Raw genomic sequence first — 49,813 nt, 5'->3', positions numbered from 1 at the left:
GCTCGCCGGTCAGCGCCCGGCGAGCGCACCGCTCAGCGGGTCAGTCGTCCTCGGCGGCGGCCATGAGCACGTCCCAGGGCACGTCCCGGCGCGCGCGCGGCGGGGGAGTGGCGCGCACCATCCAGTTGCCCCGATCGCGGTAGCGCGTGCTGAGGTTGCGCTTGCCGTGCTCCTGCTGCTGCGCGCCCACCGGCTCCGGGCGCACCTGCACGCGCACACCCGGGCGCACCACCAGGGCGCGGGTCTTGAGCTTGTGCTGCACGACCTGCCCCAGCGTGACCACCAGGCGACCGTCCTGGCCGATGCGCGCGGCCACGACGGTCGCGGTGAACTGCCCACCGGCGCAGGACCCTGACGCGCCGTAGGTGCCGGTGACGACCTGCCCGGCGCGGAAGCGGCTGACGAGCCGGTCGGCCAGCACCTCGAACTCCGGTTCCCTGGCCGCCACCCAGCACACCTGACCGGTCAGCACGGTGCCGTCGAAGCGGGCGCGGTCGGCCACCAGCGGATCGTGCAGGCGCATGGACTCCCACAGCTCCGCCGCCTGGCAGCGGGTGGTCAGGCCCATCGACGCCTCCACGAGGTTGTCGCCCTTGCGGAAGTTGACCCCGGCCGCGATCCGGTCGAGCAGGTACGTCCACGAGCGGTCCTCGCGCCCGACCACGGCGTGCGCCCCGGGCAGCGGCGAGCCGGTGTCCAGCTTCGCCGCCAGGCGCAGCAGGGACTCGCCGGTGCCGTCGATGCCTGCGGGCCGCGCGGCCGGTGAGGCACCGCTGCCCGGCCCGAGCGCACCGGAGGCAGGGCCGACGCAGTCCGTGCCCAGCCAGCGCGCCCACGTCTGCCAGGTGCGCTCCGCCTCCGGCGCCTCCCCGAGGATCCACCGCTGCGCGCAGGCGCTGGGCACGACGAGCACCGAAGGGCTGCCGGGGTGGTCCGCGCGCGCCAGCCACCAGTCCACGATCGCGGCCTGCGCCTCCCAGGGGCCGCCCGGTGCCACGTCGGCCACCAGGTGTCCCAGCATCGCCAGCGTGGCGTGGTCGGCCACCACCAGCGTGCGCCACGACGGCACCAGCTCATCGTCGCCGTCCTCGCCGTCGGCCCCGGCGTGCTCCGGTGCCTGCTGCGCCGGAGCGCCGCCGGCACCCCTCAGGCGCACCCGGCTCTTGGGCAGCGCGTGCTCCACCCCGACGCCGACGGCGGCCAGCGCGCGCAGCGCGTCCGCGCCGTGCGCCCGCTCGGTGCGGAAACCGGGGCCGCAGGCTCCCGTCCCGGCGCTCGCGGAGCTCTGCGGCGCGGCCTCCGGCGTCGGCGTGGTCGCGCTGAGCGCGAAACCGCCACCGCTCAGCGCCTGCAAGGTGATCGCGACCGGCGCGCGCAGCTGCGTGATCGAGGAGGCCGCCGCGCGAGGAACCGGGCGGGCGGTGCTGGCCGCGCGCAGCCGCGCGGCCAGGTCGTAGTGGGCGGTGCTCATCGCTGGTCCTCCGGGAGATCGGGGCGGGGGGCGGGCGCGTCGCCGCGCTCGGTGTCGTGCTGCGCGCGCTGGCCGCCGTCGCGCTGGCCGTGCACGCGCTCGGTGGCCGACCAACCGGCGCGCAGCGCATCGGCGACCGCGGCCAGGGGACTGTCCTGTGCGGCTTCTCGCGCCCCGCAGGCGATCGCGGTCACCTCGTCCAGCGTGCAGTCGGTCCCGGCCAGCACGGCGGCCGCGTACGCGCGCAGGGCTGCGGTCACGGCTGTGGGCTCGTGCAGCGCGGTCGCTTCCTGCGCGGCCGTGCCGGTGCTCTCAGAGGGTGACTGCATGGCTAAACACTAGCGCACTATGAATAGAGCGGCAAGGGGTGGTCGCGGGCCGGCGCCGAGCGCGGCCGGCCACCCCGGCGCCGGCCACTGCCGGGGGCGCGCCGTAGTCGCACCCCCGGCAGCGCCGCGGCCCGCCTGGCTCGCCGGTCAGTCGGCGGTGGCGATGCCCACCGTGTGCGCCCACGACGGCACCGCGTACGGGTTGCCGCCGTCGGGTGCCACCGGAACCTCGCCGGTGGAGTTGATGATCCCCGCTATCAGGCTCGCCCGCGTCGGCGTGGCTGGCCACGGGGTGTACCCGTCGGTCAGGACCACGATCACGTCCGGTCGCGGGCGCAGCGCCTCGGCAGCGGCGATCCCCACGCGCATGTCCGTCCCGCCGCCCCCGGCCAGGTCGATGCTGCTGCCCAGACCGGCCAGGCGGCGCACGTGCGTGGTCGCGGCCACGTCCGCGTCGCAAGCCAGCACGGGCACACCGCGCCCACGGATGCCCGCTGCGCGGACCACCCCGCCCACCTCGGCCACCGCCGCGTTCAGGTGCGCCGCGCTCATGGACGCCGAGGTGTCCGCCACGATCGCGACCGTGATCTGCCGGTCCTGCGCCCCGGGCAGGATGAAGCCGGGGATGCGCACACGGGGCAGCCGTGCGAACGTCTGCTCCCGCCACCCCGCCTGGTAGTGGATCGCCCGGCGCACCAGGGCGGGCAGCAGGCGCTTCCAGTCCAGCGCCGGTGCCCGCAGCTGGTCCTCCGCCCAGCGCGCCAGGGAGGCCGGGACCGTTCCGCGCCCGCTGGCGGCGTGCTCGCGCACCGCCTGTGCGGTGGCGCGTCGGATCAGGTCCCCGCGCGCCGGTCCCACCGGCGCGGCCACCCCCTCGGGGCCGGAATCGCTCTGCCCCAGCTCCCAGCCCGCCGCTGGTCCTCCTGCGCCGGAGCCGCACCCGGCCTCGCCGTCGTCGCTCTCGTCGGGGGGCAGGCTCGCGCACAACTGCTGGAAGTAGGACTCCTCGAACCCCCCGGGAGCCAGGTCCAACGCCTCGGGGGTGATGACCCCCTCAGGAAGCGGCACCGACTGCGCGAGCAGGCCGGGGTTGATCGCCGCGTCGGTGGCGTAGTTCCACGCCAGCGGGTGGCGGTGCGAGCCGATCGCCTCCCCCCGCCCGGCGTGGTCACGCACCATGTGCTCGACCTCGTGGCCGAGCACCCCGCTGGCCTCGGCGGTGCCCCACTCGCGCAGGCTCTGCGGGTCGATGTAGAGGCGCCAGTACCGATCGACGGCGAAGGTGCCCAGGCCCTCGGCGGCGAGCGGACGCAGCGCCAGGATCGCGTGCTGGAAGTACGGCAGGTGCTCGAAGGTGCGCAGCCGCGCCAGAGCGAACGCCTGGTGCTCGTCGTCGGTGAGCGGACGCAGCTTGGGCACCTGCGCCCCGCTGGCCTGCGCGCCGGGAGCCTCGGCGCTGACCGCCGCGCTCACGCCGCCACCGCCGCGTCGGTGAAGTTCGACGGCAGCACCCCGGCCTCGGTCAGCGCGCCCATCAGCTTGCGGGCGCTGGCGGGCGGCACCGTGTTGTTGGGCCGAGCGGCCATGAGGTTGCGCACGTTCGCGGCGGCCAGGTCGGGACGGCCCGCCTGCGCAGCCACGCTCAGCGGCCCCCACGCGGCCTTCCAGGCCACCACGGTGCCCCGCTGCACCGCCAGGGTGACCACGGCGTTGAGGATCGCCCACGCGACGTCGTCGCGCAGGCCCGCCCACGCGATGCTCTCCGGCTCGCGCGTGACCTCGTCGGGGTCGGGCAGGTCTGCCTCGCGCCGCCAGGCCACGAACTGCTGCGCCGCACCCTGGCCCACGAGCCCGGCCACGGCCACCGTCTCCGCCTCGGTGCCCTCGGGGTCGGAGGGGCACGGTCCCAGCGCCGCGAGCACGTCGGCCACGCGCTCCCACTGCCGGTGTGAGGGCCAGGCGCGCCCCTCCTTGTCGGGCTGGCCGTGGGGGCGGTCGTGCAGCAGGGCCGGGAACTGGCGGATGAACCCGGTGACCACGGCGCGGGTGACGGCGCGGCGCTCGGGCGTCGGGTCCGGCAGGCCGTCGAAGGCCCCTGCCGGCAACTGCCAGCCGGTCGTCATACCGGCGATCCACGCCTCAGCACCGGTGGGGAAGTCCATGTGCAGGAAGCGGTTGGCCAGCGGGCCGGGCAGGTCGTCACCGTCGACCGACAGCTCCGGAGGGTTCGCGGCGGCGATGATCTTGACCTCGCGCGGCAGGGTCAGGTCCCCCACGCGCCGGTCCAGGGCCACCGACAGCAGCGCCTTCTGCGCGTCCCCGGCGATGGTGACCTCGTCGATCAGCAGGTGCGTGGTCTCCCCGGCCGCAGCGCGCACGGCCCAGGCGGGCGGGATCAGGGTCACGTGCTCGTCGGCGCTGACGTGCGGCAGGCCCTGCAGGTCGATCGCGGTGTGCTTGTACGGCTCCACGACCTCGCACCGGCCGCCGTCCAGGCGGGCCAGGGTGCGCGCCATGCTCGTCTTGCCGATACCAGCGTCGCCCCACCACAGCGGCACGATGCCGACGCGCATGGCGGCGGCCGAGACGCGCAGGAACGTCGTCAGGCTCAGTGCTGATGACGCAATCTGAGAGTTCACGCTGGACGGCTGGGGGGACGGCTGAGTGCTGCGCATCGGTGGCTCTCCAGCGTCGCTGGGCTGGTTCGTCCGCGGCTCCGGGTCGCTGTCCCGGTGCCGCAGTAGTGCAACCATAGCAGCCTAACGAAATGCGCGCAACCCCGGGTGCGATGAACGGAGAAAAACCATCCCTGCCCCTCGCCGCGTTAGTGTGCTAATGTTAGCGATGTCGGGACACGAGCGTCGACCCCTCGGGGGATTGCGCTGATCGCGACACCCGCCGGCGGATCTGCTGGCCACGACGGAAGTACCGCCCGCGCTGCTGGCCCACCTCGAAACCGGAGCACCCCGTGATCGGTAGATACCTCGACCTCACCACCGCGCACCTCGGCGCCCGCGAGACGCGCGGCGCCGCACACCAGCTTCAGGGCAGCGGCCCTCGAGTCATCACTCACGAGCACGGCCTGTGGGTCCACGTCAGCCAGGAGCCTGCGGAAGCCTTCGAGGCTGAGGCGGCGCACCTGCGCGAGAGCTTCCCCCACCTGCTCGCCGCCCTCCGTCTGGCCCGCGCCCTGGGCCCGGACGTGTTCTGGCTCAACTTCGACGCCGATGGCGAACGGCGCGAGGAGTTGCCCGTGCACGACTGGTGAACGCGTGGCCGGGGCGGGCCGGCGCGCGCCGGCGGCTCCACCGACGTCGGTGGCGCTGTGCGGGCTCGCGGTCAGCTCCGGGCGCACTGAGCTCATGAGCTGGCTGCTTGCCCACCGCCCCGGCTGATCGACGTCATGGCCGATGACGCTGTGCGGGTGGTGATCGAAGCCGCCACCAGCGCCGAGGCCATCGCCGAGCTGCGCGCTCAGATCCCCGCCGACCACAAGATCCTCTACGTCATGGCGGCCGACGCGAGCGCGCCTGTCGCACTCGCCTGACGCGCCAGAGCAGCACCAACTCGAGCGCGGCGCCCGGCGCCCCACCCGGGCATGGCTGCCGGTGCGTGGCCTCCAGGTGCCTGAAGCGCTCTGTGGGTCGCCTCGCACGGCCCGCAGAGCGCGCCGTCGGCTCAGCCTGGCGTGTCTCGGCTTGACGCCGAGCGCACCAAGGTCGCTAAGCTCCCAAGCCAGTCGAACACACGTTCGATACGCGGGGGGAGGTCTGGTGTCCAGCGAGGCGCGCATCGTCGAGGACGCCGGAGTTCCGGTCGCAGTGCTGCTGCACGGCCGGCACCTCGTGGTGCACCACGCCTACCGCTGGCACGAGCGGCCCGCCATCCCCTGGTGGCGCAGCCTGCGCCGTCTACCCACCACCGGCAGCGGTCACGGCCACAAGGGCGCTCAGACGTCTGTCACTGCCTCGCAGGCCGGGGTCACGGTCGCCGGCGCGAGCACCGTGCGGGAGGCTCCGTCGGACCTGGTGGACCTGGTGGACCTGGTGGACGTGGAGCGCTGGCAGCTGCAGGCCCGCGCCTGCGCCGACGCGGCCTGCCGCTGCTGCCGCACCGCCGCGCGCGAGCAGGCCGTACCCACCAGAGCCGACGACAGCGCCGACGAGATCGACGCGTTCGACGGGATCGACGAGACCGACGCGTTCGATGCGTTCGATGCGCCCGCCTACGAGCACAGCAGCGCCGCCGCGGTCCTGCTCGACGCGGTGCGTCGCTCCACCGGCTGGCAGGTCCTGCGCGTGGACCTGGTGAGCGCGGAGGGGGCTGCCGGTGCCCACGCCGGTGAGCACCTCGACGAGGTGCTCACCGACCTCCTCGAGGACTCCGTCGCCGAGCCCGCTGAACTCCTCACGCACGTTCCCGGTGAGCGAGCCGCACAACACTGCCCCGACCGTGCAAGCGGCGGCGGCAGCCTCTCCTCCACTGACACCTCGAGGGTCCTCGAGCACGTCAGCGGAGTCTTCCCCGGGCAGGTTGTCTCCAGCGCGCACGGACGGGGCGGGTCGAGCACGGGCTGAGGGCGGCGCATGTCGTTCGCCCACCTGCACGTGGCCAGCAGCTACAGCTACCACTACGGCACCGCCTCCCCGGCGGACCTGGTGGCCGCAGCGCTGGCCGACGGAGCCGACGCGGCCGCGCTGACCGATCGCGACGGCATGCACGGGCTCATCCAGCACGTCGGCGCCTGCCGCGCCGCGGGCATCGACGCCATCGCCGGCGTGGACTTCGCCCTCGTGGAGGAGCCCGACAGCGCCGCAGCACCCGCCCACGAGCCAGCCTCCGGCGTCTCCGACGCCCTCGCCGTGCACCGTGCCGGGGCGCTCGCCGGCGCGCGCCGGCACGCCTCGCCCAGCCGCCTGGTGGTGCTCGCGCACGGGCGCACCGGAGGAGCGGGCTGGGCGGCCCTGTGCCACCTGACCACCGCAGCGCACGGCACCGGCGCGCGCACCGCGCGGAGCGCCGACGCACAGGAGCTCACGGTGCCGGTGACACGCCCGATGCCGGCGATCACACGTGCTCAGCTGGCGCGGGCCTTGAGCACCCCGCGTCCCGTCCCGCGCGCCGGCTCCGCCTCCAGCGCCGCAACCGCGGAGGAGGACCACGACCGGGCAGGTGGAAGCCGAGCCGAGGAGGGGTGCGCGCCCACAGTTGCTGAGGAGGCGGTGCTCAGCGTGCTGCTGGGCGCGGACACCGACGTCGGCCGTGCCCTGGCCAACGGGCGCACCCGGCTGGCGCGCGCCGCCTGGGCTCGCTGGTGCTCGCTGCTGCCGGCGGGGGTGGCCCCCGCCAGCGTCCTGGCCGCGGAGATCGTGTGCCACCTGACCGTGCAGGGGCACCCGCGCTCGATCTCGGTGGCCGCCCGGGCGCTGCGCACCGCCGCCGAGGCCGGCATCCCGGTGGTGCTGACCAACGCGGTGCGCCTGCTGCACCCCGGGGAGACGATCAGCGCCGACCTCGGCGACGCGGTCGCGGCGCTGCGCGCCCTGGAGGACCTGCACGCCCCCCGGCGCACCGGTACCCGGGCACGCACCTCGCCGCCGGTGGCAGCAGGCGCGCACCTGCCGGGAACGAGCACGTCGGCCCCGTCCTCGTCGGCCCCGTCCTCGTCGGCCCCGTCCTCGTCGGCCCTGACCGCGTCGGCGGGGGATCCGTTCGGCGGGCACCTGCGCGGTTCCCTGCTCTCCCCGAACGCGCAGGCCTGGCTGAAGCCGACCGCCGCGATGCAGCGCATCGCCGGCGAGGTCGCCGCAGCCGCCGACCTGGGAGCGCACGGGGTGAGGATGCTGCTGTCCGGCACCGCCGCCGTGGTCGATCGCTGCAGGCTGGACCCGGAAGCGGACCTGGGCTGGGGCACCCCGCGCACCCCGGAGGTGGCGGTCCTCAAAGTGGCGAACTCCGCGATGGGTGAGCTCGCCCAGCGCTGCACCGCGGGCCTGGAGCACCGCCACGCCGGCGCCTCCACCGCCCGCCGGCAGCGCGTGGTCGACCAGGTCGCCGCGGAGCTGGCCGTCATCGACGCCCTGGGCTACGCCACCTTCTTCCTGGCCGTGCACGAGACCGTTCGCCTGGTGCGCGGCATGGGGGTTCGCGCCGCCGCTCGCGGCTCCGCGGCCGGCAGCGTGGTGGCCTGGCTGCTGGGCATCTCAGGCGTCGACCCCTTGGAGCACGGCCTGCTCTTCGAGCGGTTCATCTCCGAGCGGCGCGAGTCGCTGCCCGACATCGACCTGGACGTGGAGTCCGCCCGCCGCCACGACGTCTACCGCGCCATCGCGCGGCGCTTCGGTGCGCAGCGGGTGGCGCTGATGGCGATGACGCAGGCCTACCGCTCTCGCGGAGCGGTGCGCGATGCCGGCATGGCCCTGGGGGTGGACGAGGAGCTCATCGACGACGTGGCCAAGAGCCTGCGCGGGGTCAGCGCCCGGGGCCTGCGCGCCGCGCTCGCCGAGCGCCCCGAACTGCGCGAGCTGGCGCAGCTGGTGCGCGCGGACCGGCAGCTGGACCTGCTGGTGGATGCCTCGGCGTTCCTGGACCGCCTGCCGCGGCACACCTCGCTGCACCCGTGCGGCATCATCCTCTCCGACGCCAGCCTCGCCGCCCGCACCCCGGTGCAGCCGTGCGGCATCGAGGGCCTGGCCATGTCCCTGTTCGACAAGGACGACATGGACCCCATGGGCTGGCTCAAGCTGGACGTGCTGGGGGTGCGGATGCAGTCCGCCATCGCCCACACCCTGCGCGAAATCGAGCGAACCACCCCGCCGCCCAGCGAGCCGACCACCGAGGCCGGCGGCGACTCCGGCAGCGAGCCACACGGTTGCTCCGCTGCCGCCCCGCGCGAGGCAGTACCGCACCCGCGCCGGAGCACGCCGCCAAAGGCCCACCGGCCGGCAGTCACGACCGAACCTGCAACACCCACCCGGGCAGCGCCGCAGCCGGCAGCGCCCGAGTCGGCGCTCCTTCACGCCGGCGGCGCACCTGACCTGGACCGCGTGCCGCTGGACGATCCGGCCACCTTCGAGCTGATCCGCTCCACCCACACCCTGGGCGTCTTCCAGGTCGAGTCCCCCGGCCAGCGCGAGCTGCTGGGCAAGTTCCAGCCGGCCACCTTCACCCACCTGGTCATCGACGTGGCCCTCTTCCGGCCCGGCCCGATGGCCAACGACATGATCACCCCGTTCCTCGAGGGGCACCACGGCTGGCGCCAGGTGCGCCTGCCGCACGCGGACCTGGCCTCCATCCTCGGGGAGACGCACGGGGTGGCGATCTTCCACGAGCAGGTCATGCGGATCCTGGACGTCTTCACCGGCTGCGGCCTGGCGCGCGCGGACGTGCTGCGCCGGCACCTGTCCGACGCTGCTGAGCGCGCTGAGGTGGAGCGCTTCTTCCGCACCGCGGCCGCCGCGCGCGGCTACGCACCCGAAGCGGTGCAGGCGGTGTGGGCGATCGTGGCCGGGCACGGCGGTTTCGGTTTCGCCCGCGCGCACGCCGCGGCCTTCGCCGCGACCACCTACCACTCCGCCTGGCTGAAGGCCCACCACCCGGCGCAGTTCCTGGCCGGGCTGCTCGAGCACGACCCGGGCATGTACCCGCGCCGCCTGCTGCTGGCCGAGGCCCGCCGCCTTCGGGTTCCGCTGCTGCCGCTGGACGTGCAGCGCTCCACCGGCTCCTGGCGCTGCGAGGTGCTGCCCGACGGACGCACCGGCATCCGGGCGGCGCTGAGCCAGGTGCACGGCATCCACGAGAAGGAGGTCCAGCGCCTGGCCGGCGCCCAGCCCTTCACCGACCTGCACGACCTGATCGAGCGGGCCCGCCCGCACGCGCCCACGCTGCGCCGGCTGGCCGCGGTCGGCGCCCTGGACACCCTGGTGGGCGTGGGCACCCACCGCTCCGGCACCGGGCGGGTGCTCAGCCGCGGGGACCTGCTGGCGCACTTGAACGCCACCCGCCCCCGCCGGCACAGCACCCCTGCCGATCCCGGCAACAACTCCGCCCGCCGCAGCGCTCACGGCCGGCCGCCAGGCACCAGCGGCCCAGGCGCCGGTGGTGCCCCGGCGGCCACCGGCCAGGCGGCCGTGCCGGTCCAGCTGATCCTGCCCATCGACGACGCCGGCCACCTCCTGCCCGCTCCTTCAGCACCGGCCACGGCCTCGACCACTGGGTGGTCGACCGACGACGAACCTGGGAGCCCCGACGGCCGCGCTGCCTCGGGGCACCGGCGGATGCAGCAGGTGCGCACCGAGCTGGAAGTGATGGGCCTGGACCTCAGCGAGCACGTGCTCGGTGCCCACCTGCCCCGCCTGGCCGGCTGGGGCGTCGTGCCCGCCGAGCAGCTGCTCACCCAGCGCACCGACACCGACGTCCTGGTCGCAGGGGTGCGGGTGGCCACCCAAAGCCCACCCACCCGCAGCGGCCGCGCGGCGCTGTTCCTCACCCTGGACGACGGCACCGGCTGCGCCGACGTCACCGTCTTCGCCGACGTCCAAGCCACCACCAGCCACCGGGTGCTGCTGCGCAGCTCGCTGCTGCTGGTGCGCGGCCGGCTGCGCCGCACCGGCCCGCGCGGGGTCAGCATCACCGCGCTACAGCTGTGGGACCTGCAGGCCCTGCTCACCTCGGGGCGGGCGCCGTCGTGGTGAGCAGCGCACGGTTCAGTGCGGGAGGAGCGCAGCGGATGCTCACCGGAGTGCCCCACGTCGAGCGAAGCTCACAGCGTCTTCAAGCCAGCGCGGCGCAGGCGAGCGCGTGCGTTGCGAGCGGCCCTCCAGTCGCTGCTGGTGCCACCGACGGCGATGGCCGGCAGGCCCGGGTCGTCGGGATAGACGAGGCACCCGTGCTTGGTGTCCACCACGCGCCACCCCGCACGCCGGGCGGCACTCAGCAGCGGCCGGTGCTCACGGCGGTGCTTCACCGCCGCTGCCCCGGAATGGGCATGCCCAGCGCCTGCAGCAGCTGCTCGCGCAGGAGGCGCCGCTCGTGCCGGGTGCCGCCGGTCAAGGATGCGGTGAAGACCTTGCCGCTCTGACGACCGCTCTGACGGCCGCTCTGACGACCGGCCTCGCCGCCACCCTGACCCATACCCGGCAGGGGGCTGGCGCTGGGCGCGCACGTGCTGGCATCCCTGGCACTGCTCAGCTGGGCGATGGCGTACTCGCGCGGGTGGTGCACCACCCGCAGGGTGTGCCAGCGCACGGCGAAGACACCTCCACGCGGGCAGTAGCGCAGGAACTCGCGCGCGCACTCGTCGAGCACCTCGTGGGTACCGGACAGGTCCGGGCCGGGAGCCGAGCGCACACGGCCCGGACCCAGCCAGGCACGCACCTGCTGCTCGGCGGTGGTGGTGAACAGGCACCCGTGTTCGCGGTGCAGCCGGTTCAGCTGGCCGGGCGTGGCGTTCACGCGCGGCAGGGGACGGTGCTGGAGGTGCGGCTGGTACATCGAAGATCCTCCTCAGGGGGTGGGTGGTCGCCGGGTGTGGTGCCGGCTCGGGTAGTGGCGGTGCAGGTGATGGCGGTGCGGCTGCACGGCGCCTCCGGTGCGCCGTGGCGCGCCGGTGTGTGCAGGCCGCGGACGACGAAGAGGGCGCCACCAAGTCCTGGTGGCGCCCTGCGCGCCAGGCCCGGCGCTTTTGCTAGGTCAGAGCGCGGACCGGGCGTACCGGCTGAACAGGTGAGCCGTGAAGAGCCCGGCGATGCGCGGCCGATCCTCAGGCGCCAGCCGCAAACCGCCGGGGGCTGGCCGGCTGCATCTCGCGGACAGCTGCTGAGCTGGTGGGCTCGAGCGTCTGCCCGGGGATGCGTGGGTGCAGGCGGCGACCGCTCGTGCAACCGGAAGCACCTGCGCCGGCTCGCATCGAGGTCTGCCCGGGCGCTGCACGCTCAGGTGCTCCCCACCCGGGTACTTCACGGGTGAGACCGGCGCTGACCGTTGCGCCGTCCAGGTGGTCCTGCACCGCTGCGGCCAGAGCGTGCTGGTGGCAGCGGAGTGGCCAGCGGCGCCGCTGCGTGAGGGTGCGCGGCCGGCGCTTCAACGCTGCCGAAACTGCTCTCACTCTGTTAATTCCAACCAAGGGCATGGAACCCCCCCCGGCCGATTCACCTACGTGGAGCAGGCGAAGCCTTCGGTTCACACGTTGGGAGCAACGCAGAAACCCGTGCGTTGCTGACGCTCACCTGCCGAAGAGGTGAGCGGCGACAGCGTCCGTCATGACGGTGGTGATGGCCGTGGTCACGACGCGCGGGCTGAGGGCTCCAGCTCGGCTGCCCAGCTCAGGCCAGGGCCGGCGCCTTGAAGATCTGCCGCTGGTGCCAGCGCAGGTGCTCCGCCGCCGGCGGCACCCGCCCGGGCCGATCCATCGCCAGCAGGCGCTGGTGCAGCTCGTAGACGCTGCGCGCAGCGGCGGAGCGGGCGGTGAAGGCGGCGGAGACCTGCACCCGCAGCTGAGTCGTCACGCCCAGCACGCCGCGGTCGAAGAGCTTGTGGTGCAGGCTGCACAGCGCCAGGCCGTTGTCGGCCTCGTCGGGGCCGGAGAACTGGAACCAGCGCACGTGCGCGGCCTCCAGGCCGACGGGGGCGTGCAACAGCTGCCCGTCGAAGCCGCAGAACGCGCACGAGCGCTCCCACGCCTGCAGCACCTCCCGGCGCCAGGCGGCGCTGCGCTTGCGCTCGGTGGGGGAGCGGCGCGCGTCGTCGGCCAGCAGCCCCGCCGCACCAGATGCGCCAGGTGCGTCAGGTGCGCCAGAGGTGGCAGAGGTGCTGTCCGTGCCACTGCGCTGCTCGAGCTGCGGCAGCTCCAGGGTGTCCGCGTCCAGGCCGATGGCGGCCAGGACGTCGGGCGCGACGGTGGGCGCGAAGTTGGTGCTGGCCAGCTCGTGCACGGCTTGCAGCGCCACGTGCGGGTGCGCCAGCAGCCACGCCTGCAGCGCGGGCTCGAGCCGGCCGACGACCGCCTGCTCCTCCAGCGGCTTGACGCGGTCCATGGGCACGTCGGGAGTAAGCGTCCAGAAGCCGTCCGAGCGCAGCCGGGTGAAGGGGTAGGCCGCCGACTGCACGGGGCTGGTCTTGCTGGTGGGGCCGAACTCGGTGATCAGGGCGGCCAGCTCCCGGCGGGCTTCCAGCCAGGTGATCGCGCTGGTGCCGGTGCTCAGCAGCCGAGCCAGGGCGAGCATCACCAGCAGCGGCTTGTGCGGGGCGCGCAGGCCGTTCTGCTGGTACTGGCGCAGCGTCAGCAGCCGCTGCAGCGCCGCCGGCTGCCCCGGCCCTGGTACGGAGGGCCCTGGTACGGAGGGCCCTGGTACGGGCGGTCTGGCGGGTGGCTGCTGGCTCACTCGCACACCGTGCCGTCACCGTCGGCGTCGCGGTAGAAGCCGTACTCGGGGTCCTGTCCCTGAACGTAGGGGCCGTAGCCGGCGGCGTTGGCGGCCTTGCAGGTGCCGAAGTCCGGATCCGTCCCCGCACCGGCCGCGGGTTCGGGGTCAGCGGGTGCGGGGTCAGCGGGTGGCGGGTCGGCTGGAGCAGGCGCGGCAGGTGCCGGGGCAGGTGCCGGTGCTGCAGGAGCCGGTGCCGGAGCTGCGCTGCCCCCGCCGCTGGCTGGCGCCGCGGCCGGGCTGATGGGCACCGGCTGGTCCGGGCAGGAGGCCAGCACCCCGGCGATGGCGTCGCGCTCGGCGGCGGTCACCCACAGCCCCCAGGTGGCCTTCAGCGCCACCTGCCGTGCGACGTAGGTGCAGCGGTAGGCGCGGTTGGGCGGCAGCCAGGTGGCCGCGTCCCCGTCGCCCTTCTGCCCGTTCAAGGGACCGTCGACGGCCAGCAGCTCCAGGCCGTCGTTGGCGAAGGCGACTCGCTTGGCCACCTCCCACTGCTGGGCGCCCTTCTGCCAGGCGTCGGAGAGGGCCACGACGTGGTCGATCTGCACCGCTGAGGAGGTGTCCTGCCCGCGCACGAAGGTGATGGTCGTGCCGCTGTAGGGGTCGGCAAGGGTGCCGGTGGCGACGACGCAGTCGCGGGTGCCGGGCTTGAAGCTCTCGTCGATGAGGTCCCGGGCCAGGACGTCGTTGCGGGAGTCGCAGCCGTTGTGGTCGGTGTCGATCCAGCCGTCGCCGAACTGATCACGGCTGTAGCCGGTCTTCGGTGCCCGGCCCTTCACCTCCAGCGTCTCCAGGATGGCCAGGGCGCTCTGCGCCTGCGCGCCGCCGGCCGGCGCCCCGGCTGCGGGTGCGGGTGCGGCGCTCGCGGGCGGCTCAGCCGGGACGGAGGTGGCAGCGGGGACAGGTGCACCCGGCGGAGGGCTGGCCGGTGAGCTCGTGCCGCTCGCTCCTGCGGGCGAGGAGCTGGCCGCGGTCGTGGAGGTGCCGGGCGTGCACCCGGCGAGCAGGACCGCCGCCACGGCGCCGGCTGCAGCCGCAGCACTCACGCGGCGGCGCGGGGAGGGCCACGTCGTCACTCCTCCACTCTTACAGGCTGACGCCGACAGCAGCGGCGGCACGGCCGCGGCCGCCACGCCGGACCACGCCTGCCTCCCCGTGCTCCCAGGAGGCGCCACCTAGGGCCGAAGAGGGTGCGGCCGGCGGTCGGACGTAGGAGGTGGGTGAGGGCTGCGGGGGGAATGCCGGTGCGGTGCCGGTGCTTGTAGAGGGTGATCGACCTGCTGCATGTCCCCGGGCCTCACCTTCAGCCACCTCGAGTGGCCACTCGCCGAGAGGCGACTGCCGGGTCGATCAGCACGTGCGCGGCCGCTGGGTCCTTGGACCCGGCGGCCGTCGTGCGTTCCGACGCGCTGGGGGCCGTGCGCGTCGCGGGCCGCACGCGCCGGGGTGGGGCGTGCGGCGCTCAACGCAGCACCTCCACGTCCTCCCCGAGCACCTGCAGCAGCGCGGGCAGCTCGCGCGCGCGGGGACGCACCAGGTGCGCGGTGCGCGCGGCCCGCAGCAGCGGCAGGTCGGCCAGGCTGTCGGAGTAGGCGTGCTCCACGGGCAGCTCGAGGCCGGCTGCGAGCAGGGCGCGCACCTTGGCCTGGCCGCGGGCGGGCACGGCGTGCGGCAGGCGCCAGCGGTGGGCGGTGAACGTGCTGGCCACGACCTGGAGGTCCTGAAGCCCCAGGGCGTCGCAGAGCGCGCGGGCCAGGGGCTGTGCGCAGCCGGTGGCGACGACGACGCGGTTCCCGGCGGCCCGGTGCTCGTGCAGGCGAGCCAGCGCCAGGTCGATGCGCCGGCCGCCGGCGACACCGGCGTGCTCGGCGGCGAAGGCGCGCACCAGCTCCTGCAAGCGCTCGGGGTGCAGGCCGACGGTGGCCGCCCAGACGACGAGGCGCTCGGCGTGGATCCGGCCGGTGCGCCGGGCACCGAGGGCCAGCCACGCCGGGGCGCTCAGGACCACCAGGGCCAGGCGGGCGGGGGAGCGGCGCAGCAGGTGGCTCAGGAAGCGGGCGAAGGAGTCGGTGGCGAGCAGGGTGTCGTCCAGGTCGAAGACCACGCACGGCTGCCGGGGCACCCGGCGACCACTAGGAGTGGGCGGACAAGGGCCGGGCGGCGGGTCACGGGCACGGTGGGTTCACCGGTTGGTCGCGGGCATCGAGCAAGCGCTCGATGGCGGGGACCGCCTCGCTCAACCGGCGCAACACCGGCGTGGTGCGCCCGAGGCGAGCGAGGCCGCGCTGCAGGGCGCTGCCCATCGCGCGCTCGCAGACGACGACGTCGGCGTAGGCGGTGGCAGTGGACAGGTAGAGCATGTCGTTCAGGTCGTCCGGCTTCCAGGTCAGGCCCCGGTTGAGGTGGCGCTCGTGCAGGACCTCGCGGAACAGTCCCAGCGTGGGCAGGGCCGAAAGCCGGGTGGGGTGCTGCCAGAACCACTCGCTCATCTACGTCGTGGTGATGCCGCTGGACCGGGCCTCTTCCGCCAGCTCCCGCTGCAGGTCGTGCAGGAGCAGGGCGTCGACGGACTTCCGCTTCTGCTGGGAGTCGCGGGGTTCATGATCCAGCCAGTCCGAGAACTGCTGGTTGCTCTGCGTCCAGCCGGTCGGCGGGGTGGAGGGGATGTGGTTCCGGTCGAGCATGAGGTCGATGGACACGGTGGCCGACAGCAGCGCCTCGTAGGCGGCCGCGAAGTCGGGCGGGAAGTCCAGAGGTGCCTCGGTGGAAGGCCCACCGCGCGCAGGACCGTGCAGCACGCCCGGCACCAGACTGACGACGGAGCGCGCGCACGGTGCGGGCCCGCCGAGGAACACCTGCTCGTAGGAGGCCCGGATCTCATCGCGGCGCACCTGCAGCGGGTCGCGCAGCTGCCATCCACGGCTGAGCTGCAGGATGGTCAGCCCGAGCCGGTACCGGGCGGCGTCATCGGGCCACTTCGTCGTCTCGTGGTAGTGCCCGGAAGAGGCCGGCAGCACCAGGGCGCCGCTGTGGGCCGGCTCCGCCAGCCGCAGCGCCGCCTAGCGATCCTCGACGGGGATCCGGGAGGACGTGTCGCCGGCCTTGCTCAGCGTGCTCCACTGGTTCTGGTCCAGGTAGACGACGGGCCGGCCGGCGAGCTGCTCGTCGTCATCGCCGGAGGGCAGCTCGAAGACGACGGCGTCCCCGGTGACGGTGATGGCGAGCAGCGCCGCTCCCGTGAAGCTGGCGTCCGTGGGGGCCCAGTGCAGGCTCGCCACCGTGCTGGTCTCACGAAACGGTGACGCCTGCAGCGGGAAGCGGGCTTGCCTGCCGTCCGCGCGCAGGAATGTGACCGAGGAGTCGTCACGGCTCATGGTGACGCCGACGATCGGCAGCCCGGACTCAGCGTCCTTCACACCTCGATCCTCGCGCCTGCACGCTCGTCAGCGGGCACTACGCCGCAGGTGCCCGGTGCTGCGGGCGTGGAGCACCGAGGAGCAGAGGGCCGCGGCGACGGCCGCGACCAGCCAGCCGACGTCGGAGAAGATGCTGGAGCTGGTGCCCGTCTCGTCCGCGCGCACACCGCCGGCTGCGGTGATGACGACCCAGGCGCCCAGCAGGAGCAGGCCCACCAGCGCGCTGGCCAGCACGGGCGGGCGGCGCGGGGAAGCCGTCAGGGTCACCAGCAGGGCCAGCAGGACCACCAGGCCGCCCAGGGGCAGCGCGGCCAGGGCGGCGAGCAGGGGGATCTCCACGCCGGCACTCTGGTGCAGCTCCCGGTGGCCGGGGGGTGGCCGACAGGGTGCTGCTCGGGGTCTTCACGAGTCCTGCCCGTCGTGGTCGCGCACCCGACGGCGACGGCGACGACGGCGAGGAGCGGTGGCCGGGACCCTAGTGGGCTCAAGTGTTGACGGTGTCGGCGACGAAGCCCAGGTCGTCGTCCTCGACGACCTGCCACGCCTCTGGACCGGGCGCGGCCAGCACCTGCGGCGGCGCAGCAGGCGCTGACGGTGGGGCCCGACTGCGGCGGTGGTCATGCGCCGGGCGGACGGGCAGCCGCGGTGCTCCGGCCCCCAAGACCAGGTCAGCTCGCTTCGCGCAGGGGCTCCGGTGGCCGCGCGCCGGCCGTGGACGGTCACCGACTGCCCGGATCGGCTTCGATCAGCCTCGATCGGAACTCGCTGTTCGCACGGCTGTCACACCGCGGAAACAAGGCCGCGCGAGCGTGCAGTGCGCTCGCTCACAGGCCGCGCACAAGCACCGAGCAGCCGCGGCAGATCGAGTCCGCGGGTGCCTCCACGCCGAAGGAGTCCACCTTGTCGTCTGATCACTGGAGCTCGGTCCGCCGACGCAGCATCCTCGGCGCGGGCCTGTCAGCTCCGCTGGCGGCCGGCGCCGCCGCACCGGCCCACGCCCAGGGAACCGGAGCGAGGCGACGACCCGGCGGATCCAGGCCCCGGTGGGACCACCACCTGCGGGCGAGTGCCGACACCCTGCACTGGGGTGGCTTCCCGATCGACTGGGAACCGGCCCTGACCATCACCTCGGGGCAGACCGTGCGCGTCGACCTGCTCTCCCACCAGGGCGCGACCCAGGAGATCCACCCCGTGGAGTACTTCGCGGCCTTCGGCGCCGGGCCGGAGGCGGTCCTGCCCGATGCCGTCGACTTCTGGCAGAGCAGAGCCGAGCGCCAGGCCTCCGGCAGGCAGTACGGCGGACACGTGCTGACCGGGCCCATCTACGTCGAGGGCGCAGAACCCGGCGACACCCTCGCGATCGACATCATGGACGTGCAGACGCGAGCGCCGTACGGGTTCAACAACACCGCCCCGGAAGGTGGTGTCATGGCGACCTTCTACCCCGGCTGGCGCGAGGGCGACACGGGTCTGGACATCCCCGCCGAGATCCCCCCGGACATGCCGGCAGGGGTGTGGCCCGACGTGCGCACCCACATGTACCGGGTCGGCCCCCACCGCGGCCAGGACGTCGTCTTCTTCTCCGACGGCCTGAAGGTCCCGGCCCGGCCCTTCCCCGGCATCATCGCGGTCGCCCCGCAGAGCGGGGTGTTCATCGGCAACACCGAGGACGCGCCGCCGCCGGCCACGGGGGTGCAGAACTCCACCCCGCCGTGGACCTTCGGCGGCAACATGGACGTGCGCGACCTGTGCTCGGGCTCGACGCTGTACCTGCCGGTGTTCCAGCCCGGCGCCCAGGTCTTCATGGGTGATCCGCACAGCGCCCAGGGCGACGGTGAGGTCAGCGGCACCGCCGTGGAGCACTCCTGCGTCGGCAACTTCCGCATCACCGTGGTGAAGGACGTCGAGACCGAACTGCCCTGGGCCGAGAACGAGACGCACTGGATCATGATGGGCATCCACTGGGACCTCGACCGCGCCATGCGGATGGCGGTGGAGAAGACCGTCGACTTCCTGGTGACCACGCAGGGCCTCACGGTCCCCAAGGCCTACTCCTTCGCCTCGATCGCGGTGAACTACCACAACGCCGAGGTCGTGGACCGCACCCAGGTCGTCACCGGCTACATCCCCAAGGACGTCTTCGAGCGTCGCCGTTGACGACGGGCCGGTGCAGGAGCTGGTGCGAGGCTCCGGGGAGTCGCGGGGGGCCGGGAGCGATCTGGTCCCCACGGCTGCCCGGCCCGGCGCTCGAGCCCGCCAGCTGATCACCGGTGGTGGCGGGGTCGGCTGCAGCTGACCCCGCCACCACCGCTGGCGCAGCGTGAGCGCAGCGGCCGGCCACGCCGTGAGGACCGAGCGGTGATCGACAGCGTCGCCGTCGTGCCGTCCGCGGGCGCCGGCGGAGTGCAGCTCCCCGGCACCCGGGAGTGCCCCGCCCGAGCGCGCTCAGCGACGGCTCGGGACGCAGGTGCTGGCGCCGGCTGCGCGAGTCGCAGCGGACCGGCGCGGGGTGCGAGCGCCACTGCCCGGCGCGCCCGACGGTCAGGATCGTCCGCGCCCTGCGAGTACGTCCGCGCCCGGCGACTGCCCGCCACGGGAACCGATCCCTCGGCTTGTTACGCTGATCTTGTGCTGTCGTCGATCGGCTCGCCCGAGGTCGAGACGCGCCACGGCGGTTCGCACCTCCCGCGATCGATCGACGAGGAGACTTCCGTGCAGCAGGCCGCAGCGCTCGCGAGGACTTTCGGCTCCGACGAGTCCGCGCCGTGCCGAACCCTCGACCGCCTGAGGCTCCTCGACGCTCGTGACACCCGCGTGGACGACCAGGTGCTGTGCGCGCAGGGCGGTGCGCGGGTCCAGCTGCCCACCGCTGCCGGTGCGCTGCGCACGACCGCCGACGGCTCGTGGACGCGGGGACAGGGCTGGGAGCCGCTTGCAGCTACCTGGGCCAACCCCAATGACGACGACGACGCCGACGCCGACGGCGACGCCGACGCCGCGGTCCGCGAGTCGCGGGTGCCGGCGTGAACGGCCACCCGGTGCCCAGTGCGGCGCGAGCAGCACGGAGTGGCGGCACCACGGTCGAGATCTGCCTGGACGACGTGCAGGGCGCGCTCATCGCGCAGGAGTGCGGCGCTGCCCGCATCGAGGTCTGCGCCGCGCTGTCCGAGGGTGGGCTGACCCCCAGCACCGGTCTGCTCAGCGCGATCCTGACGCGGGTGTCCCGGCTAGAGGTCAGCGTCCTGGTACGTCCGCGCGCGGGGAACTTCGCCTACTCGGCAGCCGAGGTCGACGTCCAGCTCGCCGACATCGACGCGATCCGTGCCCTGCCCGTGCCGAACGGGGTGCGCCTGGGCGTGGTCGTCGGCCCGCTGCGCGCCGACGGGAGCGTGGACACCGACGTGCTGCAGCGCCTCGTGGCAGCCGCCGGTGACCTTCCAGTGACCTTCCACAAGGCCTTCGACACGCTGCAGGACCTGCCCGGTGCGCTGGAGATCCTCATCGACGCCGGGGTGAGCCGGGTGCTCACCTCCGGTGGCGCCCGCAGCGCACTGGAAGGCGCACCGGTCCTGGCTGACCTCGTCGCCCGTGCGGGTGAGCGCATCGAGGTGATGGCCGGTGGGGGAGTGCGCGCCCACAACGCCGCCGACCTCGTCGCCCGCACCGCGGTCCCGGCGATCCACTTGCGCGCTGCTGAGCCCGTGCCTGCATCGAGCGCCCCGTCGTCGAGCGCGGTCAGCTACGACACACCCCTGCTGGCCACGGCGTGCGGACCCGTGCATGCCGTGGTCGCCGCCGTGGCCGGCCGGTGAGCGCGCTGCCGCTGACTCTCGTGATCGGCGCCGGCGGCTCCTGAGCGGCGGGGCGGTCCTGCACGTGCAGACGCCCTCCGGCACGTGCCAAAGCACTGCCGGAGGGGCCGGGTCCAAGGGGCACCAGCGCTGAGGGTGCGCGAGCGGGCATGCGCGCGCTGGGCGACGTGGCCCAGCGCGGCGGGCGCGCCGTGTCAGGCGGCGCAAGCCTGGCAGCGCTGCACGATCACCGCACCCCACCACCTCCCTCACCCCGTCGCTCCCATCGGACCCGCCTGCGCCGGCTCGGTCCACGTCCGAGCCTTGCCCGGTGCAAGGACCAGGGCCGCTGCCGCGGTCCGGTCCCCGTGGACACGCCGCTGCCCGCGTCGGTGCTCGCACCGCACCGGTGCGCCGTGGTCCTGCTGGCAGGACTCCCGCCGACGCGGTGGTGCTGGCGCGCGGGCAGCACCACGAAGTAACTTGATTCGCAGTTGGAAGAAGTCGGGCCAGAGCGCCACCGCCACTCGCCGTACCGCTGGAGGATCCATGTCGTCGTCGAGGCAGCCCGCGCAGGCGTCGGCGCGCGAGCGGGACGGCGCCTTGACCGCGCGGCTGCTGACGCTGGTGTCCTCCGGGCGCGCCACCTCGCGCAGCGAGCTGGCGCGTGAGCTCGGCGTGGCCGCCTCCACGATCTCCGCGCGCGTGCAGGACCTCATCGAGGCCGACGTCGTGCAAGAGGTGGGCAGCGGCCCCTCCAGGGGCGGACGGCGCCCTCGCCTGCTGCAGCTGAAGGGCGAGGGCGGTGCGGTCCTGGTCGCCGACCTCGGGGGCAGCCACGCCCGCATCGCAGCGATGGACCTGACCGCTCGCCTGAGCCACGTCAGCGAGGTGGCCGCGCCGGTGGCCTCCGGCGCCGGTCCCGAGGTCGCGCTCGAGATCGTCGCCGAGGCCTTCGACGCGTTGCTTCAGCAGGCCGCGGGTGTGCGCGTCCGCGGGGTGGCGCTGGCCCTGCCCGGACCGGTCGACGTGCAGCGCCAGTGGGTCGAGAGCCCCTCGCGCATGCCGGGTTGGCACCGCTTCCCCGTCGGTCGGTGGCTGAGCGAGCGCTTCCAGGTGCCGGTGCTGGTAGACAACGACGCGACGCTGATGGCGTACGGCGAGCACGCGAGCGCCGCCCAGCCGCTGCAGCACAGCATCACCGTCAAGGCCGGCTCGGCCATCGGCAGCGGCATCGTCGTCGACGGCAGCGTCTACCGGGGTGCCGACGGAGCCGCCGGCGACTTCACCCACGCCCGGGTGCGCGCCGCCGCGGAGCGCCCGTGCTCGTGCGGCAACACCGGCTGCCTGGAGACCATCGCCAGCGGCGCGGCGATCGTCCAGGAGCTGCGTGCGCATGGGCGCCAAGTGGGCGACACCGCAGCGGCCATCGCCTTGGCGCGCGAGGGTGATCCCGCGGCCTCCACCCTCATCCGCAGCGCCGGGCGCCACCTGGGCGAGGTCCTGTGCACGGTGGTCAACTTCTTCAACCCGCAGGCCATCTTCCTCGGCGGGGGGATGTCCACCCTGGAGCCGTTCGTCGCGGCCGTGCGCAGCCAGGTGTACGAGGGCAGCCACGCGCTGGCCACCAAGCACCTGATCATCGCTCAGGCCGCCACGGGCGCCGACGCGGGCCTGGTGGGAGCCGGCCGCCTGCTGCTGCAGCAGGTGCTGCACACCCCCGCGGCGTCGCCGGAGCACCGCGACCCCGAGATCGGCGACCTGGCCGGGCACCGCTGACGCGGGGTCCTGTGACCCTCACGGCCAGCCGGTCTGGAATTCGATCACCCCGCTTGCTTCGGGAATCGCAAGAAGTGACCAGACTTGTTGTTTCAGGGTAGTTAACTTCGTGGGTTCCTCGTTGCCACCGGCTCGGGTGCCCGCCTAGCGTGAGAACCGCAGGCGCACCACCACCGACCCGCGGATCGCCGTGGCCGTCGTCGTGGTCGTCGTTCAGGCCTCCCGCTGCACCACCACCAGGAGTTGGCATGGCTTCTCTGCGAAACCACCCCCGGCGCGCGCTGTCCGCCCTCCTGCTCGTGGGGGCCCTGGGTCTCACCGCCTGTACCGGGGGCTCGGTCCAGGACAGCGCCGCCGGCGCAGAGGCCACGGGCCAGGCCCTCGAGGGCGGGACGGCGAGCTACGCGCTGCCGGCGAACTCCACGCCCAACTGGATCCTGCCGCTGATCACCTCGGGCAAGACGGCCACCTACAACACCTCGGTGCGCATCGCCCTGTGGACCCCGCTGTACTCCTACACCGCCGAGAGCGGCCAGCTCGGTGTCGACCTCAAGGGCAGCCTGGCCTCGGCCGAGCCGACCTGGTCCCAGGACGGCCTGACGGCCACCATCACGCTGAACGAGCAGTCCTGGAGCGGTGGAGCTGCGGTGACCAGCCGCGACGTGGAGTTCTGGTTCAACCTGGTCAAGGCCAACACCGCCTCCTGGGCTCCTTACGTCAGGGGCAACTTCCCCGACAACGTCTCCACCTTCACCGCGATCGACGACAAGACGTTCAGCTTGACCTTCGACCAGGCGTACAACCAGCAGTGGGTCAACGCCAACCAGCTGACCTTGATGTACGCCCTTCCTCAGCAGGTGTGGGACAAGACCGCCGCCGACGCCGCCGTGGGCGACTACGACCGCGACCCGGCAGGCGCTCAGCAGGTGTGGACCTACCTCACCGAGCAGGCGGCCGACTTGGAGACCTACGCCACCAACCCCTTGTGGAAGAGCGTCAACGGCCCCTTCACCCTCAAGGAGTTCACCAGCACCGGACAGGTCACCCTGGCCAAGAACCCCGACTACACCGGCCCGGACGCGGCCCACCTGGACGAGGTGCGGTTCCTGCCCTTCACCTCCGAGGACGCCGCCTTCAACGCGGTCCTGTCCGGCGACGTCGACTACGGGTACATGCCCATCGCCTCCCTCAGCCAGAAACCGCGCATCGAGCAGGCCGGCTACCGCGTCGAGAACTGGAACGGCTGGGCCATCAACTTCGCGCCCTACAACTTCAACGACGCCGACGCCGGACCCTTGTTCAAGCAGGACTACATCCGCCAGGCCATCCAGAAGTCGGTGGACCAGGAGAACATCTCCAGCGTCATCTGGAAGGACACCGCAGTGCCCACCTACGGGCCCATCCCGCAGACCGAGGCCGCAGCGGACTACCTCTCGCAGCAGCAGAAGGAGAACGCCTACGCCTTCGACACCACCGCCGCGCAGGAACTGCTGACCGAGCACGGGTGGAGCATCGGTTCCGACGGCATCGCGACCTGCACCTCGCCGGGCACCGCGCAGGACCAGTGCGGCGAGGGCATCGGCGCCGGCAAGCGGCTGGAGTTCGAGATGTACAGCCAGAGCGGCTCCACCGAGACCGACAACATGATGCAGGAGCTGCAGTCCTCCCTGGCCAAGGCCGGGGTGGCGATGAGCATCCGCACCGCACCGCTGAACACGGTCCTGGCCGACAGCAAGCAGTGCGCGCCGGGGGCGCAGTGCTCCTGGCAGAGCTCCTTCTTCGGCGCCCGCGGCGCCTGGTACCTGCAGGCCTACCCCGTGACCGACCGGCAGTTCTCCACCGCCGGCACCGGCAACTTCGGCAGCTACAGCAACACCCGGACCGACCAGCTTGAATCCGCGGCCCGCACCAGCAACGACCCCGCGGCGCTGCAGGCGGTGTCGCAGCAGCTGGCCACGGACCTGCCGGTGATCTGGCTGCCGGAGCCGGTGTACCAGGTCTCGGCGATCGATCGGAAGCTGCAGGGCGTCTCGCAGGACCCGCTGGCCGTGGTGCACCCCCAGCGCTGGTACCAGACCCAGTGAGGCAGGGGCCGGATCCTCGGGAAGGAGGTGCGCTGTGAGCAGGTTCCTGCTGCACCGCACCGGTCAGGCGGTCATCGTCGTCTTCGTGGTCACCGTCATCGTCTTCGTGCTGCTGCACTCCCTACCGGGGGGACCGGCCCGGGCCATCCTCGGCATCGACGCCACTCCTGAGCAGATGGCCGACTTCAACACCCGGCAGGGCTTCGACCAGCCCCTGCCGGTGCAGTACCTGCACTACCTGAGCCGGCTGCTGCAGGGCGACCTGGGGGAGTCCTACGCGCTGAACATGAGCGTCGCCGACCTCATCCAGCAGCGGCTGCCCAAGACGCTGCTGCTGACCGCGGTCTCCACGGCCGCCGCCGTCGTCGTCGCCGTGCCCCTGGGAGTGTGGCAGGCGGTCAACCGCAACAAGCCCGGTGACTACATCGTCACCGCCTTGACGTTCCTGGCCTACTCCACCCCGGCGTTCTTCCTGGCCCTGATCGCCATCATCGTCTTCTCCCAGGTCCTGCCGTGGTTCCCCTCGCAGGCTCCGCAGGCCGACACCCTCACCGGCATCCTGGCCGAGCCCGCTGCCCTGGTCCTGCCCGTCCTGACCGGGGCGGTGACGGCGGTGGCCGCCTTCAGCCGGTACATGCGCTCATCGACCCTGGACAACCTGGCTGAGGACTACGTGCGCACCGCCCGGGCCAAGGGCACCCGCGAGCGCGCGGTCATCGGCAAGCACGTGGGCCGCAACAGCCTCACGCCGGTCATCACGATGCTCGGCTACCACATCCCGGTGCTCTTCGGCGGTGCGCTCATCAGCGAGTCGATCTTCAACTACCCCGGGATGGGCCTGGCCTTCTGGAACGCCGCCCAGGTCTCGGACTACCCCGTCCTGCTCGGCGTCGTCCTGGTCATCGCCACCGCCACCGTGCTGGGCTCGCTGCTGGCGGACCTGCTGCAGGCCCTGATCGACCCCCGCGTGAGAGCAGGACGGGCATGAGCGCGACCCTGCCCTCCCCGGCGCCAACGCTGCCCGCACCCCTGCGGCGTCCGGGGGTCCTCAGGCGGTTGCTGAGCCACCGCCTGGCCGCGGCCGGGCTCGTGGTGGCCGCGGCGCTGGTCATCTTCTGCTTCCTGGGCCCGCTGCTGTACCGCACCGACCAGAGCGTCACGGACCTGAGCGCGGCCAGCTTGGCCCCGGGAAGCCCGGGGCACCCGCTGGGCACCGACGAGGTCGGCCACGACGTCCTGGGCCGGCTGATGATCGCCGGGCGCACCTCGCTGATCATTGGCTTGGGCACCGGTCTGCTGGCCACCGTCATCGGCACCGTCTACGGGGCCGTGGCCGGCTACGCCGGCGGCTGGGTCGACTCCGTCATGATGCGCATCGTGGACGCGGGCATCGCCATCCCCGCGCTCTTCCTCCTGCTGGCCGCCGCCGCCATCGTCAAGCCCAGCGTCACCAGCATGGTGGTGATCCTCGGGCTGGTCTCCTGGCTGGTGCCGGCCAGGCTGGTGCGCGCCGAGGCGCTGTCCCTGCGCACGCGCGACTACGTCGCCGCCGTGCGGGCCGTGGGTGGGGGCAGCGCCCGCATCGTCCTGCGCCACATCGTGCCCAACACCGTCGGCACCATCACCGTCAACGCCACCTTCCAGGTCGCCGACGCCATCCTGCTGGTGGCCTACGTCAGCTTCCTGGGTCTGGGCGTGGCCCCTCCGGCCACCGATTGGGGCGGCATGCTCAGCGACGGCGTCGGCAACGTCTACTCCGGCGCCTGGTGGCTCATCTTCCCGCCCGGCATCGCGATCGTCCTGACCGTGTGCGCGTTCAACGTCATCGGCGACGGCCTGCGCGACGCCTTCGAGATCCGGAAGACACGATGAACCACGACGTGCACGCCGCCGCGCGGACACCCCAGGGCACCGGTGCGCCGGTCCTGGCCTTCGAGGACCTGCGCATCGCCTTCGACGGGGAGTCAGGTCCCAGCGAGGCCGTGCGCGGCGTGAACCTGCACCTGCACCGCGGTGAGGTCCTGGCCCTGGTGGGGGAGTCCGGCTCGGGCAAGTCGGTCACCGCCCTGTCGGCCATGGGCCTGCTGGCGCCGGGCGCGGTGCTCAGCGGTGGCGTGCGCGTCGGCGACCTGGACGTCGCGGCAGCCAGCGCCGAGCGGCTGCGGGCCATGCGCGGCAGGGAGATCGGCATGGTGTTCCAAGAACCCATGACAGCGCTCAACCCGCTGCTGACCATCGGCGACCAGATCGGCGAGGCGCTGACCAACCACCGGCGCATGAGCGCCCAGGCCGTGCAGGCCCGCTGCCTGCAGCTGCTGCAGGACGTCGGCATCCCCGATCCCCGCGCCCGCCTGCACGCCTACCCGCACCAGCTCTCCGGCGGCCTGCGCCAGCGCGTCGTCATCGCCATCGCACTGGCCTGCGACCCCGCAGTGATCATCGCCGACGAGCCCACCACCGCTCTGGACGTCACGGTCCAGTCGCAGATCCTCAGGCTGCTGCGCCGGCTGCGCGACGAGCGTGGCACCGCCATCTTGCTGATCACGCACAACATGGGCGTGGTCGCCGACCTCGCCGACCGGGTCGCGGTCATGTACCAGGGCGAGCTGGTCGAGGTGGGATCCGCCGAGCAGGTCCTGCGCCACCCCGCGCACGAGTACACCCGCACGCTGCTGTCGGCGGTGCCGCGGCTGAGCACGGCAGCGCCGCTGCAGCGCGGCGTGCCCGCGCACGCCCCGGGCCTGTTCACCCGCACGTCCGCGCCGGCGGGCAGCCCAGCGAACAGCCCAGCGAACAGCCCAGCGAACAGCCCGGTGGACAGCCCGGTCGACAACGCAGCTGGCGGTTCGGCGGGCGCTTCGACGCCCACCTCGCCGCCCACCCCGGTACCTGGCCCGGAGGTGGAGGCGAGGGCAGGCAGTGCGAGGGGCAAGGGCTCAGCACCAGCACCGCTGGTGCTGGACTTCCAGGGCGTGTCCATCGACTACCGCACCCTGGGCCGCCCTGCCGTGCGCGCCGTCGACGACGTCACCCTCAGCATCCGGCACGGCGAGGTGCTCGGGCTCGTCGGGGAGTCCGGCTCGGGCAAGTCCACCATCGGGCGCTGCGCGCTGGGCCTGCTGCCCGCCTCGCGCGGCAAGATCGCCCTGCTCGGGCACGAGCACGCCACCTTGCGCCGGGCCAAGGGCCGGCGGCTGCGCCGAGGCATCGGTGCCGTCTTCCAGGACCCGGCCTCCTCGCTGGACCCGCGCATGAGCGTGGGCGACTCGGTGGCCGAGCCCATGGCGATCCACGGCGTGCCGGCCCGCGAGAGGCGCGCTCGCGTCCAGCGGCTGCTCGACGAGGTCCGCCTGCCCTCCGGCTGCGCGGAGCGCTACCCGCACGAGATGTCCGGAGGCCAACGCCAGCGCGTCGGCCTGGCCCGCGCCCTGGCCCTGCAGCCGCAGCTGCTCATCGCCGACGAGCCCACCAGCGCCCTGGACGTCTCGGTGCAGGCGACGGTGCTGGAGCTGCTGGCCGAGCTGCAGCGCCTGCACGGCTTCGGGTGCCTGTTCATCAGCCACGACCTGGCCGTCGTGGAGTCCGTGGCCGACCGCGTCGCGGTCCTGGCCCGCGGGCGCGTGGTCGAGCAGGGCCCGACCGCCCGCGTCCTGCACGCACCCCAGCAGGCCTACACCAAGCTGCTCCTGAGCTCGGTCCCGGTGCCGGACCCGATCGAGCAGGCAGCACGGCGCGCCGCCGCCGAGGACGTCCGCCGCGAGTTCGCCGACGCGGCCGTCGTGTGAGGCTGAGGCCCACGCCGGCACCGGCGGGCCCGCCAGGCGGATCAGAAACGACTGACAGGTGGTGAGGCATGTCCTGGCTCGGGCTGGACATCGGTGGAACGACGACCCAAGCGGTCATCTGCGACGACGACCTGGCCGTCGTGGACCAGGTGAGCGCACCCACACCAGCCCTGCGCGGCGGCACGGCGATGCTCGACTGCGCCCAGGCCCTGGCCGAGCGCGTGCGAGATCGCAACCCCCTGGTCCTCATCGGCGCCGGCGTGGCCGCGGCAGGCGTGCTGGACCCCTCCTCAGGACGCATCGTGCGCGCCAGCGACTCCTTCGCCGGCTGGGAGGGCACCGAGGTCGCCGCACGCATCGCTGAGCGCCTGCAGCTGCCGACCGCCGCCGACAACGACGTCAACTGCTTCCTCATCGGCGAGGTCACCGGCGGCAGCCTGCAGGGCGTGCACCACGCCGTCGGCATCACCCTGGGAACCGGTGTCGGTGGCGCCCTGTGGTCCTCCGGGCGCATCCTGCACGGACGTGACGGTGCAGCCGGCGAGCTGGGGCACCTGCCCGGGTACGGCGATGAGCTGTGCAGCTGCGGTCAGCGTGGCCACCTGGAGACCCTGGCCTCAGCCCGCTCGCTGCTGCGCAGGTACCGGCAACGCGCCGGCACCGCCCGCTCGGCGGCCACGAGCGCGGCCGACGTCGCCTCAGCGGCCGAGCGGGGTGACACCAGCGCACGGCAGGTCCTCGCCGAGGCCGGCGCCGCCCTGGGCATGACGATCGTGCAGGTGACCCGGACCCTGGCAGCCGACACCGTCGTCATCGGCGGCGGCGTCAGCGGCGCGTGGCCCTTCCTGCGCCCCAGCGTCCAGCGCGTCCTGGACGAGCACCCGCCCCTGTTCGGACCACAAGCCAACGTCCACGTCGCACCGATGAGCGCGACCGCCGTCGCCGTCGGTGCGGCAGCGCTGTCACGGCTGACCTTCAGCTCCGCGCTGCCTCACCCCGCGACGACCTGACCGCCCCCCGCACCCAGCCACCGCAAGAGCACGGGCGCACCCGTCCCGGCCCCAGAAAGGTCACGACCGTGAACCAACCCGCACTGCGCATCGCCATCGCCGGCATCGCCACCGAATCCAGCACCTTCTGCCTGCACCGAACCACCCTGGAGGAGTTCCACATCGTCCGCGGCCAGGAGCTCCTCGACCGCTACGACTTCCTGCGCGAGCCGGACCTGCCCGCCCACGCCTGGGCGCGCGACATCGAGTGGGTCCCGGTGATGCACGCCCGCGCCATCGCCGGCGGCCCGGTGGTGCCCGAGGACTACGACGCGATGGAGAAGGAGGTCCTCGACGGGCTGGCCAGCGCCGGTCACCTCGACGGCGTCTTCCTGGACATCCACGGAGCCATGGCCGTGGTGGACCGGCTCGACGCCGAGGCGGCGTTCGTCAGCAAGGTCCGCGACGTCGTCGGGGACACGGTCCTGCTGTCGACGTCCATGGACCTGCACGGCAACGTCTCGCGCCAGCTGGCCAGCACCACCGACCTCATCACCTGCTACCGCATGGCCCCCCACGAGGACACCTGGGAATCGCGCGCACGAGCGGCCCGCAACCTCGTCACCCGGCTGCGCGACGGCCGGGGCCGGCCCTTGAAGGCGTGGGTTCAGGTCCCGGTGCTGCTCCCCGGCGAACGCACGAGCACCCGCGTGCAGCCCGCGAAGGGCATCTACGCCAAGGTGCCCGAGGTGGAGGCCATGGATGGCGTCCTGGACGCCGCCATCTGGGTCGGGTACGTGTGGGCGGACGAACCGCGCGATCGCGCGTGCGTCGTCGTCTCCGGCGACGACCCGCAGGTGCTGCGCACGACGGCCGCGCAGCTGGCGCAGAGCTACTGGGACGCGCGAGCCGACTTCGGCCTGGCCGCACCGTCGGCCTCGCTGCAGGACTGCCTGCAGGTGGCCATCACCAGCCCCAAAGCACCGTTCTACATCAGCGACTCCGGCGACAACCCCACCGGCGGTGGCGCCGGCGACGCCTCCTACGCGCTGCAGGTCCTGCTCGCCGATCAGGACCTGGCCCGCTCGGGCAAGCGCACCATCTACGCCAGCATCGCCGACCACCAGGCCGCCCGGGCAGCGGCCGCGGCAGGTGTGGGCGCTACCGTCTCCCTCAGCCTGGGCGGCAAGATCGACACCGCCTCCGCGCTACCGGCCGACGTCACGGGCACCGTCACCGCCCTCGTGCCCGACGACGCCCGCGGCGGCATCCTGGCCGTCATCGCCACGGGCAACGTGTCCGTCATCGTCACCGAGCGACGCCGACCGTTCCACGAGGAGGCCGACTTCCAGCGGCTGGGCCTGGACGCTCGCAGCGGCGCCGACATCGTCGTGGTCAAGATCGGCTACCTGGAGCCGGAGCTGTTCGACATGTCCGCTGACTGGATGCTCGCCTTGACCCCCGGCGGGGTGGACCAAGACCTCCTGCGGCTGGGCCACAAGAGCCTCGGCGGTGATGTCTACCCCTTCAACCCGCTGATGGACCCACCCGTGCTGGAACCGGAGCTCATCAGCTGACGCGCCTGCGCAGCGCCGGGTGGTGGTGCGAGCACCATCAACCGGCGCTCCCGGTGCTCCCAGCGCTACGACTGGTGGCGGTAGGTGCCGGGGCGTCGTTCGGCCAGGTGGTGCAGGGTGCGCCGCGCCCGGGCCACCTCGTGCTCCACGTCGATCAGCACCTCGGCCAGTCCGCCCTTGGACCCGGTGCAGGCCAGCGCGTCACCGCTGGGGCCGACGACCTTGGCCTGTCCCAGGAAGCGCAGGTCGCCCTGGATGCCGGTCTGGTTGGAGGAGATCCAGATGAGCTGGTTCTCCGCGGCGCGGGAGCTGTCGTAGAGGTCGAACAACCGTGATTGGCGGTCGGCGGGCAGGCGGGAGGTGCGGTCGGTCGTGCTGGCCGGCCACGCCGACAGGCACGCGATGGCGTGCGCCCCGGCCAGGGCCAGGCAGCGGGCGGCTTCGGGGAAGGTCTTGTCGTAGTCGATGAGCATCCCCAGCCGCCCCACGGGGGTGTCGCAGGAGCAGAAGCCGTCACCGGCGCCCAGCACCTTGGATTCACCTGCGGGCTGGTGCGCCTTGCAGTGCCGTCCCAGCACGCCGTCCCAGCACGCCGTCCCCGTTGACGCACACGGTGGCGCTGAAGTAGTGCGGATCGCCGTGCACCTCCTCGGCCTCGGTGTAACCCAAGCACACCGTCACCGGTCCCGCGGCCGCGGCGATGGCGGTGATCTGAGGTGCGTCGGCGCGGATGGCCGTCGGGAGCTGGTCGCTGCCGAGATCGCCGCCCATGTCGCCGAGGTAGCTGCCCAGAGTGTCGTTCGGCAGGACCAGCAAGTCGATGCCACTGCGCTGGGCGGCGGCGCCGACGCCCAGCGCCTTTTCCAGTCCTCGTTGGAGGTCACGGTCGACGTGAGTGACGCCGCTCGGCAAGCACGATCGTCGCCGCGTAGTCCCGGCACCTCAAGCGCCTTCCCTGCTAGATCCAGTTGGTCCGCTCCACCGGTAGCCAGCGCACGGTGCTCGTCACCGCCAGCCACCAGCGGGAAGGAGCATCAATCGGCGGCACCGGGCGGCACCTCTTGCGCGCGGTGATCGTTCTGCGTTCACTGAGGCCAGCGAACACCCTCCCCGCGGCCGCCGCGCCGCGCACGAGAACCGGAGTCCTGCCGTGGCCAGATCCGAGCACGCCATCTCGCTGAACCTGCCCGTCGCGATCACCGTCGGCTCGCGCGCGGTGGAGCTGCCCGTCAAGCGCGGCGGGCGCCGCTTCGGTGTCCTGACCATCAGCGGCAAGGGTGTGCAGTGGGATCCCTCCACCTCGCGCCCGCTCAGCGTCAGCTGGGAGGACCTGCCCGCCGCCTTGACCTCCGCTGTCGCCGGCTCCACCGCCGCGGCCTCCGCGAGCAGCACCGGCACCGCTGCTGCGCCCGCCTCCCGCCGGCGCGGCACGGCGGGCAGGGCGGGCACAGGGGGCACTGCGGGCACCGCGGCCAAGGCGGGCACTGCTGCCAAGGCTGCAGCCAAGGCCACAGCCGCCGAGGACGCAGACGGCAAGGGCACATCCGGCACGCCGCGCACCGCCGCCAAGAGCACTGTCCGCCGCGCGTCCAGCCGCACGTCCGGCCGCAAGGCCACGCGTGCGGCCGGCCAGGCCACCGGACGCCCGGACCTGGCTACCGCGGCAACGGCGGCGCCGGGTGGAGCCGAGACGGCCGATGCTGCGCCCAGCACGGACACGAGCACGGACACTGGTACGGACACCAGCACGAGCGCTGACCAGGTCGACGGCGAGGTCGGCGGTGCAGGCACCGACGAGCTCGAGCACGTGCCGGGGCAGCAGCCGCTGCCCCTGGACGAGGTGACTGCGTCGACGGCTGCCTCGCCGGTTGATGGAGCCGGTGCCGCCACCGGGCCCGAGGCGACTGGTGCATCCGAAGCTGCTCCTGCGGTCGCGGGTGAGACGCCCGGTGCTGCACCGGCGGCCAAGCGGGCGGCCAAGCGGGCGGCTCGTTCGGGCGCGAGCGGCAAGAGCGCGACGAAGGCGCTGCCGCGGCGGGCGGGGGAGCCGGCCGCGCAGGAGGTGACCTCCGCGCCGGCGTGGGCGAGGAACGTCAGCGTGCCCGGCGCCGGTGCTGACGTTGCGCGCCTGGACGCGCGCCTGGTGCGGCAGTGGGCGGCGGCCAACGGCATCACGGTCCCGCCGCGCGGGCCGCTGAGCACCAGCGTGCGCGAGCAGTACCTGGCGGCGCACTGACCCCTGGCTGCACCGATCCCTGGCTGCGCCGATCCCTGGCTGCGCCGATCCCTGGCTGCGCCGATCCCTCGTTGTGCTGAGCCCTCGGCGTGGCGCCGTGGGTGCAGCTCACCCGGTACCGGCGGGCAAGAGGCGGCCCGTGAGCGGTGGCCACCGGCTCCGTCGAGTCGGTGATCACCGTTCACGGGGGTCGGGGTGCTGATCGGCAGGGGTGCCCGCGAGCGCTCGGCGGTGGTGCGGGGAAGGTGCCGGCGCTCGCGGGCGGCTGGTGGGGGCCGTGCGGGTCACGGGGACCGCGCGGATCGCTGGTCCAGGTGCCCGTAGTGCGGCCGGTGCGGCCGCTCCGGCTCCGGGCGGGGTGCTGCAGCTCAGGCGGGTGCGCTGGGCGTGTTGGGCGAGACGGCTGGGGTGGCCGGGGTGGCCGGGGTGGCTGCCACCAGGGCGTTGGCGTGGCCGTGGCCCATGCCGTGCTCGTCCCCCAGCCAGGCGACCAGCTGCATGTGTCGGGTGCCGGGGTGCTGAGCGCGGTGCTCGCGCAGCAGGTGCTGCCAGTGCGCGATCGGGTGCCCGTACTTGGCCTCGATGGCGGGGAAGTACGACGCGGGTCCCTTGACGGTGCTGGGCACGGGGTCCTCCTGCGGGTGCTCGTCGTGCTCATCGCGGTCGGTGGTGCCGGTCGACCGGTGCTGCGGGGTCGTCACGGGTGCAGACCCTCACCGGTCGCGGGGCTCACCGGTGGCGGGACCCGCCCGGCGGTGCTGCCCGGCCGTGGGGTGGGCGGGTGAAGCGCAGTGCTGAGGTGCTCGCTGGGCTGCTGCGCCGCCGCGCCGTTGCCCTCAGCCGTTTTCGAAGGTGGGCAGGATGAGCGAGCCGTCGTCGGCCAGGGGGAAGCCGGGGTTGTGGGCGATCTCCCAGGCGTGCCCGTCGGGGTCGGTGAAGACCCCGGCGTAGCCGCCGTAGGAGGTGACCGCGGCGGGGCGGGTGATGGTGGCGCCGGCGGATCGGGCGGTGGTGAGGAGCTCGTCGACCTCGCTGCGCTGGTGGACGTTGTGCGCCAGCGCGATGCCGCTGAAGGTGGTGGGCCGGTCGTGGTCGGTGGGCTGCCCGCTCACGGGGTCGGGCTGGGGGCCGGGCTGGGAGTCGGGCTGGTCATCGACCAGGCCGCAGTCGGCGGCGAGCTTGGCGCGGTCCCACAGCACCACGCCCAGGCCGCCGGCTTGGAAGAAGACCGTTTCCTGCACCTGCTGCCCGCGCCAGCCCAGCTGCTCGTAGAAGCGGCGCGCGCGCTCCAGGTCGCGCACTCCCAGGGTGATCAGGCTGATCCGCTGCTCCACGCTCGTCAGGCTAGGCGGCGCCGCCGACAGCACTGCCGTGCGAGCGGTTTTGTCCGGCTGGTGCTGCCTGCCGCGGTGCCGGTCTCGGTGCCGCTGTTGATGGGGTGTCGGGGTGCCGAGCCCTCGCTCCGCGGTGCCGGACGGGCTCCAGGGGCGCGGCCTCAGCTGTGGAAGTGCGAGGTGTGCCGGGGCGCCGTGTGTGCGCGTCCCGCGGCCAGGGCCGCGCGCAGCTGCGGGGGCAGCTGCGCCCAGCTGACCATCCGGGCCGCCACCGGTGCGGGTCGCTCGAGCGGGTCTGGTTGCTCGAGCAGGTCCGGTGGTGGCGCAGGGAGCATGGGCGGTGCACACCCTGCGGGGCCTGCTTCCCGCGAGAGCGCGGCGGTGCTGGCCACCGCCGGCGTGAGTGCGAGCGAGGTGGCCACTGCGGGGCCCGGCGCGCCGGCCGGGGCTGAGCAGGACAGCGCGGTCGATGCCGTCGACGTACTCGACCCGGGGGGTGTCCAGCTGGCGATGGCGCCGAAGAGCACCGCCAGGGGCAGCGCGCCGGCCACCAGCAGCGCCCGCTGGGTGCGGCTGGCCTCGAAGGCCCACGGGATCAGCGTCAGGGTGGCGAAGGAGACGGCGGCGGTGGTCAGCGCCGTGTGGGTGCGGTGGCTTGACACGCCTGTCTCCCCTCGCGTGCTCGGGCGCCGCGGGTCGGCGCTGAACACCCGGCGTCGTTCTCGGCGCGGGCGCAGGCCAGCATCACCCGTCGGCGGTGCTGAGCGCCAGTGGACGCGCGCTGACCCCTCGCGCGGGACCTCTCGCGGAGGAGTGCCTGTGCGAGATCACCGGTGTCGACCGCACGTGCAGGGGCCCTTGTGCAGGATCCCGCGTGCCGGTGTCCTCAGCCCGGCCACCCTTTGACCGTCGAGCCACCGCACCCGTGCATCAGCGCACCCGTGCATCAGCGCACCCGTGCGTCACCGTGCTGGTGCGTCGCACTGGTGGCTCACCCCGTCGCACTCCGGGCAGCGGCCCACCGACAGGTACCAGGCGCCGTCGTCCTGGTGGCGGTACCAGGTCCACCACTCGCTGCGCCGCCCGCAGCCGGGGCACACCTGGTGCGGGAAGCGCATGGTCTCCTGAAGCGTGAAGGCCCGGGCACCCTCGGGGTGCTGGTGCCCGCGCCTCACGAGCCGTCTCCGCCGTGCTCGCCCACCGCGCCGCTCACGCTGCTCACGCCCTTCACGTCGGCGTCCTCACGCCGACGTCCTCACGCCGGCGTCCGCAGCCGCCACCCCGAGCGGTGGTGCCCCCCGTCGTGCTCCAGCCAGCCGTGCTGACGCAGCCACGCGGTGCGCTGCTGCCACACCCGCGTCCCCACACCGGCCTCGCGGGCCAGCACCGCGGCGGTGAAGGACGCCGGGATGCGGTCCTCGAAGTCAGCGGCGGCGGCCAGCACCCACACCACCGCGCTGGGGGAGCGCCGGGCCGGGCGTAGCATCACCTGGGAGGGCACGGCCTTGAGCGCGGTGTGCACGGCCTGGGCCCAGCGCACCGCGGAGGGCACCATGTCGCGCGCCTCGGTGGGCAGCAGTCGCACGCCGGCAGGCGCGGCGACGTCCAAGTCCTCGGGGATCACCGTCAGCTCATCGGCAGGCTGTGAGCCTGTCTTGAGGTGGGTCACCCGATCGCCTGCACCGAATCACGACGCGCTGCCCACCGTCGTCCCCGTCCACCGCACCCCTGGCAAGCAGGACCCGGGGGCCGAGGAGAACCGCATCCGCGCTGTCCTGATCACGCTGGCGTCCTCGTCGTTCGTGCTGCTGGGCCTGGAGGCGCGCACGCCGGCTTCCGGTGGTGACTTTCCGGTGGTGACTGCTCACTGACGACTCCAGGGGCCCTGCACTCTGGACCGCTTGCGGGGCCCCTGGCGCATCTCCGCTGAGCGTGCGCGGTTGGCGCGGGCATCATCGCTGGGCGGTGGGCGAGCGTGGCAAGGGCGTGCTGAGATGACGTCAATGAGCGCGGCGGGGCCTGCAGCACCGCTCGGCAGGTCCGCGGCCGCGTCTCGCCGATCCACCGCGGTGATTCAGCGCTCTGTAGTGCCCAGCGGATACGTCGGCGTGCGCAGGTGGAAGTGCGTCAGTTCCTGGAACACCTCTGCTGCTTCGAGCAGTGCCATCTCGCCCCCTGGACGGCCGATCAGCTGCATGCCGATCGGCAGCCCGTCCTCGTCGATGCCGCACGGCACGCTGACCGCGGGCAGACCGGTCAGGGAGGGCAACCCGGTGAACTGCATGATCGCTGAGAGCACCGGCTCGGGCCGACCCGGAACGACCTCGACCGTACTGGCGCCGATGGGGGTGGCCGTGAAGGGCAGGGTGGGTGTAGCCAGCACGTCGCTCACCTCCAAGGCCTGCAGGACCTGATCGCGCAGCAGGGAGCGGTAGCGCTGTGCCTGCAGGTAGGTGGTGGCTGGCAGCAGCTCCCCGGCTTCGAGCAGCAGCCGCACGTCCGCGCCGTAGTCCTGCGGGCGCTGGCGCAACCACTGCTGGTGGTAGGTGCTCGGCTCGGCGGCCTCCACGGTCAGTTGCGCGGAGATGTTGCCCTCGACGTCCTCGACGTTGACGTCGACGAGCACCGCTCCAGCGCCGGTGAGGGCGTTCAGCGCTGAGCGGAAGGCCTCTTCGACGGGCGCTTGCAGGTGCGTCAGGGAGTAGCCCTCGATCAGGCCGATGCGCAGGCCTCGCGCGTTCGAGCGCCGGCGGGCCGGGACGGCCTGCCCGGTGAGCACGGCGGTCAGCAGCGTGCAGTCGCGGGCGCTGCGGGCCATCGGCCCGACGGTGTCCATGCTCCACGCCAGCGGCACGACTCCGGTGACGTCGATGCGCCCGATGCCCGGGCGCAAGCCGGTGACGCCGTTCAGCGCGGCGGGCAGGCGGACCGAGCCTCCGGTGTCGGTGCCCAGCGCGGCGCAGCACGCCCCCAGGGCCACGGCCACGGCCGAGCCCCCGCTGGAGCCGCCGGGGGTGCGCTCGAGGTCGTAGGCGTTGCGCACGGTGCCGGTGTGCGGGTTGTCGGAGGTGCCGCCCCAGGCGAACTCGTGCATGCCGGTGTGACCGATCACGATCGCGCCGGCCGAGCGCAGCTTGGCCACCACCGGGGCATCGGTGCTGGCCACCCGATCGGCGAGGATCGAGCTGCCCGCGGTGCTCCGCTTGCCGGCGATGTCGATGTTGTCCTTGATCGCGACGGGCACACCGTGCAGCGGGCCCAGGCGGTGCCCGGCGTGCAAGAGCTCCTGCAGCGCTCTGGCGGCGCGCAAGGCGTCTTCGGCGAACAGGTCGGTGAACGCGTTGGCGGCGGCACCGGCCTCGGCGCGCTGCAGGCACTCGTGCACCAGCTGCACGGGGGAGAGCTCCCCGGTGGCGACCAGCTGCGCAGCCCGGGTCAGGTCGCGCCCCTGGCGGCCGGTGCTCGGCGTTGCCAGCACCTCGATCGACTCGCTCGTGCCGGCGCTCATGCCGACGCGAACACGGTGATGGGCGCGACCTCTGCCATGGCCTGCGCACGCATGCGCTCGTTGAGCTGCTCGGCTGCGGGCAGCCACTGGCTGAGCAGCTCGGCGACAGCCTGCGCGCGCTCTTCGTCGAGAGGCAGGCCGACGTGGACGGCGGCGGCGTGGACGTGCTCGGGAGTCATGAACGCTCCTGGAGGTGGGGGTCGGCGGCACTGCAGGCCCGGGATCGGGCTGCGCGGCTGCTCGGCTGCTCGGCTGCTCGACGCCGTGGCGCCGTGGCACTGTGGCGACCGGCTCGACGCAGGGATCGGCGCTGTGCGCGAGGTTCTGGCGCAGGGCTGAAGCAGCGTTGCGGGTGTGACTGCGGGGTGTGACTGCGGGGCGTGGGCGCTCCGGTGGGTGAGTCCCCCTGGTGGTGCCCCGTGCCCCGTGCGCGGTGGGGGGTGCGTCCGCGCACGGGGCGGACGGCTCAGACGACGGCGAGCTCGCGGTGCAGCGGAGCCAGCTGACCGCCCAGCCCGGAGGTGGCCTCGTAGGCGGCCGCGGCGCCGATGATGACCTCCTCCTCGAAGGGACGGCCCATGATCTGCATCCCGATGGGCAGGCCTTGGGGGTCGAGACCGGTGGGCACGGTGATGGAGGGCAGACCGGTGACGTTGGCCGGCTGGGAGTAGCGCACGTACGTGGCGGTGGTGCCCTCGCGCACCCCGTCGGGCCAGATGACCTCGGGCTCACCGGCCACGGCCGCGGTGTGCGGCAGGGTGGGGGCGGCCAGGACGTCGATCGAGGAGAACATCTCCTTCCACGCCGCCTGCACCAGGGTGCGCAGGCGCTGGGCCTTGATGTAGTCGGTGGCCAGCACGAACTCACCGACCTCCAGCAGGGCGCGGGTCTCCTCGGTGAACAGTTCCGGGCTCGCCCGCAACGCCTCCTGGTGGTAGGCCGACGCCTCAGGCAGCATCAGGCCCCACTCGACCGCGCCGATCTGCGCGGCCATCGGGATCTCGACCTCCACCAAGCTCGCGCCCAGCTCGGCGAGCCGGGCCACCGCTGCGGCGACGGAGTCGCGCACCGGCTCCTGCAGGCGCTCGGTGAAGTAGGTGGTGGGCACTCCCACGCGCAACCCCTCGATGCTCTGACCGATGCGGGAGGTGAAGTCCGGCACGGGCCGGTCCACCGAGGCAGGGTCGGCGCGGTCGTAACCGGCGATCGCGTTCATGGTCAGCGCCGCGTCCTGCACGGTGCGCGTCAGCGGGCCGACGTGGTCCAGGCTCCACGACAGCGAGGCCACGCCGCGGCGCGAGACGCGCCCGTAGGTGGGCTTCAGGCCCACGACCCCGCAGATGGCGGCAGGGATGCGGATGGAGCCGCCGGTGTCGCTGCCCATGCCGACCATGCACTCCCCGGCGGCCACCGCGGCACCGGAGCCGCCGCTGGATCCGCCGGGGATGCGGGTGGTGTCCCAGGGGTTGCGCGTGGTGGGCGTGGTGGCGCCGTAGGCGAACTCGTGGGTGTGCGTCTTGCCGACCATGATCGAGCCGGCGGCGCCGAACTTCTCCGCCACCGCGCTGTCCGCCTCGGGCACGTAGCCGGCGCGCACCTGGGAGCTGGAGGTCGTCAGCACCCCGGCGGTCTCGTACAGGTCCTTCAGCGCGATCGGGATGCCGTGCAGCGGGCCGCGGTAGCCACCGCGGGCGATCTCATCAGCCGCAGCGGCGGCTTGCGCGCGCGCCGACTCCTCGGTGACGGTGACGAATGCGCTCAGGTCGCCCTCGACGGTGTCGATGCGCGCCAGCACCGAGTCGGTCAGCTCGACCGGTGAGAGTTCACCGGCGGCGATCTGCGCGGCAGCGGCGGCCAGGCTCAGCTCGTACGGTTCCACGGTCTCACTCCCAAGCGGCGTTGAAGGCGGCGGCGGGCGCTGTCTCGCCGAGCGGCACCGCGTCCAGCGGTGCCAGCGTCTGCAGCGCGGCGTTGTACGCCGTGAGCGCCGCGGACGTGCGATCGACGTCCATGCGCAAACCCGTCAGGCTGTCGAGGCCGGCGAAGATCGCGGCGTCGAGAGCTCTGCTCATCATCCCTCCCACAGGGGATCGGTGCGGTCAGGTGCCTGGACGCTAACCAGCCGGGCGTGCACCGCGGAATACGTCGCTCGACGTATCCGCGCGCCGGCGACCCCCGAGCGGCGACTCCAGCGGGGATCGCACCGTGACCCAGCGGCTCACCGGCCAGCGTCCGCGGCGTCGTGGCTCACCGGGCAGCGTCCGCGACGTCGTGCCGGGTGCTGCGGCGGGGCAGCTCTCGGACACCGCTCGAGCACCCCTGGTGCCAGCGCTGGCCCGTTGGGCCCGCACTCCTGCTGCCCCCCCCGCGGCGCGGTTGCGTCCCCACGGCGGGTGACCCGGGGCTCGTGCCGGCAGCTCGAGCCGTGGGTGGGCCCGTGAGCGCTGCTCGAGCCTGGCAGGAGCAGGCGCTGGGCCCTGGTGCAGCTGAATACGTCGGTCGACGTATTCAGCACCGGCTGGGCGCGCGCCTACTGTTCCGGCCACCAGCCCGGGTGACGCCACCGTCGCCGTCCACCCTCCCGGGCCCCACAGCACCACGACGTGCCGAGCACGAGGAGGTGGGTGTGCGAAAGCACCACGAGGTGGACGTGAGCCAGGCAGGTGCCCTCACCACCGGCCCGCCGGCACCGGCAGCGCACCAGGTGCCGCGCCGGGCGGTGGGCCGGCGCGGCTTGCTCGTGGCGGGCCTGAGCGCCGCGCTGGCCCCGGCGGCGTGCGCGCGCTCACTGACCCGCCCGGGTGCCGGCTCGGGCAGGCAGGTCATGGCCATCGCCATCGAGTCTGAGGCGGACGTCCTGGACCCGCAGGCGGCCGGCGGCTGGGTCACCTACCGGATCAACCGCCAGATCTTCGAGGCGCTGGTGGATGAGGACCTCAGCACCGCCTCCTCCCAAGCGGCCGTGCCCGCTCTGGTGCCCGGCCTGGCCCAGTCCTGGGACATCTCCGCCGACGGGCTGCAGTACACCTTCCACCTGCGCCAGGCGGTGCGCTTCCACGACGGCACCGCCCTGGACGCGGAGGCGGTGGTGTACAACATCCGCCGCATGTGGGACGAGAACGCCCCGCAGTACTCAGCCAAAGCCGCCGGGCAGACGGCCTACATCTGGCGCTACGTCACCGATGTGCGCGCCGTGGACCCCGCCACGGTCCTGGTGTCCCTGAGCCAGCCGTTCTCCCCGTTCCTGCGTATGCTCGCCCAGGGCGGCAACGGCTCCACGTGCATCATGAGCCCGGCCTCGATCCAGCGGTACGGCCACGACGTCGCCGACCACCCCGTGGGCACGGGTCCCTTCCGCTTCGCTGAGCGCGTGCGCGGCGAGCGCATCGAGCTGGTGCGCAACGAGGAGTACTGGGGCACCGCGCCGCAGCTGGACGCGGTCGTCTTCCGCCCCGTGCCGGACCCCTCGGCGCGCGTGGCGGCCCTGCGCAGCGGCGACGTGGACATGATCGCCGTGCCGACCCCCGACAGCGTCGAGGGCCTGGTGGCCGAGGGGTTCGCCCTCTCCGAGGGGGTGCCGCCGCACGTGTGGTACCTGTCGTTCAACATGCGCGACCGGTACACCGGCATCAAGGAGGTCCGCCAGGCCATCAACCTGGCCATCGACCGCGAGGGCATCGCCCGCGACCTGCTCGCCGGCACCGTCAACCCCGCCTACGGCGTGCAGGCACCGGCCAACGACGCCTACGTGGAGCGCTCCGACGTCTACCGCCGCGACGTGGCCAGGGCCAAGGAGCTGCTCGCCTCGGCCGGTCTGGCCGACGGCTTCGAGACGACCTTGACGACCTCGGTGGACGGCTCGGGGCAGATCACCCCGGCCCCCATGGCCGAGTACATCCAGCAGAACCTCGCGGAGGTCGGCATCACGGTGAAGATCGAGACGCAGGAGTGGATCTCCTACCTGTCCACCTGGGCGCAAGGCGCGCAGGAGGGCACCGGCATGATGCAGATGTCGTGGGGGATGACGACCCCCTACTGGCTGTACATCGTCACCTCCAGCACGCTGCAGGCGCCCAACGGCCCGAACGTGGGCTACTACGACAACCCCGAACTGGACCGGGTGATGGACCAGGCGGTGCGCGCCACCGACGAGGAGCTCGCCAACGAGCTGTGGCGCCAGGCCAACGACATCGTCACCGACGACGCGGCCCTGGCCCCGATCGTCAACGACAAGGCGCCGTACGTGCTGGCGCCGTGGGTGCAGGGGTTCGTCTCGGCGAGCGAGGAGTGGTACGACCTGCGCTCCGTGCGGCTGGCGGACGCGTGAGCGCCGGCAGCGTGCAGAGCGTGCGCGAGCAGGACGCCGGCGTGCCGGGCGCGCCCGTGCCGCAGGCGCCCGTGCGCGCCGGCGGTGCCGGCGCCAGGCGCGTGCGCGCCGCGCTGGGCAGGATCGCCTCCACCGCGCTGATCCTGCTCGGTGTCAGCCTGGTGGTCTTCCTGCTGCTGCAGCTGGTGCCGGGCGATCCGGCCCGCGCCGTCTTGGGAGCCGGTGCCACCCAGGAGGCGGTGGCGGCCGTGCGCGCCGAGCTGGGTCTGGACCGCCCGCTGGCGGTGCAGTTCGTCGACTACCTCGGCGGGCTGCTGCACGGCGACCTTGGCCGTTCCTTGACGGTCAACCAGGAGGTGTCCACCCTGCTGGTGCCCCGCTTCGAGAACACCCTGATCCTCACCGGGGCCGCACTGGTGATCTGCCTGGTCGTCGGGGTGCCGCTGGGCATCCTGGCCGCGCGCTACCAGTACCGCGCCTTCGACCGGGTGGCGATGTTCCTCACCCTGGCCGGTGCCAGCGTTCCGGTGTACTGGTTCGGTCTGGTCCTGGTCGGGGTCTTCTCCCTGGGGTTGCGCTGGCTGCCCTCCTCGGGCATGTACGACACCCGTGAGCCCGGCGGCGCCGGTGACGTCCTGGCCCACATTGCGCTGCCGGCCGTCGCGGCCGCGCTGGTGCCGCTGGCCGTCATCGCCCGCATGTCCCGCAGCGTCTTCGTCGACGTCCTGCAGCAGGACTACATCCGCACCTTGCGCGCCTCGGGCCTGTCGGAGGCCTCCATCCTGTGGCGGCACGGGCTGCGCAACGCCCTGCCGCCCATCGTCAACGTCATCGGCCTGCAAGTCGGCTACCTGCTCGGTGGGGTGATCTTCGTGGAAGTGGTGTTCGGCTGGCCCGGCCTGGGCCAGCAGCTGTACACCTCCATCACCCAGCGCGACCTGCCCGTGGTGCAGGCCGGCACGCTCTTCGTGGCGCTGGCCTTCGTGCTGGTCAACCTGCTCGCCGACGTCTGCGTCGGCCTGCTGGATCCGCGCACCCGGAAGGGAGCACGCGCGTGAGTGAGAGCACCCCGCGCACCGGTGCCGCCGTGAGCACCGGTGCCGACCCCGGCATCGACCCCGGCATCGACCCCGGCATCGACCCCGGCACCGGCACCGGCGTCGACTCCGGCACCGGCGTCGACTCCGGCACCGGCGTCGACTCCGGCACCGGCGTCGACTCCGGCACCGGCGTCGACGCACAGGCTGGTGCAAGTGCCCAGGCACCCGCCGTGAGTGCGCAGGCACCCGCCGGTGCGTGTGCGCAGGTGCTGAGCGCACCCGTGGTGGCGCGCCTGCCGCGTCAGCGCGGTACCCGCCCCACCCAGCGCCCCTCGCGCACCCGCCTGGCCGTGCGCGCCTTCACCCGCGACCGCGTGGCGGTGGTGGCCCTGGCCGTGCTGGTCGTGGTGACGCTGGCCTCGCTGCTGGCACCGCTGCTGACCCCGTACAGCCCCACCGCCGGTGATGCCACCGCCCGCCTGGCGGGCATCGGCACCCCCGGGCACCCGCTGGGCCTGGACGGTCAGGGCCGCGACGTGCTGGCCCGCCTGCTGTTCGGAGGGCGTTACTCGCTGCTGGTGGCGGTGCTGCCGGTGCTGGTCGTCTTCCCCCTGGCCCTGCTGATCGGCATGGTCGCTGGCTACGCCCGCGGCCGCACCGGCGAGGTCATCATGCGCTGCCTGGACGTCTTGTTCGCCTTCCCCCTGGTGCTGCTGGCCATCGCCTTGTCGGCCGTGCTGGGCGCCGGGCTGGGCAACGTGATGCTGGCCATCGGCATCACCCTGGTGCCCTACATGGCCCGGGTGGCCTACACCTCCACCGTGCAAGAGGCCGGCAAGGAGTACATCGAGGCCGCCCGCGCCTGCGGTGCCCCCACCCGGCACGTGCTGCTGCGCGAGCTGCTGCCCAACGTCGTCTCGGCCCTGGTGGTGTACGCCACGACGCTGTGCGGGTTGATGATCGTGGTGGCTGCGGGCTTGAGCTTCCTCGGTGTCGGCATCGTCCCGCCCGCACCGGACTGGGGAATCATGACCTCCGACGGTGCCTCGGTGCTCCTGGAGGGCAAGGCGCACGCTGCGACCATCCCCGGTCTGCTCATCCTCATCGTCGCCCTGGCCTTCAACCTCGTCGGTGACGGCCTGCGCGACGCCCTGGACCCGCGCAAGCAGACGAGCTGAGGAGGACACCGTGACCCACCCGCTGCACGAGCCCGTCACCGGCCCCGCCCCCGTCACCGCCCCCGTCACCGCCCCCGTCACCGGTGCCGGCACCGCACCGCCCCTGTTGCAGGTGCAGCACCTGAGCGTGGACTTCCACACCGACGGCGGCATCGTGCACGCCGTGCGTGGTGTGCACCTGGACGTGGCTGCCGGCAGCGTGCACGGCCTGGTGGGCGAGTCCGGCTCCGGCAAGAGCGTCACCTCGCTGGCCGTCCTGGGGCTGCTGGGCACCCGGCGAGCACGCATCACCTCCGGGCGACTGCTCTTTCGCGGCGAGGACCTGCTGACCAAGTCCGCCGCGCAGATGCGCGCGCTGCGCGGCCGCTCCATCGGGATGGTCTCGCAGAACGCCATGAGCGCGCTGGACCCCTCCTTCACCATCGGCGCGCAGCTGGTGGAGGTGCTGCGCCGGCACCAGCGCCTGGACAGGGCCAGTGCCAAGGCCCAAGCCCTGCAGTCGCTGGAGCTGGTGGCCCTGCCCGAGGCGCGCCGGCGGATGCGCGCGTACCCGCACGAGCTGTCCGGTGGCCAGCGCCAGCGCGTGGTCATCGCCCTGGCGCTGGCCTGTCGACCCCAGCTGCTGCTGGCCGACGAGCCCACCACCGCGCTGGACGCCACCGTGCAGAAGCAGGTCCTGGACCTGCTGCTGTCGATCAACGCCGAGCTGGGCACCGCGATCCTGCTGGTCACGCACGACTTCGGTGTCGTTTCCCACGTGTGCGACACCGTCACCGTCATGCGCCGCGGTGAAGTGCTGGAGACCGGCAGCACCGCGCGCGTGCTCGGTGCTCCCGAGCACGCCTACACCCAGGCCCTGGTCAAGGCCGTGCCTCGCCTGCGGCTGACGCCCGCCGAGCGCGCCGTGCCGCGTCAGCAGCGACGCCTGCACGAGTTCTCCGAGGTCCTCAGCGCGGTGCAGGCATGAGCGCCGGCGTGAGCGCGGGCATGAGCGCATGGGTGACATCTGCAGCGGCACCCGCTGCGAGGTCCACGACGAGTGCGAAGCGAGTCAAGGGGTGAGCGTGGAACCGAAGGGCAAGTACGAAGACCTGGTCGTCGTGCGCGACCTGCGCAAGCGCTTCGGCGCCTTCACCGCCGTCGACGGTGTCTCCTTCGACATCCACCGCGGTCAGACGTGGGGCCTGATCGGGGAGTCCGGCTCGGGTAAGACCACCACCGCCCGCATGCTGCTGGGCCTGGAGCGAGCCAGCGCAGGATCGGTCGACTTCGACGGCAACGAAATCGTGCGGGCCTCGCCCAAGCAGCTGCTCCTGCTGCGCGCGCGCATGCGCATGGTCTTCCAGGACTCCGGCTCCGCCTTCAACCCCCGGCGCACCGTGGGTGATCAGATCCTCTACGGGTTGCACCAGTTCTCCCTGGCCTCCGGGCGCCAGGCGCGCCGCAAGGTCGTGGAGCTGGTCGAGCGCGTCGGCATGCAGGAGTCGCACCTGGAGCGCTACATCCACGAGTTCTCCGGTGGCCAGCGCCAGCGCCTGGGCATCGCCCGGGCCCTGATCACCGATCCGGACTTCCTGGTGCTGGACGAGCCCACCGCTGCCCTGGACGTGTCGGTGCAAGCCCAGGTCCTCAACCTGCTCAAGGAGCTGCAGGCCGAGCGAGGGCTGACCATGCTGCTGGTCACGCACCACCTCGCTCTCGTGGAGCACATGTGCGACCACGCCGGCGTCCTCGAGCGCGGCCGCTTGGTCGAGAGTGGGCCCGTGGACCAGCTGCTCACCGCTCCACGCTCCAACACCACCCGCCTGCTGCTCGAGGCGGTCCTGGAGCCGGCTCTGGCGGCGCAACCGTGATGGGTCCCGCCAGCGCCCACTCCAGCGCCGCGCCCGGCCACGATGGTGGTCCACGCCCGGCTCGGCGCCGGTGGGCTCCGCCCCAGCGCACGTCGGCGGCCTCGACGAGCGACCGGTCAGGGCCACCTGCCGCGCCGTCGTCGAGCTGCGTGCACGGCGATGGGGCTGGCCGCGCCGGCGGCTGCTGCCGCGCAAGCGCACGGCGGCACCGAGCGCACCCGCGAGCGCGCCAGGCCGGTGGCCGCCGGCCGGTGCACCACCCTCGAACAGGCACAGCCTCAGCCGGGGCTGGTGACCGCCGGCTCTCCTCAGGCCAGGAAGGGACCGGGCAGGTGCAGGCCGTCGCGCAGCGCGCGCGTGGCGGCCTCGGTGCGACTGCGCGCACCCAGCTTGCTCAGCACGTGCTCCACGTGCGTGGAGACCGTGCGGCGGCTGGCGTGCAGGACGTCGGCGATCTCCTGGTTCGACAGGCCGGCCACCAGCCCGGCCAACACCTCCAGCTCCCGGCGAGACAGACCCGCGGTGCTGGGGGCGCGCAGCGCACGCACGAGCACCGGCAACCCCGAGCTGGCCGTGCGGGAGACCTCCACCCGCCACGGCGCACGTTGCCCGGCCTGCCAGACCAGGAAGGCGACCGGTGAGTCCGAGCCCGTGAGCTGGGGCAGGTGCGCCATGTGCCGGGGCAGGCACTCCACCAGCTCCGCGGGCGCCTCGCGCTGGTCGTCCAGCGACGTGCACGTGCCGTTGGGGCACACGGCCAGGCGCAGCGCATCGTCATCGGCGAGCTCGGCAGCATCGACACGATCCACCACGGTGCCCAGGCGGGGTGAGAGCAGGCGCAGCATCTCCAGCGCGCTGTCGCTCAAGTCGCTGGCGGCTTCGGTGTTGAAGGTCAGCATTCCGGCGTAGGAGCCGTTCGAGCGGAAGAAGGGGGCGGTGGCACCCTCGTGGAAGCCCGCCGGCTGCAGGGTTTCCCGGATGATCGGCGAGGACGAGGGCGTGAACGGCATGTCGCGCCAGGCCACCGGGCTGCGCCGCGCGAAGGTCACGTGCCAGGTCGGGTCGTCCAGGTAGAACTGGCCGTTCAGGCGGCTCAGCGCCTCGTCGTGGTAGCCGGCGTCGGCCACGACGCGGTGCTGCCCGGTGCTCTCGTCCCAACTGGCCAGCGAGGCTCCCACGTAGGGCACCAGCGCGTGCAGCTCGTGCAGAGCATCTTGTGCTCGCTCGCGCTGAGAAGCCTCACCGAGGGTCGCTGCGGCCACACGGCCGGCAGCTACCGCTGCCGTCTGCCAGTCCATGCACCGACGGTAGGTCCCCCTCGATGCGCACAGCGCCGGGGCAACACGGTCGAAACGAAGGTTTTACCTCCCGAGCGCATCCGCGTGTGCAGCACGCCCGCACGTGTCCGCGAGCACGTCACCTCCGGCAGGGTGCGAGCACCGTGAGGGACGGGGGCCCAGGGCGATGACGCACCAGCGGCCGGGCACTGACCGTGTCGGCTCCCGCTGCCGGTCCTGACCTTGAGACTTCCTGCGGCACGTGCACCAACTGGTACCGGCCAGCACGGCGTCGCAGCCGACACCCGCGCCGGTGCCCGCCGGCGGCGGCCGGCGGTCCGGGCGGCACCGCTCACCAGCTGGCCGGGGGAGTCGTCGCCCTGACCCGCTGGGCGGGGGAGGTGTCGCGGTGGCCCGCTGGGCGGGAAGGCGTCACGGCGGGCAGGTGGGCAGGTGGGCAGGTGGGCAGGTGGGCAGGTGGGCAGGCGGGCAGGCGCGGCCACCAGAGCGCCTGCTGTTGCGCTGCGACGAGCAGGGCTGTGCCCGCCCCGGCGCGTGGGCGCTGCTGAGTCAGCAAGCGGCGCAGGCAGCTGTGCAGAGGAGGTGCTCGCCGGTGCCCCGATGAGCGCGAGTACGTGCAGGTCGGCGTCTCGGGACCGGACCGGTGGGCAAAGAGCGAGCTGCCGGGCCGGCACGTGGAGCTTGCGCGGTGCAGGGTGTGCACGGGTGATCCGCTGAATACGTCAGCCGACCGATGGTGGTCGCTGACGCTCGGAGGTTAGCGTCCCGCTGAGTCCAGCAACTCGATGCATCGTCGATCCATCGGCGATACGGCACGGTGTGTCGAGGACACACCGCAGCGGTGCAGCACAGAGAGGAACACGATGGCCCTGAAGGACGCGTTCCGCGGTCCCGCGACCTCCATCGACGATCAGATGGAGAGCTACGCCACGACCAGGGTTCCCGCCGACCAGCGTTGGCCCTCCCTGGCGATCGTCCTGATCCTGACCGGGAACGTCACCGCGATGTTCTGGTTCTCGCTGGGTGGGCAGATCGGCTTCCTTGTCGGGTGGCCGCAGATGCTCCTGCCCATCGGCTACATGCTGCTGATGGCCACGCTCCTCGGAGCGCTCATTATGAAGATCGCCAGCAAGCAGGGCCTGAGCATGGCCTTGCTGACGCGGGGGCTGGGTTTCGGGGCCAAGGGGTCGGCCGTCGCCTCCTTGATCTACGGCATCAACTACATCTTCTACTTCATCTTCGAGGGCAGCATCGTCTCGCACGCCCTGAGCGAGTTCTTCGGCGTCGGGATCAACTCGCCGACGGCCAGTGCGGTCTTCGCGCTGGTCGGGGCGGTGGCGCTGTACTGCGCGTGGCGCGGCATGCACTCCATGAACGTGCTGCAGAAGATCGGCATGCCGATCTTCCTGGTCCTCTTCATCGTCGGCATGGTGATGCTCGCGCAGGGCTACCAGCTGGTCGGGCCGGGGCAGTGGCAGAGCACCACCCCCGAGGACCCGACGGTGATGTGGCAGGCGTTCTCTCTGGCCAACGGCCAGATCGTCTTCCAGGCACTGCTGGCGACCGACTACGGTCGCTTCTCCCGCCGGGACATCTCCTACGGCGGCACGTCCTCGATCATGTTCAGCGAGATGTTCATGATCTGCATCGTCATGGTCTTCGGGGCGTTCATCGCCTTCAGCATCTACCCCACCTTCACCTCCGCGGACGCCGAGCTGCTCTCCACGGACCCCGGGTACACCTTCGCGGTGGTGATGGGTCTGCTGGGGGTCATCTTCGCCATCATCACGCAGATCCGCATCAACGTCATGAACCTCTACTCCGGTTCGCTGGCCTTCTCCAACACCTGGGACGCCTTCTCCGCCCGCGGCATCCGGCGCAACTGGTGGATGTTCGGGCTGCTCGTGCTCGGTGTAGTGCTCTACCCGGTCAACGTGCTGCAGTACACCGATACGTTCCTGGCTGTCACCGGCATCATGACCAACACCTGGATCTTCATCCTGCTGGCGGACTACTACGTGTGCCGCAAGGTGCTCAAGCTGGCCGGATCCAGCGAGATCGAGTACGAGGAGGGCCGCATTCGCAACTGGAATCCCTGCGGGATCATCTCGATGGCGGTGGCCGTCGCCCTGGGCGCCCTGGGACTGATCGGGGTGTACCCGAGCTACTACGCCTCCTTCATCGCCATGCTCACCGGACCGGTGGTGCACGTCGTCCTCACCGTGATGACGCGCGGGCGGTTCTACACTCCCGCGAACACACCGAAACCGACCTCTCAGCACAAGGCGGCACTCCTGTGAGCACCCTGTCGACCATCTCGCACGAGAACGACCCCGACCTGCCGGCCAGCGCGCTGGTCTACACCTTCGGCGGCAGGGACGCCGTGCGGTCCCTGACA

At 73.0% G+C, this 49,813-nt stretch carries 45 protein-coding genes and 1 pseudogene; 22 read left to right on the top strand and 24 right to left on the bottom strand.

All coding sequences use genetic code 11. The features are described from left to right. Positions 1 to 40: 40 nt before the first annotated feature. The 4 genes from ACRYR7_RS06910 to ACRYR7_RS06895 form a co-directional block, all read right to left on the bottom strand. A complete protein-coding gene (locus ACRYR7_RS06910; RefSeq protein ID WP_432571339.1) occupies positions 41 to 1,471 on the bottom strand; it encodes a hypothetical protein in 1,431 nt (476 codons plus the stop codon). After that, the gene (locus tag ACRYR7_RS06905) at positions 1,468 to 1,800 is read right to left on the bottom strand and encodes a hypothetical protein (RefSeq protein ID WP_432571338.1); all 333 of its coding nucleotides are present in this window, start codon (positions 1,798 to 1,800) and stop codon (positions 1,468 to 1,470) included. The genes ACRYR7_RS06910 and ACRYR7_RS06905 overlap by 4 nt, the downstream gene beginning before the upstream one ends. 147 nt (positions 1,801 to 1,947) lie before the next feature. Next, positions 1,948 to 3,273, bottom strand: a complete 1,326-nt coding sequence (locus ACRYR7_RS06900; protein ID WP_432571337.1) for a vWA domain-containing protein — start codon at positions 3,271 to 3,273, stop codon at positions 1,948 to 1,950. Then, positions 3,270 to 4,439 carry an ATP-binding protein gene (locus ACRYR7_RS06895; RefSeq protein WP_432571336.1) on the bottom strand — a complete coding sequence of 390 codons (1,170 nt, stop codon included), beginning with the start codon at positions 4,437 to 4,439 and terminating at the stop codon, positions 3,270 to 3,272. Before ACRYR7_RS06895 ends, ACRYR7_RS06900 begins: the two co-directional genes overlap by 4 nt. A gap of 329 nt (positions 4,440 to 4,768) precedes the next feature. Here ACRYR7_RS06895 and ACRYR7_RS06890 point away from each other — a divergent pair, with 329 nt between their 5' ends. The 4 genes from ACRYR7_RS06890 to ACRYR7_RS06875 all read left to right on the top strand — a co-directional run bounded on the left by ACRYR7_RS06890 (position 4,769) and on the right by ACRYR7_RS06875 (position 10,493). Further along, the gene (locus ACRYR7_RS06890; RefSeq protein ID WP_432571335.1) at positions 4,769 to 5,068 is read left to right on the top strand and encodes a DUF5983 family protein; all 300 of its coding nucleotides are present in this window, start codon (positions 4,769 to 4,771) and stop codon (positions 5,066 to 5,068) included. Between the two features lie 156 nt (positions 5,069 to 5,224). After that, positions 5,225 to 5,347, top strand: a complete 123-nt coding sequence (locus ACRYR7_RS06885) for a hypothetical protein (protein ID WP_432571334.1) — start codon at positions 5,225 to 5,227, stop codon at positions 5,345 to 5,347. Between the two features lie 226 nt (positions 5,348 to 5,573). Then, entirely contained in the window at positions 5,574 to 6,377 is an 804-nt protein-coding gene (locus tag ACRYR7_RS06880) for a hypothetical protein (RefSeq protein WP_432571333.1), read from the top strand. A gap of 9 nt (positions 6,378 to 6,386) precedes the next feature. Further along, on the top strand, positions 6,387 to 10,493 hold the full coding sequence (locus tag ACRYR7_RS06875; RefSeq protein ID WP_432571332.1) for a PHP domain-containing protein: 4,107 nt from the start codon (positions 6,387 to 6,389) through the stop codon (positions 10,491 to 10,493). Between the two features lie 68 nt (positions 10,494 to 10,561). Here the strand turns inward: ACRYR7_RS06875 and ACRYR7_RS06870 are convergent, their stop codons facing one another. From ACRYR7_RS06870 to ACRYR7_RS06830, 9 genes are all read right to left on the bottom strand, one after another. After that, positions 10,562 to 10,702: a hypothetical protein gene (locus ACRYR7_RS06870; protein ID WP_432571331.1), complete on the bottom strand. Its 141-nt coding sequence runs from the start codon at positions 10,700 to 10,702 to the stop codon at positions 10,562 to 10,564. 59 nt (positions 10,703 to 10,761) lie between these two features. Then, the gene (locus tag ACRYR7_RS06865; protein WP_432571330.1) at positions 10,762 to 11,253 is read right to left on the bottom strand and encodes a hypothetical protein; all 492 of its coding nucleotides are present in this window, start codon (positions 11,251 to 11,253) and stop codon (positions 10,762 to 10,764) included. Between the two features lie 869 nt (positions 11,254 to 12,122). Beyond that, a complete protein-coding gene (locus tag ACRYR7_RS06860) occupies positions 12,123 to 13,094 on the bottom strand; it encodes a phosphorothioated DNA-binding restriction endonuclease (RefSeq protein ID WP_432571341.1) in 972 nt (323 codons plus the stop codon). Positions 13,095 to 13,177: 83 nt separating this feature from the next. Further along, the gene (locus tag ACRYR7_RS06855) at positions 13,178 to 14,296 is read right to left on the bottom strand and encodes a GmrSD restriction endonuclease domain-containing protein (RefSeq protein WP_432571329.1); all 1,119 of its coding nucleotides are present in this window, start codon (positions 14,294 to 14,296) and stop codon (positions 13,178 to 13,180) included. A gap of 386 nt (positions 14,297 to 14,682) precedes the next feature. Then, on the bottom strand, positions 14,683 to 15,342 hold the full coding sequence (locus ACRYR7_RS06850; protein WP_432571328.1) for a haloacid dehalogenase-like hydrolase: 660 nt from the start codon (positions 15,340 to 15,342) through the stop codon (positions 14,683 to 14,685). 43 nt (positions 15,343 to 15,385) lie between these two features. Next, complete coding sequence (locus tag ACRYR7_RS06845) at positions 15,386 to 15,709, bottom strand: hypothetical protein (protein ID WP_432571327.1); 324 nt, start codon at positions 15,707 to 15,709, stop codon at positions 15,386 to 15,388. Then, positions 15,710 to 16,237, bottom strand: a complete 528-nt coding sequence (locus ACRYR7_RS06840; RefSeq protein WP_432571326.1) for a hypothetical protein — start codon at positions 16,235 to 16,237, stop codon at positions 15,710 to 15,712. A gap of 42 nt (positions 16,238 to 16,279) precedes the next feature. After that, positions 16,280 to 16,636 carry a hypothetical protein gene (locus ACRYR7_RS06835; RefSeq protein ID WP_432571325.1) on the bottom strand — a complete coding sequence of 119 codons (357 nt, stop codon included), beginning with the start codon at positions 16,634 to 16,636 and terminating at the stop codon, positions 16,280 to 16,282. Between the two features lie 27 nt (positions 16,637 to 16,663). After that, positions 16,664 to 16,975: a hypothetical protein gene (locus tag ACRYR7_RS06830; RefSeq protein ID WP_432571324.1), complete on the bottom strand. Its 312-nt coding sequence runs from the start codon at positions 16,973 to 16,975 to the stop codon at positions 16,664 to 16,666. Positions 16,976 to 17,776: 801 nt separating this feature from the next. Between ACRYR7_RS06830 and ACRYR7_RS06825 the strand changes: the two genes are divergently transcribed. From ACRYR7_RS06825 to ACRYR7_RS06780, 10 genes are all read left to right on the top strand, one after another. Then, positions 17,777 to 18,793 carry an acetamidase/formamidase family protein gene (locus tag ACRYR7_RS06825; RefSeq protein WP_432571323.1) on the top strand — a complete coding sequence of 339 codons (1,017 nt, stop codon included), beginning with the start codon at positions 17,777 to 17,779 and terminating at the stop codon, positions 18,791 to 18,793. Positions 18,794 to 19,348: 555 nt separating this feature from the next. Continuing rightward, positions 19,349 to 19,663: a hypothetical protein gene (locus ACRYR7_RS06820; protein WP_432571322.1), complete on the top strand. Its 315-nt coding sequence runs from the start codon at positions 19,349 to 19,351 to the stop codon at positions 19,661 to 19,663. After that, positions 19,660 to 20,448: a copper homeostasis protein CutC gene (locus ACRYR7_RS06815; protein ID WP_432571321.1), complete on the top strand. Its 789-nt coding sequence runs from the start codon at positions 19,660 to 19,662 to the stop codon at positions 20,446 to 20,448. The genes ACRYR7_RS06820 and ACRYR7_RS06815 overlap by 4 nt, the downstream gene beginning before the upstream one ends. 528 nt (positions 20,449 to 20,976) lie before the next feature. Continuing rightward, positions 20,977 to 22,206, top strand: coding sequence for an ROK family transcriptional regulator (locus ACRYR7_RS06810; protein WP_432571320.1), 1,230 nt, complete (start codon positions 20,977 to 20,979; stop codon positions 22,204 to 22,206). 248 nt (positions 22,207 to 22,454) lie between these two features. Beyond that, complete coding sequence (locus ACRYR7_RS06805) at positions 22,455 to 24,290, top strand: peptide ABC transporter substrate-binding protein (protein WP_432571319.1); 1,836 nt, start codon at positions 22,455 to 22,457, stop codon at positions 24,288 to 24,290. 34 nt (positions 24,291 to 24,324) lie between these two features. Next, entirely contained in the window at positions 24,325 to 25,278 is a 954-nt protein-coding gene (locus ACRYR7_RS06800; RefSeq protein ID WP_432571318.1) for an ABC transporter permease, read from the top strand. Then, positions 25,275 to 26,162 (top strand): ABC transporter permease, encoded by an 888-nt coding sequence (locus ACRYR7_RS06795; protein WP_432571317.1) that lies wholly within the window; start codon positions 25,275 to 25,277, stop codon positions 26,160 to 26,162. Before ACRYR7_RS06800 ends, ACRYR7_RS06795 begins: the two co-directional genes overlap by 4 nt. Further along, the gene (locus ACRYR7_RS06790; RefSeq protein ID WP_432571316.1) at positions 26,159 to 28,075 is read left to right on the top strand and encodes a dipeptide ABC transporter ATP-binding protein; all 1,917 of its coding nucleotides are present in this window, start codon (positions 26,159 to 26,161) and stop codon (positions 28,073 to 28,075) included. The genes ACRYR7_RS06795 and ACRYR7_RS06790 overlap by 4 nt, the downstream gene beginning before the upstream one ends. Positions 28,076 to 28,143: 68 nt before the next feature. Further along, the gene (locus ACRYR7_RS06785; protein ID WP_432571315.1) at positions 28,144 to 29,085 is read left to right on the top strand and encodes an ROK family protein; all 942 of its coding nucleotides are present in this window, start codon (positions 28,144 to 28,146) and stop codon (positions 29,083 to 29,085) included. A 68-nt stretch (positions 29,086 to 29,153) separates the two neighbouring features. Beyond that, positions 29,154 to 30,641, top strand: a complete 1,488-nt coding sequence (locus ACRYR7_RS06780) for a M81 family metallopeptidase (RefSeq protein WP_432571314.1) — start codon at positions 29,154 to 29,156, stop codon at positions 30,639 to 30,641. Between the two features lie 65 nt (positions 30,642 to 30,706). Here ACRYR7_RS06780 and ACRYR7_RS06775 read toward each other — a convergent pair. Beyond that, positions 30,707 to 31,553 (bottom strand): annotated as a pseudogene (locus tag ACRYR7_RS06775) (carbon-nitrogen hydrolase family protein). A gap of 238 nt (positions 31,554 to 31,791) precedes the next feature. Here ACRYR7_RS06775 and ACRYR7_RS06770 point away from each other — a divergent pair. Next, complete coding sequence (locus ACRYR7_RS06770) at positions 31,792 to 32,877, top strand: Lsr2 family DNA-binding protein (protein WP_432571313.1); 1,086 nt, start codon at positions 31,792 to 31,794, stop codon at positions 32,875 to 32,877. Between the two features lie 368 nt (positions 32,878 to 33,245). On the opposite strand, the gene ACRYR7_RS06765 is transcribed toward ACRYR7_RS06770, so the two are convergent. The 5 genes from ACRYR7_RS06765 to ACRYR7_RS06745 form a co-directional block, all read right to left on the bottom strand. Further along, a complete protein-coding gene (locus ACRYR7_RS06765; protein WP_432571340.1) occupies positions 33,246 to 33,503 on the bottom strand; it encodes a DUF4287 domain-containing protein in 258 nt (85 codons plus the stop codon). Positions 33,504 to 33,713: 210 nt separating this feature from the next. After that, positions 33,714 to 34,211, bottom strand: coding sequence for a VOC family protein (locus ACRYR7_RS06760; RefSeq protein WP_432571312.1), 498 nt, complete (start codon positions 34,209 to 34,211; stop codon positions 33,714 to 33,716). Between the two features lie 161 nt (positions 34,212 to 34,372). Next, positions 34,373 to 34,873: a hypothetical protein gene (locus ACRYR7_RS06755; protein WP_432571311.1), complete on the bottom strand. Its 501-nt coding sequence runs from the start codon at positions 34,871 to 34,873 to the stop codon at positions 34,373 to 34,375. Between the two features lie 300 nt (positions 34,874 to 35,173). Then, complete coding sequence (locus ACRYR7_RS06750; protein WP_432571310.1) at positions 35,174 to 35,386, bottom strand: hypothetical protein; 213 nt, start codon at positions 35,384 to 35,386, stop codon at positions 35,174 to 35,176. Positions 35,387 to 35,466: 80 nt separating this feature from the next. Then, a complete protein-coding gene (locus ACRYR7_RS06745; RefSeq protein ID WP_432571309.1) occupies positions 35,467 to 35,835 on the bottom strand; it encodes a hypothetical protein in 369 nt (122 codons plus the stop codon). A gap of 31 nt (positions 35,836 to 35,866) precedes the next feature. Here ACRYR7_RS06745 and ACRYR7_RS06740 point away from each other — a divergent pair, with 31 nt between their 5' ends. Beyond that, a complete protein-coding gene (locus tag ACRYR7_RS06740) occupies positions 35,867 to 36,082 on the top strand; it encodes a hypothetical protein (RefSeq protein ID WP_432571308.1) in 216 nt (71 codons plus the stop codon). Positions 36,083 to 36,285: 203 nt separating this feature from the next. Here ACRYR7_RS06740 and ACRYR7_RS06735 read toward each other — a convergent pair whose 3' ends face one another. The 4 genes from ACRYR7_RS06735 to ACRYR7_RS06720 all read right to left on the bottom strand — a co-directional run bounded on the left by ACRYR7_RS06735 (position 36,286) and on the right by ACRYR7_RS06720 (position 39,791). Next, on the bottom strand, positions 36,286 to 37,719 hold the full coding sequence (locus ACRYR7_RS06735; protein ID WP_432571307.1) for an amidase: 1,434 nt from the start codon (positions 37,717 to 37,719) through the stop codon (positions 36,286 to 36,288). Continuing rightward, on the bottom strand, positions 37,716 to 37,898 hold the full coding sequence (locus tag ACRYR7_RS06730; protein ID WP_432571306.1) for a hypothetical protein: 183 nt from the start codon (positions 37,896 to 37,898) through the stop codon (positions 37,716 to 37,718). Before ACRYR7_RS06730 ends, ACRYR7_RS06735 begins: the two co-directional genes overlap by 4 nt. A gap of 287 nt (positions 37,899 to 38,185) precedes the next feature. Then, positions 38,186 to 39,598 (bottom strand): amidase, encoded by a 1,413-nt coding sequence (locus ACRYR7_RS06725; protein WP_432571305.1) that lies wholly within the window; start codon positions 39,596 to 39,598, stop codon positions 38,186 to 38,188. A gap of 4 nt (positions 39,599 to 39,602) precedes the next feature. Continuing rightward, positions 39,603 to 39,791 (bottom strand): hypothetical protein, encoded by a 189-nt coding sequence (locus tag ACRYR7_RS06720; protein ID WP_432571304.1) that lies wholly within the window; start codon positions 39,789 to 39,791, stop codon positions 39,603 to 39,605. Positions 39,792 to 40,369: 578 nt separating this feature from the next. On the opposite strand from ACRYR7_RS06720, the gene ACRYR7_RS06715 reads away from it, so the two are divergent. The 5 genes from ACRYR7_RS06715 to ACRYR7_RS06695 all read left to right on the top strand — a co-directional run bounded on the left by ACRYR7_RS06715 (position 40,370) and on the right by ACRYR7_RS06695 (position 46,117). Continuing rightward, the gene (locus ACRYR7_RS06715) at positions 40,370 to 42,046 is read left to right on the top strand and encodes an ABC transporter substrate-binding protein (RefSeq protein WP_432571303.1); all 1,677 of its coding nucleotides are present in this window, start codon (positions 40,370 to 40,372) and stop codon (positions 42,044 to 42,046) included. Next, on the top strand, positions 42,043 to 43,104 hold the full coding sequence (locus tag ACRYR7_RS06710) for an ABC transporter permease (RefSeq protein ID WP_432571302.1): 1,062 nt from the start codon (positions 42,043 to 42,045) through the stop codon (positions 43,102 to 43,104). The genes ACRYR7_RS06715 and ACRYR7_RS06710 overlap by 4 nt, the downstream gene beginning before the upstream one ends. After that, positions 43,101 to 44,264, top strand: a complete 1,164-nt coding sequence (locus ACRYR7_RS06705) for an ABC transporter permease (protein WP_432571301.1) — start codon at positions 43,101 to 43,103, stop codon at positions 44,262 to 44,264. Before ACRYR7_RS06710 ends, ACRYR7_RS06705 begins: the two co-directional genes overlap by 4 nt. 10 nt (positions 44,265 to 44,274) lie before the next feature. Next, the gene (locus tag ACRYR7_RS06700; protein WP_432571300.1) at positions 44,275 to 45,231 is read left to right on the top strand and encodes an ABC transporter ATP-binding protein; all 957 of its coding nucleotides are present in this window, start codon (positions 44,275 to 44,277) and stop codon (positions 45,229 to 45,231) included. A 91-nt stretch (positions 45,232 to 45,322) separates the two neighbouring features. After that, on the top strand, positions 45,323 to 46,117 hold the full coding sequence (locus ACRYR7_RS06695) for an ABC transporter ATP-binding protein (protein WP_432571299.1): 795 nt from the start codon (positions 45,323 to 45,325) through the stop codon (positions 46,115 to 46,117). A gap of 308 nt (positions 46,118 to 46,425) precedes the next feature. Here ACRYR7_RS06695 and ACRYR7_RS06690 read toward each other — a convergent pair whose 3' ends face one another. Beyond that, positions 46,426 to 47,415: a helix-turn-helix transcriptional regulator gene (locus ACRYR7_RS06690; RefSeq protein WP_432571298.1), complete on the bottom strand. Its 990-nt coding sequence runs from the start codon at positions 47,413 to 47,415 to the stop codon at positions 46,426 to 46,428. A gap of 863 nt (positions 47,416 to 48,278) precedes the next feature. Here ACRYR7_RS06690 and ACRYR7_RS06685 point away from each other — a divergent pair. After that, a complete protein-coding gene (locus ACRYR7_RS06685; protein WP_432571297.1) occupies positions 48,279 to 49,715 on the top strand; it encodes a purine-cytosine permease family protein in 1,437 nt (478 codons plus the stop codon). Positions 49,716 to 49,813 lie beyond the last annotated feature (98 nt).

Origin of the sequence: Kineococcus gurbantunggutensis, from assembly GCF_050871925.1 — a bacterium.
GTDB lineage: Bacteria > Actinomycetota > Actinomycetes > Actinomycetales > Kineococcaceae > Kineococcus.
Note: the sequence above shows the minus strand (reverse complement) of the source record. Positions and strands in the feature narration are given on the sequence as shown.

Coding starts and splice junctions, on each gene's coding strand:
- ACRYR7_RS06910 (WP_432571339.1), bottom strand. CDS start 1,471: ATGAGCACCGCCCACTACGACCTGGCCGCGCGGCTGCGCGCGGCCAGC.
- ACRYR7_RS06845 (WP_432571327.1), bottom strand. CDS start 15,709: ATGAGCGAGTGGTTCTGGCAGCACCCCACCCGGCTTTCGGCCCTGCCC.
- ACRYR7_RS06810 (WP_432571320.1), top strand. CDS start 20,977: ATGTCGTCGTCGAGGCAGCCCGCGCAGGCGTCGGCGCGCGAGCGGGAC.
- ACRYR7_RS06720 (WP_432571304.1), bottom strand. CDS start 39,791: ATGAGCAGAGCTCTCGACGCCGCGATCTTCGCCGGCCTCGACAGCCTG.
- ACRYR7_RS06875 (WP_432571332.1), top strand. CDS start 6,387: ATGTCGTTCGCCCACCTGCACGTGGCCAGCAGCTACAGCTACCACTAC.
- ACRYR7_RS06790 (WP_432571316.1), top strand. CDS start 26,159: ATGAACCACGACGTGCACGCCGCCGCGCGGACACCCCAGGGCACCGGT.
- ACRYR7_RS06690 (WP_432571298.1), bottom strand. CDS start 47,415: ATGGACTGGCAGACGGCAGCGGTAGCTGCCGGCCGTGTGGCCGCAGCG.
- ACRYR7_RS06905 (WP_432571338.1), bottom strand. CDS start 1,800: ATGCAGTCACCCTCTGAGAGCACCGGCACGGCCGCGCAGGAAGCGACC.
- ACRYR7_RS06795 (WP_432571317.1), top strand. CDS start 25,275: ATGAGCGCGACCCTGCCCTCCCCGGCGCCAACGCTGCCCGCACCCCTG.
- ACRYR7_RS06735 (WP_432571307.1), bottom strand. CDS start 37,719: ATGAGCGCCGGCACGAGCGAGTCGATCGAGGTGCTGGCAACGCCGAGC.
- ACRYR7_RS06805 (WP_432571319.1), top strand. CDS start 22,455: ATGGCTTCTCTGCGAAACCACCCCCGGCGCGCGCTGTCCGCCCTCCTG.
- ACRYR7_RS06730 (WP_432571306.1), bottom strand. CDS start 37,898: ATGACTCCCGAGCACGTCCACGCCGCCGCCGTCCACGTCGGCCTGCCT.
- ACRYR7_RS06685 (WP_432571297.1), top strand. CDS start 48,279: ATGGCCCTGAAGGACGCGTTCCGCGGTCCCGCGACCTCCATCGACGAT.
- ACRYR7_RS06785 (WP_432571315.1), top strand. CDS start 28,144: ATGTCCTGGCTCGGGCTGGACATCGGTGGAACGACGACCCAAGCGGTC.